The following is a 41,987-nucleotide window of genomic DNA, read 5'->3' as shown; positions in this document are numbered from 1 at the left end:
CACGGCCATGGCCAGACCGTCAGAGACAGGGATCAGCGCGACCGAGGACGAACACAGGAACGCAATCGCGAACTGGATCGCGCCGACCAGCGCCGAGCCGACACCCGCCATTGCCCGCGCAGCCCCCATAGCGACCGCCATCATATTGGCCGTCAGAAGCCCGACCATGCCCATCACCAGCCATAGGGGCACGACATAGACCCATAAATTCGTGGTGCCCGACAGCATAACCAACCCGAGAGCCAACATCACGATGACAGGCAGACCGCGCCCGATCAGCGCCTCGGGCGAGACCCTGTCGAGCAGCTTCGTGTTGAGATGAGATGACAGCATCAGGGCCGCAGCCACCAGCCCGAAGATCAGCCCGTATTGCATATTACCGAGGCCGAAGCCGGTCTTGAACACCCCTGCCGAGCCCGTGATGAAGGCAAACATCGCCCCCTGGATCAGGGCCGCCGAAAGGGTTGCCACCACAAAGGCCGGTCGCGCGATAAGCGTGCCATAACTGCGGAAGGCCCCGCGAAAGGCCTTGGGCTGGCGTTTCGCGGCTGGCAGGGTCTCGGGCAATGTGATCTGCGCCAGTATCGCCGCAACACAGCCGATCACGATCATCGCGACGAAAATCGCCTGCCAGCCGAGATAGGTATAGAGCACCGAGCCCAGAAACGGCGCCGCAATCGGCCCGACCGTCATCAGCATCACAAGAACCGTCAGCGTCTTGGCCATCTGCCGACCGGTGAAGAGATCGGAGACCATCGCCCGACCGACCACCATCCCCGCACAGGCACCCACCGCCTGAACGAAGCGCAGGCTGTTGAATACCGTAATATCGCGCGTGAACAGAAGCGCCAGCGAGCTCACGGTGAACAGCGCCGCCCCGCAGATCAGCGGCACCTTGCGGCCATATCCCTCGATCAGCGGTCCCATCATCAGCTGCCCCGCGCAAAGCCCCAGAAAGAAGAGCGAGAGAGACATCTCGACCCCGGCCGCAGAGGCGTTCAACACCCCCTCCAGCTCGTGCATCGCCGAGAGATACATATCCGTCGCAAGCGGCGGGAAGATGGTAAGAAGCGCAAGCACGGTGACAAAAACCCAATAGGGGGGATGGCGGTCTGACATGATCTATCCAGTCGTAAGGCGCCACCAACGGGCAATGCGCCAAAGGGAAGGGACCGATTCCAATTGATCGGCGGGCTTGCAACCGATATTAGGAGACTTGGGTCTCGCATCAATACGAAACTCGCGTCTCTTAACCCATGCAGGGCAGCTATGACACAAACGCCTCCCCCCGCCGGACGGCCGCGCAACCGCGATACCGGCCCCGCCCTTCTGGCCGCGGCCCATCATCTCGTCGCCCAGCACGGCTATGAGGCGGTATCGATCTCGCAGATCATCGAAGAGGCAGGCGTCTCCCGCCAGAGCCTCTACCGGCGCTGGCCGACCAAGGCCGATCTCGTCCTTGACAGTTTCCATGCGATGTCGGCCCCCCTGCCCCCGCTCGATCCGCATTGCCCGGGGCGCAAGACGCTGGAGCTGTTCCTGACCCAGATCTTCCACAATCTCGCGGATATGGGCAGCGCCCTGACCGCGCTGATTGCCGCCGCCCAGACGGATCTGCAGTTCCGCGCCCATTTCGTGCAGAGCTTCGTGAAGCCCCGCGAAGAGCTGATGCTCGAGATCCTGCGCCATGCGCGGACCCGCGGGGAAATCGGGGGGGGATGCGACCTGCAGATCCTGTCGGACATGATCCATGGCGCGTTCTGGTATCGGGTGCTCAATGGCGATCCGCTCGACGAGCAGGTCGTCACGCGGTTGGTCGCGACCGTTTTTGCAAGCGCAACCTCTGGCTAGCACCGCGACCCGATCGAACATCGCGGACCTCTTCCACCGGATAGTCCCACCAGAAAGATCCCACCTCAAGCGGACGTGATTTTCCTCCCGCCAGCATTTGCATCATAGGCATCTTACAAATAAGTTATAGTATAACATATCAATGTAAGCCCGAGTTCCGATGCCCCGAAATGCCCCGATAGAATTGCGCATCTCGACCCTGTCGATCAGCGCGGTAAGACGCATGGTCTACGCCGTGATCGTGATCGCCCTCCTCTGGGGTCTGGTCGCTTGGGCCGTCACCCTGCCATGACCACGCCCATCACATTCGACAATGTCACGCTCAGCTATGACCGGCGTCCGGCGGTCCACCACCTGTCTGGCTGTTTCGCGCACGGCAGCAAGACCGCCATCGTCGGCCCCAATGGCGCGGGCAAATCCACCCTGATGAAGGCGCTGATGCGTCAGCGTCTGGGCGTCGAGGGCCGGATCGATTTCGGCGGCCTCAGACCCGATGATTTCGGCTATCTGCCTCAGCTGTCCGAGATCGAGCGCGGCTTCCCGATGACGGTCTCGGATGTGGTGGTCATGGGCGCGTGGCGCCGGATCGGGGCTTTCCGCAGCATCGGGCGCAGCTTCTCGCAAAAGGTGGCCGCGGCGCTCGCGGCGGTCGGCATGAGCGGATTCGAGAGCCGCATGATCTCGTCGCTTTCGGGCGGGCAGATGCAGCGCACGCTTTTTGCGCGGCTGATCGTGCAGGATGCGCAGGTGATCCTGCTCGACGAGCCTTTCACCGCCATCGACGAGGCGACAACCCGCGACCTGCTCGACATCATCGCCCGCTGGCATGGCGAGGGCCGGACGGTGATTGCCGTCCTGCATGACATCCAACAGGTGCGCGCGGCCTTCCCCGAGACGCTTCTGATCGCGCGCAAGATGATCGGCTGGGGCTCAACGCCACAGGTGCTGACCGAGGACAACCTCCGCATCGCCCGTAATACCACCACCGCATGGATGCCCGATGCCGGCCCCTGCGAACCGAAAGATGCCACAAGATGAGCCTCTATTCCGCGGTCCTCCAGCCCTTTGTCGATTATGGCTTCATGCGCCGCGCCCTTGTGGCCTCCATCGCCCTCGGGCTGGGTTCGGGGCCGGTAGGCGTGTTGCTGATGCTGCGCCGGATGAGCCTTGTGGGCGATGCGATGAGCCATGCGGTCCTGCCCGGCGCCGCGATCGGCTTCCTGCTGGCGGGCGGGCTATCGCAGCTCGCGATGGGGGTCGGCGGCGCGGTCGCGGGGCTGAGCGTCGCCGTGCTGGCAGGGCTGGTCACCCGCGGCACCCAGATCAAGGAAGATGCGAGCTTTGCCACCTTCTATCTCACCTCGCTGGCGCTTGGCGTGCTGATCGTCTCGCTCAAAGGCTCCAATATCGACCTTCTCCATGTGCTTTTCGGAACGATCCTGTCGGTCGATGCCAAGGCGCTCTACATGGTGGGCGGGATCACCAGCTTCACGCTGATCGTGCTGACGCTGGTCTATCGCCCGCTGGTGATGGAATGTTTCGACCCGAACTTCCTGCGCTCGGTCGGCGGGCGTGGCAGCCTCTATCATCTGATCTTCCTCTTTCTGCTGGTCATCAACCTCGTGGCGGGCTTTCAGGCACTCGGCACGCTGATGGCCGTGGGGCTGATGATGCTGCCCGCCGCCTGTGCCCAGCTCTGGGCACGCACCCTGCCCGCAATGGTCGCGGTCTCGGCGGCCATCGCCATGGTCTCGGGCTTTCTGGGGCTTCTGGTCTCCTACCATCTGGGCTTTGCCTCCGGCCCCACGATCATCCTCACCGCCAGCTGTTTCTACGCCATCTCCCTTCTGGTCGCGCCGCAAGGCTTTCTGGCCCGAGCCCTTCACCGCCCCCATCTCGCGGGCTAATCAAAGGATAACCGCAATGACACATCTCTTCCGCCCCACGCTTTCGGCGCTGGCCATCACCGTCGCCACTATGGGCACTGCCCATGCAGATACGATCAATGTCGTCGCCAGCTTCTCGGTTCTGGGCGATGTCGTCAAAAACGTGGGCGGCGAACATGTGAATGTGCGCAACCTCGTGCCCGCCAATGGCGACCCCCATGACTACTCCCCCACCCCCGAGGATGCGAAGGCGCTCAAAGCGGCACCGGTGACCTTCCTCAGCGGCGAGGGCCTCGAGACATGGTTCAAACGTCTGGCCAAGGCCTCGGGCACCGACAAGGAGCCGGTCATCGTCTCCGAGGGCATCAAAACCCATATGTTTGATGAGGACGGCAAGCAGGTCACCGACCCCCATGTCTGGAACTCGATCCCCAATGTGATGATCTGGGTCGATAATATCGAGATGGCTCTGGCCAAGGCCGATCCGGCCGATACCGCCGATTTCAAGGCCAATGCCGCGAGATACAAGGACCAGCTGCGTGCGCTGGATGGCAGGATCCGCGAGGAGATCGGCGAGACGCCCACCGGCAAACGCCAGATCCTGACAAGCCATGACGCCTTCGGCTATTTCGGGGAGGCCTATGGCGTGACCTTCCTTGCGCCGCAGGGCGTATCCACCGAGACCGAAGCCTCCGCCGCAGATGTCGCCCGCATGATCGACCAGATCAGGGCGGATGGTGTGAAGACCTATTTCGTCGAGAACTCGAACGACCCGCGTCTGGTCAAACAGATAGCAGAAGCCACCGGCGCGCAGCCGGGCGGCGAGCTTTATCCGGAATCGCTCTCGGGCTCCGATGGTCCGGCGCCAACCTATCTGGATCTGATGCGTTATAATGCGGACCAGATCGCCACGGCGATCTCGCAGAAGTAATCCATCGGGGCGGCGCGCAAGCCGCCCCATTTTCAGAATTTCAGGGCCGCGTCATCCTTCACTTCCTTGATGGCAAAGAAGGTCCGGATCTGGCGCACCCCCGGCAGGGTGATCAGCTCGCGCCCGTGCAGGCGGTTGAAATCGCGCATATCGCCCACGCGGATCTTCATCAGATAATCGAAATCCCCTGCAACGAGGATACAGTCGAGCACCGCAGGCATCTTCTGCACCGCCGCCTCGAATTCGGCAAAACTCTCGGGCGTCGAACGGTCGAGCACCGCGCCCACCATCACCAAGGCCCCGAGCCCCACACAATCGGGCGCGATCCGCGCGCGCACATTCGAGATGACGCCCGTCTCGAACAGCCGCTGCGTCCGCCTGTGGCAGGTGGCGGGCGAGATATTGCACCGCGCCGCCAGCTCCGCATTGCTCAGCCGCCCGTCGGACTGCAACAGCCGCAGGATCGACAGATCGATTCTGTCCAGATCTACTGTGGAAGGATCTTCCAAAATATCACCCTTTATCTTCCTGTTTCACGACAGCAGGAGAATTTTGAGAGAGATCCCGCAAATCTGCAAGCCAAGTTAGAGAGCACCTTTCACAGACTTCTCGCTAGCCTGTCTCCATCACCAAACGGAGACCCAGATGAGCCTACTCGACAAATTCCCCCGTTATCCGCTGACCTTCGGCAAGACCCCCATCGAGCATCTGCCCCGCCTGAGCGAGGCGCTTGGCGGCGGCATCGAGATCTATGCCAAGCGGGAGGATTGCAATTCCGGCCTCGCGATGGGTGGCAACAAGTTGCGCAAGCTGGAATATATTGTCCCCGACGCCATCGCCTCGGGTGCCGATACGCTGGTCTCCATCGGCGGCGTGCAATCGAACCACACCCGCATGGTCGCGGCCACGGCCGCCAAGCTCGGCATGGGCTGTGTCGTGGTGCAGGAGAAATGGGTGCCCCATTATGACGCCGTCTATGACCGCGTCGGCAATATCATGATGACCCGCCTGATGGGCGCCGACTCGCGGCTGGTGGAGGACGGCTTCGATATCGGCATCCGCAAGAGCTGGGAGGATGCGATCCAGTCGGTCAAGGATCGTGGCGGGAAACCCTATGCCATCCCCGCCGGAGCCTCGGTCCATAAATATGGCGCGCTCGGCTATATCGGCTTTGCCGAGGAAGTGGCCGAGCAGGAGAAGGAGCTGGGCTTCACCTTTGACTATATCGTTGTTTGCGTGGTGACCGGCTCGACACAGGCGGGGATGATCGTGGGCTTTGCCGCGCAGGACCGCGCCGACCGGGTGATCGGCATTGATGCCTCGGGCACACCCGAGCAGACCCGCGCGCAGGTGCGCGAGATCGCGGATAATGCCGCAAAGCTCGTGGAACTCGGGCGCGGGATCCGCGAGGACGAGATCGTCATCAACGAGGATTACGCCTATCCCGCCTATGGTGTCCCCTCGGAAGAAACCAACGAGGCGATCCGCCTTGCCGCCCGCACCGAGGCCATGATCACCGATCCGGTCTATGAGGGCAAATCCATGCAAGGCCTGATCGACCTGACGAAAAAGGGCTTCTTCCCCGAAGGCTCGAAGGTTCTCTATGCGCATCTGGGCGGTGCGCCCGCGCTCAACGGCTACAGCTATTACTATCGCGAGGGCTGAGCGCCCAAAGATTGCGCCTTCTGCGCGGCCCGACACCGTTATCGGGCCGCAATAGACATTGCGCAATGGTCAGGGCTAGGATTCGCAGCCGCGCGATTTACATGGGAAGCAACACAAAACCGGACCTGACCATGACCACCACCGAACGCACCGCCTCCCAGAGCCGGTCCTTCTCCCTCGCCCAGTCGGACTTCCCGCTCGCGCCCCTCGCCAGCGGGCAGGCCGATGTCCTGGCGCTCATCGTTGACACCGAAGGCCCATCCTACCGGCCCAAAGGCGCCGGCATGGCGATCACGCCCGAAGGTCGCCGGACGGGGTCGCTCTCCTCGGGCTGCATCGAGGAGGATGTGGTGCTCCATGCCGCCTCGATCCGCGCCAGCGGAACGCCCCGCGTGATCCGTTATGGCCGCGGCTCGCCCTATCCCGATCTGGCCCTGCCCTGCGGCGGCGGGCTCGATATCCTCCTGATGCCGGTCTCCACGCCCGAAGCCCGCGCGCCCTTCATCGCCGCGCAAGCGCAGCTGGCCGCACGCCGCCCCGCCGCACTGCGGCTGCCCCTCCCTGATGCCTCGGGCGAGGTCGCGCTGACCCTCACGCCAGATCTGCGGTTTCTGGTCTTCGGCAAGGGGCCCGAAGCACGGATTTTTGCGGGGCTGACCCATCTGGCAGGCTATCCGACCGAACTCTTCTCGCCCAGCGAAGAAACCATTGGCAAGGCCGAGGGCCATCCCGCGCGCCACCTCGTTTCGGCGCGCTGGCCCGAAGGCCTGCAGACCGACCCCTATACCGCCGTCACGCTCTTTTTCCACGATCACGACTGGGAACCCCCGATCCTTACGCACGCGCTGGCCAGCGACGCCTTCTATATCGGGGCGCAGGGCAGCCTGCGCACCCATGAGGCCCGATGCGCCACGCTGGCCGATGCCGGTGTGCCCCCCGAACAGATCGCGCGGATGGACCGCCCCTTCGGGCTGATCCCTTCGGCGCGCGACGCCCGCACATTGGCGGTCTCGGTTCTGGCCGATGTGCTGGCCGAGGCGCGGATCACATGATCACCGGACTTCTTCTGGCCGCAGGCGCCTCGCGCCGCTTCGGGCCCGAGGACAAGCTTCTGGCCGAGTATCGCGGTATGCCTCTGGTGCTGCATATGGCGCGGGCCTTGCGCCAGTTGACCCGCGACACGATCGCCGTAACCTCCAACGAGAGGGTCGCGGACCTTCTGGCCCCGTCGGGCTACCGGATCATCCGCATTGCCGCAGGCCAGCCTCAATCGGAGAGCCTGAAAGCGGGGCTGGCCGCGCTCGGGACGCCCACCCGCAATATCCTCATCACGCTCGGCGATATGCCCGCCCTCACCCGCAAGGATCTGGAGTGGGTGGCAGAGGGCACAGCCCCCGCCTGTGCCTGCGCGGGTTCGGACGACCCGATCATGCCGCCGGTGCTGATCGCACCGCAGGATATTGCCGCATTGAGGGAGGTGACAGGCGATCAGGGCGCAGGACGCCTGCTGCGCCACCGCCCCGATCTCAGGCGAGTCATTCTGCCTGCCGCGCATCTGCGCGATATCGATTTTCTGGCAGATCTGATGGAATAGGGGCGGCCCTGAGGCCGCCCCTATTCTCGTTTTTTGCTGTCTTTAGCCCTCGAGAGCTTCGAGCCCCGCCACAATCTTGTCGGGCGTGGCTGGCACATCATAGACCCGCACGCCGCAAGCGTTGTGAATGGCGTTCAGGATTGCGGCCCCCGCACCCGAAATCCCCAATTCGCCAATGCCCTTGGTCTGGATCGGGTTGGCCTGATCATCGCGCTCCTCCAAAAAGACCACATCCATCTTCCCCGGAATATCGGCATGGGAGGGGACGTGGTAATTGGCAAGATCGCGCGAGACCAGATGACCGGTGCGCGGATCATGGGAAAGCTCTTCGTTGAGCGCCGTGCCCACGCCCCAGATCATGCCACCCACAGCCTGCGAGCGCGCGGTCTTTTCGTTGAGGATCCGCCCCATACCGAAGACCCCCAGCATCCGCCGCACACGGGTCTCGCCGGTCCAGCGATGCACCGCGACTTCGACAAAATGCGCGCCAAAGCCCGAGGACAGGAACTCTTCCGAGGTCTTGCCGCCCTCGATGGCCCCCTCTGCCGAGATCTCGCTCTCGATCAGCTCGGAAAGTGGTTTCTCCAGATTGCCGCCCCGCGCGATCCCGTCTTTCAGCGTGAGATCCGCCACATCGCAGCCAAGCTTGCCCGCAACCTCCTCGCGCAGTTTCTTGGCCGCGAGGAATACCGCCGAACCCGCCGAATTGGCCCCGAAAGAGCCGCCCGAGCCCGAGGCCCCCGGCAGATCGGTATCACCCAGACGCACCTCGACCTTTTCCATCGGCAGACCCAGCATCTCCGCCGCGATCTGTCCCAGGATCGTGTAGCTACCGGTGCCGATATCGGTCATATCGGTCTCGACCACGGCACCATCCCCGCGCAGGATGACACGCGCTGCCGAGGGCACCAACAGGTTCTTGCGCGCGGCAGAGGCCACGCCCATCCCGATATACCACTCGCCCTCCATCCGCGAACGCGGTGCCTGACGCTTGTCCCAGCCGAACTGCTTGGCCCCCTCACGCAGGCTCTCGGCAAGGGAGCGCGCCGAGTAGGCAAGCCCGTCCACCGGATCGGCATCGGGGATGTTCTTCAGCCGCAACTCCACCGGATCCATGTCCAGCTTCTCGGCCAGCTCGTCAAAGGCCGCCTCGAAAGGCACCATCCCCACAGCCTCGCCCGGTGCGCGCACCGAGCCCGTGGGCGTGCGATGCACCTGCGCCACCGTCTGCAGGAAATGCAGTGTTTCAGCACCATAGAGGAATTGCGACGCCTGCGAGCACGGCTCGGCAAAGCCCTCATCCGACAGGTTCGTCACCAGATCGTCATGACCGATCGCCAACAGCTTGCCCGATTTATCGGCGGCAAAGCGCAGCCGCTGGACGGTCTGGGTCCGGTGCAGCACCGCGTCAAACACGTTCTGGCGCGTCATCACCACCCGCACGGGGCGCCCGAGCTCCTTGGCGGCCAGACAGGCTGCCACGGCCTCCGCGCCCACGCCGAGCTTGGACCCGAACCCGCCGCCCACATAGGGCGAGAGCACCCGCACATATTTCGGGTCGATCCCCAGCGAATCCGCCAGCTCGTTGCGGTTGAAGCGCAGCATCTGCAGCGAACCATGCAGGATCACATGCTCGCCCTTCCACTCGGCCACGGCGGCATGGGGCTCCATCGCGGCCGCCACATGGCCCGCCGTGGTGAAGGTCAGATCGACCGCAACATCCGCCGCCGTCATCACCTTGTCGATCTCGCCCTTGATGACCGCGCCGTCATTGTCGGGCGCATGGCAGGCCTCATCGAGCGGATCGACCGAGACCTCCTCGGCCTCATAGCTGATCTTCAGGTTCAACGCGCCGTCACGGGCCTGCTCGAAGCTCTCGGCCACGACCAACGCTACCGGCTGACCGTAGTAATCGACCCGCGTATCGGGCTGCGAGGGAGCCTCGTCCGCCATGCCCTGCGCGGGGTTGCGCAGGAATTTCGGGCCGTGGAACACGCCCAGAATCCCCGGAAGATGCGCAATCGAACTCTCGTCGATGCCTGTCACCTTCCCCTTGGTGATCGTGGCGCGCACCAAGACCCCATCGACCCGACCGGGCAGTTTGACCTCGGCGGCATAGGTGGCAAGACCCGAAACCTTCAGCGCGCCCTCGCTCCGGTCGAGCGGTTTTCCCAGAACCCCCTGCTGCATCTCGTCGAGAAGGCGGGGTTGGGCTTTGTCCATGCGGAAGACATCATTCATGCGGCAGTCCTCGTTTTATCGGTGCCAGCCGAGGCCGGTGCGAGGCCCGCGGCCTCCCGCAGCACGGCCATCAGGCTGCGTTTGAGAAGGGGAAGTTTGAACTCGGTCTCGGGATGCGGATTGGCATCGCGGCAGAGCGCCTCGGCCACCTTTGCGAAGAGCGCGTCACTTGGCTCCTGCCCCACCAGCATCCCGTCCACGGTGGCGTTCTTCCACGGGCGCACGCCCACACCGCCAAAGGCCAGCGAGGCCTGCGCGATCTTGCCGTTCTCCAGCGTGATCACTGCCGCCACCGACACCAGAGCGAAAGCATAGGATGCGCGGTCGCGCACCTTGCGATAGGCCTGAACCGAGCCCTTGACCGGTTCGGGCAATACCACCGCCGTGATCATCTCGCCCGGCTTGAGCACCGTCTCCACATCCGGTCGATCCCCCGGAAGGGTGTAGAACTCATCCATCGCAACCAGACGCGCGCCATTTTCGCCCGTGACCTCGATCTGTGCCTCGAGCACCCGCATCGCCACGGCCATATCCGACGGATGCGCCGCCATGCAGTCCTCGGAGGTGCCGAAAATCGCCAGCATACGCCCGACACCGCCCTGCGCCGAACAGCCGGTGCCCGCTTCGCGCTTGTTGCAGGCCATCGAGGTATCATAGAAATACGGGCACCGCGTGCGCTGCAGCAGATTGCCGCCCGTGGTGGCCTTATTGCGGATCTGGCCCGAAGCTCCCGCCAGAATGGCGCGAGACAGGACCGGATAAAGCGCGCGGATCTTCGGATCGGCGGCCAGATCGGCATTGGTCACCAGCGCGCCAATCCGCACGCCCCCGTCCTGCGGCTCGACCTTGTCCAGACCTGCCACGCGGGAAATATCCACGAGCGCCTGAGGCACTTCGACCTGAATTTTCATCAGATCCAGCAGGTTGGTCCCACCCGCAATGGCGCGCGCGCCATTGCCCATCGCCCCGATCGCGGCGGCCTGATCTTCGGCACGGCTATAGGTGAACTCCCTCATTTCTTCACCTCCGCCGCCATTGCGATTGCCTCACGAATAAAGGGATAGGCCGAGCACCGGCACAGGTTGCCGCTCATCCGCTCGGCGATCTCGGCGTCGTCGAGGCTGACCTCGCCCGCCAGATCCGGCGACACATGTGACGGCGCCCCCGCCTTGGCCTCTTCCATCATCCCGGTGGCCGACATGATCTGACCGGGCGTGCAATACCCGCACTGATAGCCGTCCTTCTTTACAAAGGCAGCCTGCAGATCGGACAGGTTTTCGGGATTGCCCAGCCCCTCGATCGTGGTCACCTGATCGCCATCATGCATCGCGACCAGCGACAGGCAAGCATTCACCCGACGCCCGTTTACCAGAACCGTGCAGGCTCCGCATTGTCCATGATCGCAGCCCTTTTTGGAGCCGGTCAGCTCCAGATGGTCGCGCAGCGCGTCGAGTAGTGTCAGGCGAGGATCGTGATCCAGCCTGTGGGTCGTTCCGTTGACCTTCAATTCGGTATGCATGGTGACTCCCGTGGGGGTTGGATAAGCCGACCGGCGCTGCCGGTCCGCGGTCTCTAACTCCCCCAACGAGTCGGGCGCTGGCTGGTTCCAAAGAAATCCTTATAAACCGGCCTGACCCCGTGTCAGCGTGATGCCTGACCTTAGTCAGGCGAATTCCGCATAAACCGGCGAACCTTCGACTGTCTTGGAAATTCCCGACAAAATCGCCTCGCCGGTTTCCTGCCGCAGCTCTGCATACCACGCCTCGGTCACCGCCATATCCACACCATGGGTCACATCACACCGCGCCCGCGCCCTCAGCACCAGATCGGCGCAGCGCTCGGCCCGTGCCGCCTGATAGGCCTGCAGCGCAGCGGGAATATCCGCATGCGCCGCCAGCATATCCTCCAGCACAACCGCATCCTCGATCGCCATGCAGGCCCCCTGCCCCAGATCGGGCGTGGTGTTATGCGCGCTGTCGCCCAGAATACAGATCCGCCCCTTGGCCCATGTCATGAACGGATCGATATCATGGATCTCGACGCGGTTGATTGCCCCGCCATCGGCCGCCGCAATCAGTTTTTGCACAGGCTCGGCCCAACCGGCAAAACTCTCCTGCAACAGCGCCCTGTATTCGGCCCGCTCGGGGGCCACGCCCGACGGCATCGGCTGGTCGAAGAAGAAATAGAACCGCCCCTCGCCGTCATCTCCCGCTCCGATCGGCATGACAGAGGCGCGTTTGCCCTCGGCCACGAAGGTCGTCCAGCGGTCGGCAGGCGCAATCGCCGTATCGATCTCGACAATGCCGTTCCAGTTCACATAGCCCGCATAGCGGCGCGCCTTCGGACCCAGAAGATGCTCACGCACAAGGCTATGCGCCCCATCCGCCCCGATCAGAAAATCGCCCACCACCTCGGTGCCATCTTCGAACCGCGCGACAACCGTCTCGCCCAGATCCTCGACGCCCACCAGCCGCATCCCGAGCGCGATCTCCTCGCGCCCGAATTCGTCCATCAGCATCTCCTGCGTGGCAGCCCGCGCCACCGGATAGCCGCGCTGGCCGGATTTCTCCCACAGCGGCGTCAGCGGAAAGGCACACATCGTCTCGCCGGTCAGCCCGTCGATATAGGCCATATCCTCCATCATCCCGCCAAGCTTGGCGATCTGTTCGCCCAGCCCCAAATGGTTGAGGCACTGGATCCCGTTGGGCCAAAGCGAAAGCCCCGCCCCGACCGGGCGCACCTCGCGCACCTTCTCGAATATCTTTACGTCAAACCCCTGACGGCGCAGCGCAATTCCCGCGCACAGCCCACCAATCCCTGCTCCGATGATGATGACTGTCTTCTGGGCCATGGCCTGCTCCTCCTTGGAAATCGGTTTTCTGGAAGGCTAGCGGCTTGACTACGAGATCGCCAGATGGTTGCGCGGGCCAATGGTGCGAATTTGCGCCGCTGCCGCTTTTCCGTGCAGGCATCGCAAACGCTCTGGCGGATTTCAGAGCCTGTAATAACCGCGATACCAGTCCACAAAGGCCTTTACGCCCTCTCGCACCGAGGTTTTCGGTGCATAACCGGTCAGGGATTTCAACAAACCCGCATCCGCCCATGTCGCAGGCACATCCCCCGCCTGCATCGGCATCAGGTTTTTTTGCGCTATCCGCCCCGTCGCTTCTTCGATTGCCGAAATGAAATCGGTCAGCTGGACGGCGTCATTATTGCCGATATTCACCACGCGGAACGGCGCAACCGGCGAGAGGCTGTCGCCCTCGGGGACCGCGTCCAGCCGCGCGGGAACCGCATCCACCAGTAGCCGGATGCCCTCGACGAGATCCTCGATAAAGGTGAAGTCGCGTTTCATATCGCCATGATTATACACGTCGATCGGCTTGTTCTCGAAAATGGCGCGGGTGAATTTGAACAGCGCCATATCGGGGCGGCCCCACGGACCATAGACCGTGAAGAAGCGGAACATCGTCACCGGCAGACCGAAGAGATGGGCATAGGAATGCGCCATAGACTCGGTCGATTTCTTGGTGGCGGCATAGAAGCTCATCTGGTGATCGGCCCGATCGGTCTCGCGATAGGGCATCTGCGTATTGGCACCATAGGCCGAAGAGGTGGAGGCCAGCAGCATATGTTTCGGCGGATGGGCGCGCGCGGCCTCCAGCAACTCGAAGGTTCCGATGATATTGCCTTCGAGATAGGCGCGCGGGTTGTCGATCGAATAGCGCACACCGGCCTGAGCGGCGAGGTGGATCACCACATCGGGCGTCTCTTCCTCGAACAGCCCCATCAGCAGACCGGGCGTCTCGACCATACCCGTCACTTCACGGAAATTCTCGTCAGGGCGGAGCCGGTCGAGCCGCGCCTCTTTCAGCGTCAGGTCGTAATAGTCGGTCATGCCGTCAAAGCCGACAACCCGCCAGCCTTCCGACAGGAACCGCTGGCAGACAAAGGACCCGATAAAGCCGGCAGCGCCGGTGACGAGAATGGTGGGCATGATCAACCTCCGCTTTTATGGGCTCGTTATTGCCCCTAAGGCGGCGCGGGGGCAAGCCTTGTCAGCTTGCCATCCGGTCCTCGGATGCCGTGGGTACAGCCTCGCCACAACGGAAATACCCCACATTCTCGCTCATCGTGTCGATCCCTTTTTGCAGCATCTGTACGGCTGCGGAGCTCTGTTCGGCCATGGCTGCGTTCTGCTGCACCGCGCGGTCAAGATCGCTGACGGCGGTATTCATTTCGTTCAGGCCGTTGCTCTGCTCCTGCGCCGAGGACGCGATCTGCTGGATCGAATCGCGAATGCCGGTGATCGATTCGTCGATGGATTGCAGCGCCTCCCCCGCCTGACCGACAAGCTCGACGCCGCGCCCGACCTGACGGGTCGAGGCCTCGATCAGATTGGCAATCTCGCGCGCCGCATCCGAGGAGCGCTGTGCCAGCCCGCGCACCTCGGAGGCCACGACGGCGAAGCCGCGTCCCGCATCGCCTGCCCGCGCGGCCTCGACACCCGCGTTCAGCGCCAGAAGATTGGTCTGGAAAGCGATATCGTCAATCACCGAGGTGATCCGCGAAATCGACTGCGAACTGGCCGCGATCTCGTTCATCGCGGTCACCGCATCATTCACCACTACACTCGAGCGGTCGGATTGCTCCTTCGCCTTCTCGGCCTTGGAACGCGCGGTCAGCGTCATCTCGGCGGCGCCCCGCACCGAGGTCGTCAGCTCTTCAAGCGCTGCGGCACTCTGCTCGAGTGTTGCCGCCTGCCGCTCGGAACGGCGCGACAATTCGGTGGTGCCCGCGGTGATCGAGGCCGCTTCCTGCGCGATCTGTGCGGTCTGTTCGAGGACGCTGACCACCACCTGTTCGATCCGGCCGACCGCCTCGTTGAACTGCACGCGCAGATTGTCGAACTCGCCCAGATCGGTATCGATCCGCGTTCCCAGATCGCCCTCGGACAGCCGCTCGAGACAGCTCTCCATCGCATTGTTCATACGCATGTAAGGGGTCGTATCAACGGCGAATTTCACGACCTTCACGACCTTGCCCGCCGCATTGCGAATCGGGTTGTAGCTTGCGCGGATATGGACTTCCTTCCCGCCCTTTCCAATGCGGATGAAATCGCCCTCGATCGTCTCGCCCGCGCGCAGACGCTTCCAGTGGGTGCTATACTCCGCACCATTCACCTGATCGGCCGGCATGAACATGCTATGGGGTTTGTGGAGGATCTCGGAACGCTCGTAACCCATAGCTTTGCAGAACAGGTCATTGGCCGACGTGATCGTGCCTTGCGGATCGAATTCGATCACCGCCTGCACCTTCTGGATCGCTGCAATCTGGCCCTCGGCATCCGCGGCCATATTGCGCGCATCCGTGATATCGAACGCATATTTCACAACCTTGAACGGCCGTCCCTCCGGATCGATCAGCGTCTCGTATGCCGCCTCGAGCCAGAGGATCTCTCCGTGTTTGTTCACCCGCCGCACGCGGCCCGCTTCCGAGGAACCCAGTTCCAACCTATGCCAGAAGTCACGATATTCCTGGCTATCGGCCTCACCCTTCGGCATGAAGATCCGGTGCGGCTTACCTCGGATCTCGTCGATCTTGTAATCCGTCGCGGTCAGGAACCGTTCATTCGCATCAAGAATATTGCCCTTCAGGTCGAATTCGATCACCGCCATCGAACGTTTGAGCGCATCGACTTGACTGCGGTTATCCCTGCGCCGCAGATGCATCGTCGTGATCTCGCGCGCGGCAATCAGCACATGCTCGGTGACCCCGTCCTTGCTGCTGATCGGCGAATAGGTCGTATCGAGCCAGATTTCCTCGCCCCTTGCATTCAGGCGCGGCACGATCCGGTTGACGGGTGTCCCGAGTTTCAGGATGCGCCAGATATCGTTGAAATCCTCCTGATGCAGATCCTTATCACGCACCAGTTTGTCATAGGGCTGCCCTAGGACATCTGTCGTCTTAAATCCGAACATAGTGGCGAATATTTCATTAATATACAAGAATTTACGGTCAATACTAACCCGCGCGACCGCATGGGAGTTCTCGAATGCATTCACTTCGCGACGCAGGTCTTCTAGCTCTTGGCGAAGTTTTTTTGAATTGAACATAGATGCTCCATAGCCGGCGGAATCATATCACTTTCCCGACCCTAGCCTGCACAGGTTAATCCGAGGTTTCTCTGTCTGGTTATCATGAGCATGACCCAAATCCGGCGCTTCTCCGCAGAACCTTCCCTGCGGGGAAGACGCGAATAGACCGAATTGACAGATGCAGAAATATGGCTCATATATAGAGTAATACTGCGCTGCCGCGTGAGCAAGTCGCGTCCCGTTTGACGCAGCAGTATGACACCCACCCGTTCCCCATCACGCAGGGTTCGTATCGTCCGGCCAAGGCCTGCGGGATGCGCCCGTGGCTTTCGAGGTTGCGGCGTCACACCCCTCAGGCCGCCTCCCCGCGGTCGCGCCCAGCCATGATGGTTACGGGCACAAAGGATATTCATGTTCGATTTCGATATGCTGGGGCTCTCCCCTGCACTTAAAGACGCGCTGAGCGCGCAAGGGTTCAAAGAACCGACCCCCATCCAGAACAAGGCCATTCCGCTGGCCATGCAGGGCCATGACATTCTGGGCCTTGCCCAGACCGGCACCGGCAAGACGCTGGCCTTCGGCCTGCCGCTGATCGACCAGCTGCTGCAGGCGCCCTCCAAACCCGCGCCCAAAACCGCCAAATCGCTCATCCTCGCACCCACCCGTGAGCTGGTGAACCAGATCGCCGACGGGCTGCGCACGCTGACCAAAGGCACCAAGATCCACATCATCACCGTCGTCGGCGGCCAGTCGATCAACCGCCAGATCGGCGCGCTGCATCGGGGCTGCGATATCCTCGTCGCCACCCCTGGCCGTCTCATCGACCTGATGGACCGCGGCTCGGTCGATCTGTCGCAGACCAAGCATCTCGTGCTCGACGAGGCCGACCAGATGCTCGATCTCGGCTTCATCCACGCGCTGCGCAAGATCGCACCGCGTCTGGGCACGCCGCGCCAGACCATGCTGTTCTCGGCGACCATGCCCAAGCAGATGGAAGAGCTGTCCAAGGCCTATCTCAACAATCCCCAGCGCGTTCAGGTGAGCCCGCCCGGCAAAGCGGCCGATAAGGTCAGCCAGTCGGTGCAGTTCATGGACAAGGCCGAAAAGCCCAACCGACTGCGCAAGATCCTCTCGCAGGACGAGGGCGCGCTGACTCTGGTCTTCTGCCGCACCAAGCACGGTGCCGAGAAACTGATGCGCTCGCTCGAGAAAGACGGCTTCCCCGCCGCCTCGATCCACGGCAACAAAAGCCAGAACCAGCGCGACCGCGCCATCGAGGGCTTCCGTGCCGGCACGACCACCATTCTGGTCGCCACCGACGTGGCCGCCCGCGGTATCGACATTCCGGGCGTGGCCTATGTGATCAACTTCGACCTCCCCGAAGTGCCTGATAGCTATGTACACCGCATCGGCCGGACCGCGCGTGCGGGCCGCGAGGGTCAGGCCATCGCCTTCTGCTGCGAGGAAGAGGTCGAGCTTCTCGACCAGATCGAGAAGCTGATGAAGATCGAGATCCCCGTGGCCGCTGGCTCGCGCCCTGCCGGTGTCTCCCCTGCCCCGCGTGGCCGTCGTCGGGGTGGCCCGCCGAAATCGGGCGCCGTGCGGGCGTTCAAACCTGCGGGTGAGGGCAAACCGAATGGCCAGAACCGCCGCCGCAAACCGCAAGGCTCGGGCAAACGGGGTCCCGCCGATGCCGGGCCCGCAAAGCGCCGCGCGCCACAGCACTGATCAGATACACGCCCTGCCGGTCTTCCGGCGGGGCGCTTTTTAATGCGCGACAATCTGCACGCGTGTAATTTCGGGCGCCACGCTGCGGATCACCGCCTCGAGCGTGCTGCGCAGATGCGTCTCGATATAGCTGGCCTGAAATTCCGATCCCGCCCGCAGAACGAGGCTCTCGCGGGTTTCTGAGACCACTGTCAGCTGTGCGAACCACGCCCCCCAGAAGGTCGGGTGATGGCTCTGCAAACGGCGCGCCACGTCCGGCCAGATCCCGTTGCTCGGCAGATCGGCGGCCCTGAGTGGCACCACATTCGTTTCCGGCGCTGCAGGTTCGCTCGGAGCGAGCCGCTCGACCAGATCGGGTCCGATCTTTGCCCAACCCTCCCGTGTATCCTCGAGGATCTGTGCCACGTTCAGACCATAAAGGGCCACCCTGCCCCGCGCCGCAGGACGCTTTTCGATCAGCCAGCGACGTTGGCGTAGCGCCGCCATCTCGCGCTTGACCGTGCGCACATCGACAGACCACAGCTTCGATATCTCGGCCTGCCCCATCGATAGCTCGTCATTTTGCCAATTATATCGCGCTGTTATCAGGCAGATCAGCCGGAGCGCCTGCTTCTGGATATACTTGTCCTGTGAAAGTGCATAGCTTCCAAGGACGGACAGCAAATCGTATTTACGCGCGGCCGCACCGCGACCCACTGCCTTTTTCATCATGCCACTGCTCCGGCGCATTTGAGCGCTTCATTGTTCGGGCGTCATTTCGCGCCTCATTTGCCGAGAGTATCACGGTTAGCCACATCAAGCCAACGCTTTCCTCTCGATGTTGGCCATTTGCGTCCGGAAATTCGATTCTGTCAAGCAGATGGGTTTTTCACCCTTCTTCCAATCCTCTTTTGATCAGAAAAAATGGTAATCATAGGTTAAGGGGGACATGCAGGCTGTCACCCTAATTGGGTGGAAATGTCACCCTAATTGCCCGGAATGGACCGATATTGTCCCCTCAAGGAATCGCCCGCGACTCGGTCCACATGGGAGAATCACTGGCAGGTCGATTCGGTCTCGAGACCCTTTAATTCATTGGTGCCGGACGCTGTTCGAACTTTCCGCTATATTTATAACTTTCTTTTTGCGTCAAAGGCAAATCCGGCGTATTTCTGGGTTCAGAGATAATCAACGTCCGAAAGAGGCAGATATGTTCACTCACGAAAGTCTGGAGGAGCTGCATTCCCGCTCGCTCAAGATGCAGGCAGCCATCCGCAAGCAGACCTTCTCGCCCGAGCACGAGAAGACATTGCGCCGCTTCTCCAGCTGGGAGGTCTCCGAGCTGATCCTGAAGATCAACCAATCGACCTTCCGTGGCCGCTTGGCCGCCGATCTTGACCTTCCCGGCGGGGAAGTCGAGGAGGAGGGCCGCCAGCGCTGGTTCACCCTTCCGGAGATCAACGAGATGCGGCGCAAGATGAAGGTCAACCGCCGCTCCCTGCAGCCGCCGCGACCGCATAAGAAGCGCGCGATCCGCGTGGCCATCTCCAACTTCAAGGGCGGCGCCGGTAAATCGACCGTGGCACTCCATATGGCGCATGCGGCGGCCCTCGATGGCTATCGCGTCCTGCTCGTCGATTTCGACCCGCAGGCCACGCTGACCCATTCGATGGGCCTCACCGATGTCTCCGAGGAGTTGACCGTCTGGGGGATCATCGCGCGCGACCTCATCCGCGAGACCGAGCGGATGAACAATGCGCCCCGCGCAGCTGAATCCGGCACGGCCCTGCCCCATCGCAGGCTTCCCGGCTCGATCCTTGATCTGGGGCTCGACAGCCTGCGCATCACCGATTTCATCCGCACCACCGCGTGGCCTACGATCGACATGATCCCCTCCTGCGCCAACGCGGCCTTCGTCGAGTTCGCCTCTGCGCAATACCGCCACCTCAATCCTGACTGGTCATTCTTCGCCGCGGTCGCCCGCTATCTCGATGCGGTGCCCCATGACAGCTATGATGTCATCGTGTTCGACTGCCCGCCGGCCATCGGATACCAGTCGATGAACGCGGTCTTCGCGGCCGATGTCCTCTATATTCCCTCGGGGCCGGGCTATTGGGAATACGACTCGACCACCTCCTTCATCGGACAGCTTTCGGAAGCCCTGGGCGATCTCTCCCACGGGTTCGAGGGGACCTTCCCCGCGGGGAATATGACCTTGCCGAAGGAATTCCTCGACATCCGTTTCCTGATGACGCGGTTCGAGCCGGGCAACGATCTGCACCGTGCGATGTTCGAAGCCTTCCGTAATGTGTTTGGTGAACGCTTGGCCGATAACCCGATCGAGATGACGCGGGCGGTCGAGCAGTCGGGGCGTTTCCTGTCATCTGTTTACGAGATAGACTACCGCACGATGACCCGCGAGACCTGGCGCAGGGCGCGCGCCTCCTTTGACCGCGCCTATGATGAGTTCCGTGCGACCTTCCTGAACGCATGGGAGAAACTGGAGGAGATTGAATGAAGAAGCGTCGGACCTTCGCCATCGACCTTCCCGAGGACGATGAAACAGGCACCTTCCCTGCGGGGAAGGTCGAGCCCGAGGCCCCTGCCCCGCAAAACCGCCGTTCGCCCATGGCCGCCGCCATCAGCGAGAACGCGGCGAGCCTGCGCGACCGGACAGCTCTCGAGGCAAAGATCCGCGCCGAGAATGACGCGCTGGCCGCAGAGCATGTGCGGATGAAAAAGCTCGGCCTGATGGTCGATATGATCCCGCTCGACCAGATCGAGACGTGGAAGCTGATCCGCGACCGTGCCAAGGACGATGATTTCGAGCTGACCGAGCTGATCAAGTCCATCCGCGAGTTGGGGCTGTCCAATCCGATCCGTGTCGAAGCGCGCGATGATGGGAAATTCGAGCTAATTCAAGGTTTTAGGAGGCTTTCGGCCTATAAGTCCCTGCTCGAGGAGACCGGTGATGCCGAGCGTTGGGGGGTAATCCCCGCTGGCATTCTTCCCCGCGGGGAAGGTCTTGAGGGTCTTTACCGCCGCATGGTCGACGAGAACCTCGTGCGTAAGGACATCTCCTTCGGAGAGATGGCCGGGCTCGCGTTGAACTATGCCAAGGATCCCGGCACCGCGCAGATGGATCCCGACAAGGCGGTGGCCGAGCTCTTCGCAAGCGCGGGCTACCAGAAACGCAGCTATATCCGCAGCTTCATCAAGCTGGTGGACCGTCTGGGCGAGGATCTGAAGTTCATCCAGCATGTGCCCCGTTCGCTGGGACTGAAGTTCGTCTCTGAAATGGAGGACCGGCCCGAGATCGTGGCGCAGGTGCGTGAGGCTCTGAAAGACTGGGATAACCATTCCGCCAGTGACGAGCTGGATGTGTTGCGGCAGGCGATCGGCGAGGACACCGCTCGTCCGGCTCTCGTGCCGAAACCCGCCGCCAAGCCGCGGAGCGGTAAGGCGCGCACCGTGTTCCAGGTCCAGACCCGTACCGGAGCCGCCAAATGTACGGCCTCGAATGGCCGGCTGGAGATCCGGCTTGATCGCGATTTCTCGACTGTGGATCGCACCAGTCTGGAACGTGCCCTGAAAGATCTTCTAGACGGGCTTTCATGAAAACCTTCCCCGTGGGGAAGAAAAAGCGGCGGGTTTCCCCGCCGCTTTTTTATGGAGTATTGTCAGAGGCAGGCTCTATTGCGCGGCTATATCTCCCGCGCTCTCACGCTCGAAATAACCATGGAGCAGCAGTGTCATCTCCTGCTCGACGCTGGAGATGTGCTGGCGCATGATCTCGCAGCCGCGCTCGGCATCCCGCGCAAGAGCCGCCTCGGCGAGCTGGATGTGATCTGCAGATCGGTCGCTCAGCGCATGGGCGTCAATCAGCCCGCGGTAGCGCCTCTGGGCAATGGCGATCTGCTCGATGATGGCATGGATACGCGGCATCTTGCAGGCCGAAACGAGGGTCCGATGGAAGTCCCGATGAGCGATCTCCCATTCAGGGGAGCGCAGATTGGCCTCGGTGTTGCGCAGACGGTAAAGGGCCGCGGTGATGTCGCTTTCCCATTGCAGGTCACCCTGTTCAATGGCGCAGGTCAGCGCGAAGCATTCGCTATTGCGGCAGATCTCCATCACCTCGTGGAAATCAACGAGCGAGACCTCCGACACGGTATAACCGCGCTGGTCCTCGAACTGAATGAGGCGCGTGCCGGTCAGGCGGGATACAGCCTCACGCAAGGGGCTGATCGAAACACCGAGTTCGGCGCGGAGCCGGTCGAGATTGATCTTTTCGCCCGGCTTCAACTGATTGCTCAGAAGACGGTCCAATAACGCATCGTAGAGCGTAGAGACGAGGGTTGCTTTGCGCATGATAACCTGAAGATGGGACTCATATTAACTTAAGCCGATCTATACGCTGTAAATAGTATACATGGCTATAAAAATCGACGAAGTATGATAACATCGATTATATGCCTCAAACCCATGAGAAAAGCGGCGCCTTCAGGTCCTGTCCTTTGACGCAGATGCCGCGTCACGATAGATCGGTGGCATGGAGTCAAAGGATGCACCAATGTCTAAGTTAATCTATATCCTGAACGGACCAAACCTGAATCTTCTCGGCAAGCGCCAACCGGAGATTTACGGCCGCGATACTCTGGATGATATCGAGAAGAACTGCCGTGCCGTCGCCGAGGCGGGCGGTGCCGAGGTCGCGCTGTTCCAGTCCAACCATGAGGGCGTGATCATCGATACGATCCACGAGGCGCGTGAGAAAGCCTGCGCGATCGTGATCAATCCGGGCGCCTATAGTCATACCTCGGTCGCCATTCTTGACGCGCTCAACGCCTATGAAGGGCCGGTCCTCGAGGTGCATATCTCGAACATCCACAAACGCGAGGCCTTCCGCCATCATTCCTATGTTTCGGGACGTGCGGATGGCGTGATCTGCGGCTGCGGGATCGAGGGCTACGAATTTGCCGTCCGCCGTATCCTGAGCCTTCTGGGCTGAGTGATGGTGGCCTGTATCGATTGGCAGGGGCCGATCCTTTTCGACCCTCGGGGCACATTCGGCCATTTGCGCGGGATGGTCGCCGCTGGACAGGGCGTGCGCGTCGGGCCGGACGGGATCACCGCTATCGATGCGGGCCATATCGAATGCACCACCTCCGGCAGTAGCGGGGCGCCCAAACGCATCCGCCGGAGTCTCGAGAGCTGGACGCGCAGCTTTGTCCGCAACGGGGCGATCTTCGGCTTGCAGGATGCGGTGATCGGGCTCCCCGGAACGATGGCGCAATCGCTGACGCTCTATGCTGCGCTCGAGGCGGCATGGGCGGGGGCAGGGCTTGTCGATCTGTCGGGGTTGCGGGCGGACCGGCAGCTTGGCCAGCTGGTCGCGCACGGGGTCAGTCATGTCTATGCCACGCCCGCGCAGGCCGAGATGATCCTGATGGGCGAGGGCAACGCGCCCTCTCTGCGGCAATGGATTATCGGCGGCGGTCGCTTGTCGGCCGATCTGCGGCAGCGTCTGGCACATCGGTTTCCACAGGCGCGGGTGGCGCAATTCTACGGCGCCTCCGAGACGAGTTTCATTACACTGGATCCGGGGGATGCGCCTGAAGGTTCGGTCGGACGCGCTTATCCGGAGGTCGAGATCCGGACCGACGGGGCAGGGGAGTTATGGGTGAGGAGCCCTTATCTTTTCGAGGGTTACGGGCTCGGCGGGAGCCCAGAGACACGCTGGTCCGATGATGGGTTTCTGTCCGTGGGGGAGATCGGCCAGATCGATGCCGACGGGTATGTCTATGTGCAAGGGCGCAAGGGGCGGGTGGTGCAGGTGCTGGACCATCTTGTGAGCCCCGAACCGGCGGAGGCCTTTTTGTCGGAAAGGCTGGGCTGTCCGGTTGCGGTGGTGGCGCGGCGTGACGCTCTGCGCGGGGCGCGTCTCTGGGCGATGGTCGGGCAGGGGCCACAGGGTGCGCAGGTCGAGGAGGCGCTGGCGGCCTTCCGTCACAGGGTCGGTCCGACTGCGGCCCCGCATGGCTGGCAACGGGTCGATCCGTTGCCGCTGCTGCCCAGCGGCAAGCCCGATCTGCAACGGCTCGAGGCGATGATATGACGGTGCGCATCATCTCCGCACGTCGTTCGGCCGTTGTGCCGCGCGGGGGGGGCTTTGCCGGGCTCGACCCGCACGAGATCGCCGCGCCGGTGATTGCCGCCTGTCTGGCGGATGCGGGGATCGGACCGGAGGATGTGGACGAGGTGATCTGTTCCAATGCGATCGGTCCGGGGGGAAATGTCGCGCGGGTCGTGGCCTTGGGCGCGGGGCTGCCCGAGCGCGTGGCGGGGCTGAGCCTTGACCGGCAATGCGCGGGCGGGCTTGATGCGATCATGCTCGGGCAGGCGCTGATTGCCAGCGGTCAGGCACGGGTCGTGATTGCCGGTGGGGTAGAGAGCTATTCGCGCCGCCCGCTGCGGGCGTTTCAACGGGCGGAGGGGCCGGAGTTCTATACTCAAGCACCGTTTACCCCTTGGCCGGAGCGCGATCCCGATATGGCTGAGGCGGCGGACCAGCTTGGCCGTCTCTGCGGGATATCACGCCAGGAAGCCGATGCGTGGGCTGTTGAAAGCCATTTGAGAACAGTTTGTTCTGAGTTTCCTGAAATTGCGGAAATTAATGAAATCCGCCGTGATCCTTTTGCGCGCAAGGCCAGTGCCAAGCTGATGGCGCGCAGTCCGGTGATTGCGGGCGATGTGACGGCGGGCAATGCGGCGGTGGCCGCCGACGGCGCGGCGTTTTGCGTGCTGATGGCCGGGGCGCAGGCGCAAGGGCGCGGTGTGCGCATTGGGCGGGGCCGCACGCTGGGCGCCACACCCGATCTGCCGGGTCTCGCGCCAGTCGCCGCTATCGAGGCGATTGACGGGGCAGGGGCGGATCGCGTGGAGATCATGGAAGCCTATGCGGTGCAGGCGCTGGCCTGCCTTCGCAAGGCGGGGATCGATCCGGATCGTGTCAACCTGAAAGGCGGTGCCTTGGCGCGGGGCCATCCGATCGGCGCTTCGGGGGCGATACTGGTGGTGCGGCTTTTCCATGACCTCGCCAGGGGCGAGACCGGACTGGCCGCCATTGCGGCAGCAGGCGGTATCGGCACCGCCTTGCTGTTCCATCGGGATTAGTCGAAGCCGCGAAGGGTGGCGTAGCTCTCCAGCGGTTCGCGCTCGGTGTGGAAGCTGTTGATCACAGCGCTCTCGTCAGGGGTGCCGATGGCGATGCCGCAAAGCACCATCTCGTCCTCGGGCAGGCCCAGCGTCTCATGGACGACATCGGCATAATTGGCCAATGCCCCGATCCCTACCGTGCCCAGACCCTTGTCCTGCGCGGCCAGCATCAGCGCCATGATCGACATGCCCAGATCCATATAGCCACCTTCGCCCATACGCCGGTCGATGGCGACCACGATCCCGAGAGGCGCGTCGAAGAAGCGGTAATTGGCCTTGAACTGGCTGCGGCGTCCGTCGATATCGCGGCGTTCGATGCCGAGGCTCTGGTAAAGCGCATAGCCCGCCGCCCGTTGCCGCGCTTTCAGATGCGCGGGGATCGGGCGGGGAAACCATTCGTATTCCGCCACTTGCGGGCGATGGTCGTCGATGGCGCGGGTCATATTGGTGACAAGCGTGGCCAAGGCGTCGCCGGTCAGCGCATGGAAGCTGCCCGGTTGCAGATTGGCCCCCGAGGGCGCGCGGCGCGCGGCCCATAGCAGATGTTCGACCGTCTCGCGCGAGACGGGGTCGGGCAGGAAGGCGCGGGTGGATTGGCGCGCCTTCAGCAGGTTTTCCACGCTTGTCGACATGCGGTGGGGTCGTCCTTGTCTAGTCGTCGGTCAGTGTCTGGTGAGGACGCTTTGCGGGCGGGCTTTGGCGAGCCCCTGTGTGATGAAGCCCGCCAGCACTGCCTTCACAACATCGCCCGGAATGAAAGCAGTGACCAGCCATGTGGCCTCGATCAGGGTTTTGTCCAGCACAATCGACATACCGATGACGCCGCACAGATACACGATCCCGATACCACCGATGACTGCGCCGATAATGGCGGAGACCGACAGTGGCAGCTGGCGGGTTTTGTCGGTGATCAGGCCGGTGACAAAGGCCCCCAGAGGCCAGCCCAGCAGGAAGCCTGCGGTGGGGCTGGTGAAAATGCCGAGGCCGCCACGGCCACCGGCCAGAAGCGGCAGGCCGAGCGCCACGAGCACCACGATCAGCAGGGCGGCCAGCGCCCCGCGTTTGGCGCCCAGCACGGTGCCCGCCAGCATGACGCCCAGCGTCTGCGCGGTGATCGGCACGCCGAAGCCCAGCGTAAGGCTCGGTACGAGGCCAAGGGCGGCGATCAGAGCGGCAAAGAGCGCCACCATCGTTAGATTACGTTCCATTTGTCGGGTCTCCTCCCTTGGGAGCCGAGGGCGGCGCGGGGTTTACTCCCCCCCTCGCACGCAGCGCTTCGGCCACATGTTCTGCATCGTCTAATGCCAGAATCCCCAAGGGGAGCACAAGATGCCAGTTGGCGCGCTTGGCCGAACGTGCGCGCCAGCTTTGGGCCAGCATCTGGCCTTTCTGGGCAAGGATCGGTGTGAAGCGGATGGTGAGCGCGATGGCCAGCTCGCCCGCGCGGGTATTGACCCCGAGTGCCGCCAAGGGCCGTGTCAGCCAGTGGAGTGTGTCGAGCATATCGGCAAGTCGGGTGGTCATCGTCACCAGATTGGCCAGAGCCACGGCGGTGGTGAAGCGCAGCACAATACGCGCGCCTTCCGCCCAATCGGCGGTCAGCCCGTGCCAGAGGGCGAGCACGAGCGCGATAGGCCAGAGTGGACGCAGCGCTTTTGCTCCGGCTTTGGCAAAGCGCAGGCCGGGGAGCAGGTAGAGAAGCGCGATGATGGCGAAGGCCGCAAGTTGCAGCGGCAGCGAGGGCAGGGCGAACAGCAAGGCGGTTGCCAGACACAGTCCCGCCAGTTTCGGCCCCGCGGGCCAGCGATGGGCGCGGGTCTCAATCGGTGAGGTTAGAGAGATCATCGCCCAGCCCCGCTTGGTTCATATAGTCGAGATAGTCGGGCAGGACGGTCTCGGGTGTGCCTGACTGCCGGATTTCGCCCTCGTGGATCCAGAGCGCGTGGTCATATCCCCGCAGGCAGTCCGGATCATGGGTGATATGGATAAGGGCCTGCGGCAGGCTTTCGAAGAGCCGTGTCAGCTGGCCACGGATCGCCAGATCGAGGCCGGAGAAGGGTTCATCAAGCACGATCAGCTGCGGCTGCATCAGCAGGATCGCCATCAGGCAGACCAGCTGTTTCTGGCCCTGCGAGAGCGTCGAGACGGGTGCATCGATCCAGTGGGATTTACCGAACCGCGCGAGCATGCGGCCGATCAGGCTCTGGGTCTCGGCCTTGCCGTGCCCCTGCTGGCGCAGACCGAAGGCCAGTTCCTCGCGCACGGTCGGGAAGATGATCTGGTGGTCGGGGTTCTGGAACAGGATGCCGATGCGGTTGAGGGCGGCGTGACGGTCGCGGGCGGGGATGATCCCGTCGAGGGTGAGCGTGCCGGAGGAGGGCTCGATCAGCCCGGCCACCACGCGGGCAAGGGTGGATTTTCCCGAGCCGTTGCGCCCGACGATTCCGAGGCGGCGGATCTCGTGGTCGAAGACCAGATCCTTCAGCACCGGCTTTCCGGCAAGGTCGAGTGTCAGATGGTCGAGTGTCAGGCGGGGGCTGTGGGCCATGGGGTTCCTGCGGACAAGGCGTGCGGGCCTCATCCTCCTGCCGGAAAGTGGGCGGATTTGCAAGAAACCGGTCCCTGACCAAGGTCAGGCATATGGTGCAGCCATGGAATTGTCTCGCCATTGCACAGGCATGCTCTCACGAATGAAACAAAATCGCGGCGCGCCCCTTTGCGGCATCTGCCACCACTTTACCGCGAAATTTCCGGCGCTAACATCACCCGTATGCCCAAGGAGGCCCGCATTGGCGGGAGGGTGGAGGAGAGGCGGATCAACCGCTTGCGGGGCGCGCGCAGGCGTGCTTCGCGCGGGGAGCGCCGGATGAAAATCGGGGGGATGATGATCAACGGAGAATTGCAACTGGCTCGGCCTTTGCGCTGGGGCATGGTGGGCGGTGGCCGCACCGGTCAGGTAGGTTACAAGCACCGTACAGGCGCGTTGCGCGACGGGACCTATCATCTGGTCTGCGGGGCCTTCGATGTGGATGCCGCGCGCGGGCGCGATTTCGGGATGCGCGTCGGGGTGGCCGAGGAGCGCTGTTACGACAGCTATCAGGCGCTGATCGCGGCCGAAACCGCGCGAGCGGACGGGGTCGAGGTGGTATCTGTCGCCACGCCCAATTTCACCCATTACGAGATCACCAAGGCGCTGCTGAGCGCGGGGATCCATGTGATCTGCGAAAAGCCTCTGTTCTTCAGCGTGGCCGAATGCGACGAGATCGCCGCACTGGCCCGCGAGAAAGGGCTGATTGTGGGCGTCACCTATGGCTATACCGGCCATCCGATGGTGGCGCAGATGGCGGCGATGGTGGCCAAGGGGATGCTGGGCGAGATCCGTATCGTCGATATGCAATATACCCACGGCTTCAACGCGGGCGATGATACGGGCGCCTCCGAGGCGCAGCAATGGCGGGTCGATCCGGCGCGTTCGGGGGGCACCTTTGTGCTGGGTGATATCGGCACCCATCTGCAATATCTCTCGGAAATCGTGCTGCCGCATCTGAAGATCGAGAAGCTTCTGTGTGATCGCACGGCCTTTATCCCCTCGCGCGCGCCGCTCGAGGATCATGCTACGGTGCTGATGCATTATGACAATGGCGCACGGGCGCGGCTCTGGGTGAGTTCGGTCGATGCGGGGCAGATGGATGCGCAGCGCTACCGCTTTGTGGGCGCGAAGGCCTCGGTCGAATGGCACGCGGCGCGGCCCGACGAGCTGCTTTACGAGGTGCAGGGCGAGCCGTCGCGCATCCTGCATCACGGGATGCCCTATCTGGAGGAGGAGGGGCACGAATATGACCGGATGGGGGCGCTGCACACCGAGGGTCTGGGCGATTCATGGGCCAATATCTATCTCTGGATCGCGCAGGCGATCGCCGGAAACCCGCCCGCGCGCTATCCCGATATGGCGGCTGGCACCTCTGGCGTGCGTTGGCTTGAAAACTGCATCCGCTCGGCCGAAGCTGGCGGGGCTTGGGTGGATTACGCCTGAGCACCACGCGGCAACAGGTGAAAATGATTGAGGATCAGGAGACGATTATGCGATTTGGAGTTGTAGGTTACGGCACGGGCGGTCAGCATTTCCACGCCCCCTATATTCAGGCGGCCAAGGGCTGCGAGCTGACGGGGATCGTGGCGCGGGCACCGGCGACCATTGCCAAGGTGCGCGCCGATTTCCCCGATGTGGCGATATTCTCCAGCCTGACCGAGATGCTGGACAGTGGGACGGTTGATGCGGTCACCATCACCACCCCGCCTGCCACCCGCGATGCGCTGGTGCGCGAGGCAGCGGCCAAGGGCGTGCATGTGGTGGCCGACAAGCCCTTCGCGCCCTCGGCGGAGGCCGCACGTTCGCTCGCGGCGCTGGCGCGGGAGACGGGGATTACGCTGGGGGTCTATCACAACCGTCGGTGGGACGCCGATTTCCGCACGCTGATGGCGGTGAAGGCGGCGGGCAAGCTGGGCAACCTCTGGCGCTTCCATTCGCGTATCGAGCAGGACAGCCCCGAGACGGTCGAGGCCGGTCCCGAGGGCGGGCTCTTGCGCGATCTGGGCAGCCATATGGTCGATCAGGCGCTGGCGCTGCTGGGGCCGGTGGTCTCGGTCGATGCGCAGCTTGATATTGCCGAGCTGGAGGGGGGCGCGACCGATGCGGGTTACACGATCACCCTGCGCCACGAGAGCGGGGTGCATTCGCATCTCTCGGCCAGCAAGATGAACGCTGTGGTGATGAAGGAATTCCGGCTTTATGGCGCGAATGGCAGCTATATCTCGCAAGGCCAGGATATTCAGGCCAAGCAGATCTTCTCGGGCGAACGCCCTGTCGATGATCTGGCGGGCTGGGGCTATGAGGCCGAGGAAGACTGGGGTGTGCTGCGCCTGCGCGGGCAAGGCGATGAGGTGATCCCCTCCGAACAGGGCGCCTATCACGCCTATTACGAGGCCTTTGCCAAATCCGCCGCAGCCGGTGGACCGGCGCCCGTGACGCCCGATGAGGCGGTGGCGGTGCTGGCGGTGCTCGATGCCGCGCGGCTGAGCGCCGAAGAGGGGCGCAGCGTTTCGCTGCGGTGAGAGCATGGATGTGACCGTGACCTGTGCGCCCTGCTGCTGGGGGGTGGATGATGTGAGAAATCCGCATCTTCCGCCTTGGCAGAAGGTGCTTGATGAAGCGCGTGATGCCGGTTTCGGTGGGCTGGAGCTGGGGCCTTATGGCTATATGCCCCTCGATGTTACTCTGGTGGGCGAGGCGCTTGTTTCACGCGGGCTGAGCATCGTGGCGGGCACGATCTTCGATGATCTGGTGACGCCCGCCAATCGCGAGAACCTGCTGCGCCAGACCCGCGAGATCTGCGCGCTGATCACGGCACTGCCCCAGCCGCCTGCGCATGGGGGCCAGCGTTTCCCCGCGCCCTACCTGACGGTGATGGATTGGGGCCATGATGCGCGCGATTATGCCGCCGGTCACGGTGACCGCGCACAGCGTCTATCCGATGAGGCATGGGCGGGGATGATGGAGACCCTGCGCCAGATTGCTGATGTGGCCAGAGGCTATGGCGTGCGGGCGGTGATCCATCCGCATGCGGGCGGGCATATCGAGTTTGCCGACGAGATCGAACGGCTGGTGGCGGATATTCCGCCCGAGGTGGCGGGGCTCTGTTTGGATACGGGCCATACGCTCTATGCGGGGATGGACCCTGTGGCCACGCTTGAAAAATACTGGGACCGGCTCGATTACATCCATTTCAAGGATATCGATGCGGAGGTGTTTGCCGATGTGATGGGCCGCAAGATCCGGTTCTTCGATGCCTGCGGCGAAGGGGTGATGTGCCCGATCGGGCGCGGGGTGATCGATTATCCGGCCATCCATGCGCTTTTGGAAGCGAAGGGCTATGGCGGCTATATCACCATCGAGCAGGAGCGCGACCCGCGCAATACCGGCTCGATCCTCGAGGATCTGGCGGCCTCGCGCAGCTATCTGCGCGAGACGGGATTTGTCTGAGAGAAACGGGTAAGGGTGCGCCCTTACTCGTTCACCTTTTTCACGAATTGCGATTTCAGCCCCATCTGGCCGATGCCGGGGACCTTGCAGTCGATGTCGTGATTGCCGCTAACCAGACGGATGCCGCGCACCTTGGTGCCGACCTTGACCACCGAGGAACTGCCCTTGACCTTGAGATCCTTGATCACGGTCACGGTGTCGCCATCGGCCAGAATATTGCCAACCGCATCGCGGATGACCTCGGCATCGTCGCCAGCGGCTTGCGCCGACCATTCATGCCCGCATTCGGGGCAGGTGAGCAGCGCGTCGACCTCGTAGGTATAGGCGGAGGCGCAATTGGGGCAGGGGGGCAATGTATCCATCATGGCGCCTGCGATAGGTGGCACCCATCCATTTGGCAAGAAAATTCGATAGGTTTGCGCTGATAATCAGATGTGATGTAGCGGCATTTTCCATATCCCCGCCTATGTCTTGCAAGAGCCCATCAGAAACGGTATCGGAAAAATCACCGGTCGCAGCCTACCCGGTTATCAAAACAAGGACTGAGCTATGACGAGTATCCTGCAGGGGCCATGCCCCTTTGATGTTGCATTATGGTGTGTCCTGCCCGTTGCCAAGGAGATGCCCTGATGTTCCGCATCACGAAAGAATTCCATTTTTCAGCGTCGCACCAGCTGACCCATCTGCCCGCCGACCATCAATGCGCGCGGATGCACGGGCATAATTATGTCGTGGTGGTCGAGCTGTCGGCCAGCGAGCTGAATGCCGACGGGTTCGTGCGCGACTATCACGAGCTGAAGGATCTGAAGAACTATATCGACACCCGCTTCGATCACCGCCATCTCAATGATGTGCTGGACTGCCCGTCGACGGCCGAGCATATGGCGCAGCATTTCTATCAATGGTGCAAGGCGCGCTGGCCCGAGGTCACGGCGGTGAAGGTGTCGGAGACGCCCAAGACCTGGGCGGAGTTCCGGCCATGAGCACGGAGCGCATCGGGACGCTGCGCATCTCGGAGATCTTCGGGCCGACCATTCAGGGCGAGGGCGTGCTGATCGGCGAGCCCACGGTCTTCGTGCGCACCGGCGGCTGCGATTACCGCTGTAGCTGGTGTGACAGCCTGCATGCCGTGGATAGCCAGTATCGCCACACATGGCAGAAGATGACACCCGCCGAGATCTGGGACGAGGTGCAGCATCTCTCGGGCAACCGTCCGCTGACGGTATCGCTTTCGGGCGGCAATCCGGCGATCCAGAATCTGGGGCCGGTGATCTCGATGGGACAGGCGGCGGGCTACCGCTTTGCCTGCGAGACACAGGGCTCGATCCCCGCGCCGTGGTTCGGGATGCTCGACACGCTGGTGCTGAGCCCCAAGCCCCCCTCGAGCGGCGAGCGCGTGGTCTGGGAGCGGTTCGACGACTGTGTGAAGGCCGCGGGGTCACATACGCAGGTGGTGATGAAGATCGTCATTTTCGACGAGGAGGATTTCGCCTTTGCCCGTGCGGCGGCGGCGAGCTATCCCGAACTCCCCCTCTATCTGCAACCGGGCAATCCGGAGGTGGACCCCGCTCTGCCCGTCGATCTGGATCAGGCGGCCAAGCGGCTCGAATGGCTGGTTGACCTGACCATTGCGGCGAAATGGTTCCGCCCGCGCGTGCTGCCGCAGCTGCATGTAATGATCTGGGGCAATAAACGCGGCGTGTGATCGCGTCTCGCCTTTGCTGTCTTCGGGCGCTAGAAGGAGACGGCCCCAACGGAGATGAGCATGGACTGGACGAGCCTTCTGTCGAACGAACGCCTGCGCGACCGGAAATATTCGGAAGCCCGCAACCGGTCGATCTTCACGCAGGATTACGACCGGATCGTCTTCTCCGAGCCGTTCCGCCGTCTGGCCAACAAGACGCAGGTGCAGCCGCTTTACGAGCATGACCATGTCCATCACCGGCTGATCCATTCGATCGAGGTGGGGTCGGTGGGCCGGTCTCTGGCGATGTCCATCGGGCAATGGCTGGTGGAGGAAGACGAGATCGCGGCGGGTGAGGAAAACGCGATTGCCAATATCGTGCAGGCGGCCTGCGCGGCCCATGATATCGGAAATCCGCCTTTCGGTCATTCGGGCGAGGCCTCGATCGGGGCGTGGTTTGCCCGTGCCTTTGACGAGGCCCGCGGGGTCTGCGGTGATCTGGACCCCGAGCTACACCCGCAATTTTGCCATTTCGAGGGGAATGCCCAAGGCTTCCGGATCATCGCGCGCAAGGAGATGTATCGCAATGATGGCGGTATGCGCCTGTCGAAGGCGGTGCTGGGCGCGTTCATGAAATACCCGCTCTCGGCGGCAACACATGCGGGGCTGAGCGATTACCGCTCGGCGGGCTATTTCGGAGCCAAGAAATTCGGCATTTTCAATTCCGATCTGGGGCTCTTTGCCGAGGCGGCATCCAGCCTTGGTCTGCCGCAGATTGCCGTGGGCCCCTATCAATGGTGGCGCAGGCATCCGCTGGTCTATGTCGTCGAGGCGGCCGATGATATTTGCTATAATATCGTCGATCTGGAGGATGCCTTCACCACCGGCGAGCTGCCCTTTGATGTGGTGCGCGAGGCGCTGTTCAATCTGGCCGAGAAACCCAATCGTGGGGCTCAGGGCATGACGCAGGCCGAGGAGATTGCTTTGCTGCGCGCGCTCAGCATCGGGCGGGCGATCGACAGCTGCCTCGAGGCATTCAAACAGAATTACGGCGAGATCATGGGCGGCACCTTCGGCCAGGGGCTGGTGGAGGCGGGGCGTCTGGGCGCGCAGTTCGCGGCGATCCGTGCGCTGGCCAAGGCGCGTATCTTTACCGCCCCGCGCAAGACCGAGCTGGAGGTGTCGGGTTACCGGATCATCGGCAATGTGCTCGATGGTATCGCACCGATCTATGACAGGCTTGGCGCGAAAGGCTGGGATGCGGCAGCACTCGATGCGCATTCGGCGCAGGTGGTGCGGGTGCTGGGGCTCGATCTGCGTGATGTGCGCAGCCCCGAGACGGCGCTGCATGCGATGGGAGATTTCGTCTCGGGCATGACCGACCGCTATGCGCTGCGGATTTCGCGGATGCTGTCGGGGATCTGAAGTCTTTCCTGAGAGGAAAATTTCTTGCAAGATGGCCCTTCGAGGATAGCGAAGGAGCCAGAGGTGCCACAGACCAAGAAGGGGTTGCAACAGAACCCCCATGCCGTGCGCGAGATCCGCGAGAAAAATCTCGAGGTGGCGATTGGCCGTCAGGTGCGCGATCTGCGCAAGCGCCAGCGGATGACGGTGGCCGATCTGGCAGGGCAGGCGGGGCTGTCGGTGGGGATGTTGTCCAAGATCGAGAATGGCGTGACCTCCCCCTCGCTCTCGACGATCTCGGTGCTGGCCCATGCGCTGCGTGTGCCGCTGGTGCAGCTGTTCTCGGGCTATGAGGAAGCGCGCGGCTGCATGCATGTGAAGGCCGGCGATGGCGTGGAGATCGAGCGCGAGGGCACGCGGGCCGGTCATCAATACCAGCTTCTGGGCCATATCGGCTCGAACAATTCGGGCGTGGTGGTCGAGCCCTATATGATCACGCTTGAAAGCCCGTCGGACAAATTCCCCATCTTCCAGCATGAGGGGATCGAGCTTCTCTATATGATCGATGGCACGATGACCTACCGCCATGGCGACCAGCGCTATGTGCTGGAGGCGGGCGACTCGCTTCTGTTCGATGCGGATGCGCCGCATGGGCCGGAGGATCTCTCGGACCTGCCGATCCGCTATCTGTCGATCATCACCTATCCGCAATCGCGTTGACCGGGCGCCCAACGCGTGACCATCAATGCGCGAGGGCGGTTAAATTCTAGGCAATGGCGGGGCAGTGATCGGGATCGTAATTATTTTCCTATTAGGAATAAAAAATTCTCCTTAGTGATGTTGAGGAAGGCGCGCTGGCGCCGGTCTCGATGTCTGGGAGATGACCTATGTGTGGGATTGTTGGCCTTTTTCTGAAGAAGGACGATCTGCGCCCGAAGCTGGGCGATATGCTGACCGATATGCTGATCACCATGACTGAACGCGGCCCCGATAGTGCGGGGATCGCGATCTATGGCGATGAGAGCGATGGTGTGAAGATCACCGTGCAATCGGATACGCCGGATGTGGATTTTGCAGGTCTGGAAGACGATCTGTCCAAGGCCGCAGGGGTTGGGGTGTCGGTGAAGGTTGTGTCCACCCATGCCGTGATCAAGGCGCCGATGGAAGCCGAGGCTGCCCTTCTGGCGGCCGTCGAGGCCAAGGGGCTGCGCGTGATGGGCGTGGGCGAAAGCATGGAGATCTACAAGGAGATCGGCCTGCCCAAGGATGTGGCGGCGCGCTTCGGTATCCGTGAAATGGGCGGCAGCCACGGGATCGGCCATACCCGTATGGCGACCGAATCCGCCGTGACAACGCAAGGTGCGCACCCGTTCTCGACCGCCGATGACCAATGTCTGGTGCATAATGGCTCGCTCTCGAACCACAATTCGATGCGCCGCAAGCTGGCCAAGAAGGGCGTGTTCACCAAGACCGAGAATGATACCGAAGTGGGGGCGGCCTATATCTCCTCGCGCATTGCCGAGGGCGCGAGCCTTGGCGAGGCGCTGGAAGGCACGCTGAAGGATCTCGACGGCTTCTTCACCTTTGTCACCGGCACCAAGAACGGCTTTGGCGTGGTGCGTGACCCGATCGCCTGCAAGCCCGCGATCATGGCCGAGACCGAGGATTATGTGGCCTTTGCCTCCGAATACCGCGCCTTCGCCGATTTGCCGGGGATCGAGGCGGCCCGTGTCTGGGAGCCCGAACCCGCCACTGTCTATTTCTGGGAGCGTTGATCCATGACTGTTCTGGATATGTCGCAGATGGAGCTGCGCGAGCTGAACTCCACCCTGCAAGCGGCAGCAAAAGACCGCAAGAACGAAGCTTTTGACATCGCCAATCCGCGCGGCTCTCATGCGGTGGCCGTGGGGCTTGATGGCCCGCTGAGCGTGACCATCAAGGGCTCGACGGGCTATTACTGCGCGGGCATGAACAAGGAAGCCACAGTGACGGTCGAGGGCTCGACCGGTCCGGGGGTGGCCGAGAATATGATGTCGGGCATGGTCACCATCGAGGGCGATGCCAGCCAATATGCCGGTGCTACCGGTCGTGGGGGCCTTCTGAACATCAAGGGCAATGCGTCCTCGCGCTGCGGGATCTCGATGAAGGGGATCGATATCGTGGTGCATGGCAATATCGGCCATATGTCGGCCTTCATGGCGCAGCGCGGCAATCTAGTTGTTCTGGGGGATGCGGGCGATGCTTTGGGCGACAGCCTTTATGAGGCGCGTCTGTTTGTGCGCGGCAAAGTGAAATCGCTCGGCGCCGATTGCGTCGAGAAGGAGATGCGCCCCGAGCATATCACCTTCCTGAAGGATATTCTCGAGAAGACCGGCGCCGATGCCAAACCCGAAGAGTTCAAACGCTACGGCTCGTCGCGCAAGCTCTACAATTTCAACATCGACCACGCAGACGAATATTGAGGAGCGCGAAGATGGAAAAGACACCGCAGACCGAACCGCGCCAGAGCTGGACCTTCTCCAAGGAGGTCAATTCCGAGATCCGCCGTGCCGCGGCGACCGGTATCTATGATATCCGTGGCGGGGGCGCAAAACGCCGTGTGCCGCATTTCGACGACCTCTTGTTCTTGGGCGCGTCAATGTCGCGCTATCCGCTCGAGGGCTATCGCGAGAAATGCGACACCTCGGTGACTCTGGGCACACGTTTTGCCAAGAAGCCGATTGAGCTCAAGATCCCGATCACCATTGCGGGCATGTCTTTTGGCGCGCTGTCGGGCCATGCGAAAGAGGCTCTGGGGCGCGGGGCGTCGCTGGCCGGCACCTCGACCACCACCGGCGATGGCGGCATGACGGAAGAAGAGCGCGGCCATTCGGAAAAGCTCGTCTATCAGTATCTGCCCTCGCGCTACGGGATGAACCCCGATGACCTGCGCCGCGCCGATGCGATTGAAATCGTGGTGGGGCAGGGTGCCAAACCGGGCGGTGGCGGGATGCTGCTGGGTCAGAAGATCACCGAACGGGTTGCGGGCATGCGTGATCTGCCGGTCGGTATCGACCAGCGTTCGGCCTGCCGTCACCCCGACTGGACCGGCCCCGATGATCTGGAGATCAAGATCTTGGAGCTGCGCGAGATCACCAATTGGGAGAAGCCGATCTATATCAAGGTGGGGGGCGCGCGCCCCTATTACGACACGGCGCTTGCGGTGAAAGCCGGTGCCGATGTGGTGGTGCTTGATGGCATGCAGGGCGGCACGGCCGCCACGCAGGATGTGTTCATTGAAAACGTTGGCCAGCCGACGCTGGCCTGTATCCGCCCCGCCGTGCAGGCGCTGCAGGATCTCGGCATGCACCGCGAGGTGCAGCTGGTGGTCTCGGGCGGTATCCGCTCGGGGGCTGATGTGGCAAAGGCCTTGGCCCTCGGCGCGGATGCGGTGGCGATCGGCACGGCGGCGCTGATCGCGCTTGGCGATAACGACCCGCGTTGGGAGGCCGAATATAACGCGCTCGGCACCACGGCGGGCGCCTATGACGACTGGCATGAGGGCCGAGATCCGGCGGGCATCACCACGCAGGACCCCGAGCTGATGAAGCGGCTCGATCCGGTCGCGGCAGGGCGCCGGTTGCGCAACTACCTCAACGTGATGACGCTCGAATGCCAGACCATCGCGCGGGCCTGTGGCCATAACCATGTCCATAATCTCGAGCCCGAGGATCTGTGCGCGCTGACGATGGAAGCGGCCGCGATGGCGCAGGTTCCGCTGGCGGGCACCAACTGGTGGCCGGGCAAGGGCGGCTTCTGAGCCAGCCGGAAGACAGGGCGAGGGCGGCAAACGCCCCGCCCCATGCAACAGGGATAAGAGGTGTTCAGATGGCAGGATTGGCCGCGTTTGCCCGCGAGAAGGGCGTCAAATATTTCATGGTCTCCTATACGGATCTCTTCGGGGGCCAGCGCGCGAAGCTGGTGCCCGCGCAGGCGATCACCGATATGGAAGAAGACGGCGCGGGATTTGCGGGTTTTGCCACATGGCTCGATCTGACGCCTGCCCATCCCGATATGCTGGCGGTCCCCGATAGCGCCTGCGCGATCCAGCTGCCATGGAAGCCCGAGGTGGCTTGGGTTCCGGCCAATTGCGTGATGGAAGGCGAGCCGGTGGATCAGGCACCGCGCAATGTGCTGAAGAAGCTGGTCGATGAGGCGGCGGCCGAGGGGCTGCGGGTAAAGACCGGTATCGAGGCCGAGTTCTTCCTGCTGACGCCTGAGGGCGATCAGATCTCGGACCCCTATGATACCGCGGCCAAACCCTGCTACGACCAGCAGGCCGTGATGCGGCGCTATGATATCATTGCCGAAATCAGCGATTATATGCTGGAGCTCGGCTGGGGTGCCTATCAGAACGACCATGAGGATGCCAATGGCCAGTTCGAGATGAACTGGGGCTTTGATGATGCGATGGTCACCGCCGACCGCCACAGCTTCTTCAAGTTCATGGTGAAGTCGATCGCCGAGAAACACGGTATGCGCGCCACCTTCATGCCCAAACCCATCGAGGGGCTGACGGGCAATGGCTGCCACGCGCATATCTCGGTCTGGGATCTGGAGGGCAAGGTCAATGCCTTTGCCGATAAGTCCAAAGAGCTGGGCCTCTCGGATCAGGGCCGCACCTTCCTGGGCGGCATCATGAAGCACGCGGAAGCCTTGGCCGCGATCACCAACCCTACGGTCAATAGCTATAAGCGGATCAATGCGCCGCGCACGACCTCTGGTGCGACATGGGCGCCCAATACGGTCACTTGGACCGGCAATAACCGCACCCATATGGTCCGCGTCCCCGGTCCGGGCCGGTTCGAGCTGCGCCTGCCCGATGGGGCGGTGAACCCCTATCTGTTGCAGGCGGTGATCATTGCGGCGGGGCTTTCGGGCATCCGCTCCAAGGCCGATCCGGGGCCGCGCCATGACATCGACATGTATGCCGAAGGCTACAAGGTGAAGGATGCGCCGCGCCTGCCGCTGAACCTGCTCGATGCGCTGCGCAATTTTGACGCCGATGAGGGGCTGAAAGCCGCGATGGGGTTGGAGTTCTCGGCCTCCTATATCAAGATGAAGATGCAGGAATGGACGTCCTTCGTGTCGCATTTCTCGCAATGGGAAAAGGACAATACGCTCGATATCTGAGCGCGGAATTACCCCTCCTGATGCCCGGCGCTCACTCTCGTGACGTCGGGCTTTTTTTGTCGCGCAGGCTGCGCGGCGCATGACCATAGGCCTCGCGGAAGCGGTCGGCAAAATGCGACTGGGTGGCGAAACCCGTCAGATGCGCGATTTCCGAGAGCGGCAGCCGCGTGTTCACGATCAGCTCGCGTGCCTTCTCCAGACGGATCTGGCGATAGACCTCCATCATTGTCCGGTCCATGGCCGATTTGAACTGCCGCTGCACCTGCCTGAGCGAGGCACCTGCAAGGCTTGCCAACTGGCTCTGGTCGAGCGGATCGGCGATATGGCTTTCCATCAGCTCGATACAGGCGGTCACCACAGGCGGCATCACCCCGTATCGCGCCTCGATCGAGGCGATTTGCGGGGCTTCGGGCCCGCGCACCTCGGTCTGCATGAACCAGTCCGCGATCCGCCGTGCGAAGCCCGTGCCGAAATCGCGTGTAATCAGCGCATACATCATATCCAGAGGCGCTGTGCCGCCTGCGCAGGTATAGCGGTTGCGGTCGATCACAAAGAGCCGCCGTTCCAGCAGCCAGTCGCCGCCCATCGCCTCGATATCCTCATAATGATGCCAATGGACGGTAAAACGCCGCCCTTCCAGCAACCCCGCCCGTGCAAGGACCAGCGCCCCGCCCGAGATGCCGCCCAAGGCCACGCCCTTCCGGTCGGCGTCACGCAGCCATGCCATCAGGGCAGGGTCGGTCACGCGGGCCGGATCGCCGCCCGCCACCACGAAGACCAGATCGAACTCGGGCGGGGTCGTGCGGAAGGGGCGTGCCGGAAATTCCGACCCGATCGAGGAGACCGCACGCTCCTGGCCCGCGAGAATCGTGATCTCGTAGCTGCCCGGGCGGAACTGGTTGGCCGCGCGCAATGGCTCGAGGGCCGAGGCCGTGGACATTAGCGCATAGCCGTCCAGAAGCAGAAAGGCGATATGTTGCATAGGCTTGCCCGATTAATCCTAATGGCATTTTTACGATAGTATATGGCGTATATAAAGAAGTTTATTCATCTGATCCCGCATAGCCTGAGCCAGATAAAGGAGCGCAGGTCATGAAGTTTTCAGGGTTCAGGGTGCTGAAAGAGGCGCTGACGGGGCATAAGGGATGGGGGCCTTTGTGGCGCGATCCCGAGCCCAAACCGGCCTATGATGTGATCATCGTCGGCGGCGGTGGTCATGGTCTCTCGACGGCCTTTTATCTCTCGAAAAACTTCGGCCATCTGAAGATCGCGGTTTTGGAAAAGGGCTGGCTCGGCTCGGGCAATATCGGGAGGAACACCACGATTATCCGCTCGAACTACCTCTTGCCCGGAAACCAGCCCTTCTACGAGCTGTCGATGAAGCTGTGGGAAAACCTCGAGCAGGAGACCAATTTCAACTCGATGGTCAGCCAGCGCGGGATCTACAACCTGTTCCATAGCGACGGACAGCGTGATGCCTATCGTCGGCGCGGCAATGCGATGATGCTCTCGGAGGCTGGCGCGAAACTGGTGGATGCGGCCGATCTGCGGGGCATGCTCCCCTATCTCAATTTCGACAATGCCCGCTTCCCGATCAAGGGGGCGCTGATCCAGCCCCGCGCGGGCACGGCGCGCCATGATGGCGTGGTCTGGGGCTATGCGCGCGGCGCCGACCAGCGTGGCGTCGATATCATCCAGAATTGCGAGGTCGCGGGTTTCCGTATCAATAATGGCCGTGTCGAGGGGGTCGAGACCTCGCGCGGCTTTATCGGGGCGAAGAAGGTCGGTGTGGCGGTGGCCGGATCCACGAGCCGTGTTATGGAAAAGGCGGGGATGCGCCTGCCGATCGAGAGCCATGTGCTGCAGGCCTTTGTATCCGAAGGGCTGAAACCGCTGATCGACAATGTGATCACCTTTGGCGCGGGGCATTTCTATATCAGCCAGTCCGATAAGGGCGGGCTGGTCTTTGGCGGCGATATCGACGGCTATAATTCCTATGCGCAGCGCGGTAATCTTCCGGTGGTCGAGGATGTGCTCGAAGGCGGCATGGCCTTGATGCCGATGATCGGGCGCGCGCGGCTGTTGCGCAATTGGGGCGGCATTATGGATATGTCGATGGATGGCTCGCCCATCATCGACGAGACGCCGGTCTCGGGGCTCTACCTGAATGCGGGCTGGTGCTATGGCGGGTTCAAGGCGACGCCTGCCTCGGGCTTCTGCTTTGCCCATCTTCTGGCCACGGGGCAAAGCCACGAGGTCACCGCGAAGATGCGGCTTGATCGTTTCGCGCGTGGCTATGTCATTGATGAAAAGGGCGTTGGTGCCCAACCGAACCTGCACTGAGGCCCAGATCATGCTGATACCCCATCCTCTTCTTGGCCTGCGGGACGCGCAGGAGTTTACTTATCTGGGCGATGTCTCCCTGATGGCGCGGCCTGCGCCTGATGCGGGCGAGGCGGCCTTTGCCGAGTATGTTTTCCTGCGCGACAATCCGGCAGG

General features: G+C 62.5%; 43 protein-coding genes (2 of these 43 only partly in view). 27 read left to right on the top strand and 16 right to left on the bottom strand.

Annotated elements, in window-relative coordinates:
• Window positions 1-1,119 carry the 5' portion of a multidrug effflux MFS transporter gene (locus tag ABEB22_RS18265; protein ID WP_349295224.1) on the bottom strand. 114 nt of this gene lie to the left of the window's left edge, so the window shows 1,119 of its 1,233 coding nt (coding positions 1-1,119); the start codon lies at window positions 1,117-1,119; the stop codon falls past the left edge of the window.
• A 150-nt stretch (window positions 1,120-1,269) separates the two neighbouring features.
• Here ABEB22_RS18265 and ABEB22_RS18260 point away from each other — a divergent pair, with 150 nt between their 5' ends.
• The 5 genes from ABEB22_RS18260 (at window position 1,270) to ABEB22_RS18240 (ending at window position 4,668) form a co-directional block, all read left to right on the top strand.
• Complete coding sequence (locus tag ABEB22_RS18260) at window positions 1,270-1,851, top strand: TetR/AcrR family transcriptional regulator (protein ID WP_349295223.1); 582 nt, start codon at window positions 1,270-1,272, stop codon at window positions 1,849-1,851.
• Window positions 1,852-2,011: 160 nt separating this feature from the next.
• Entirely contained in the window at window positions 2,012-2,143 is a 132-nt protein-coding gene (locus ABEB22_RS18255; RefSeq protein WP_406871209.1) for a hypothetical protein, read from the top strand.
• On the top strand, window positions 2,140-2,889 hold the full coding sequence (locus tag ABEB22_RS18250) for an ABC transporter ATP-binding protein (RefSeq protein ID WP_349295222.1): 750 nt from the start codon (window positions 2,140-2,142) through the stop codon (window positions 2,887-2,889). The genes ABEB22_RS18255 and ABEB22_RS18250 overlap by 4 nt, the downstream gene beginning before the upstream one ends.
• Window positions 2,886-3,758: a metal ABC transporter permease gene (locus tag ABEB22_RS18245; protein ID WP_339115351.1), complete on the top strand. Its 873-nt coding sequence runs from the start codon at window positions 2,886-2,888 to the stop codon at window positions 3,756-3,758. Before ABEB22_RS18250 ends, ABEB22_RS18245 begins: the two co-directional genes overlap by 4 nt.
• A gap of 16 nt (window positions 3,759-3,774) precedes the next feature.
• Complete coding sequence (locus ABEB22_RS18240) at window positions 3,775-4,668, top strand: metal ABC transporter substrate-binding protein (RefSeq protein ID WP_406871208.1); 894 nt, start codon at window positions 3,775-3,777, stop codon at window positions 4,666-4,668.
• Window positions 4,669-4,700: 32 nt separating this feature from the next.
• On the opposite strand, the gene ABEB22_RS18235 is transcribed toward ABEB22_RS18240, so the two are convergent.
• On the bottom strand, window positions 4,701-5,177 hold the full coding sequence (locus ABEB22_RS18235; protein WP_339115349.1) for an Lrp/AsnC ligand binding domain-containing protein: 477 nt from the start codon (window positions 5,175-5,177) through the stop codon (window positions 4,701-4,703).
• 136 nt (window positions 5,178-5,313) lie between these two features.
• Between ABEB22_RS18235 and ABEB22_RS18230 the strand changes: the two genes are divergently transcribed.
• The 3 genes from ABEB22_RS18230 (at window position 5,314) to ABEB22_RS18220 (ending at window position 7,927) form a co-directional block, all read left to right on the top strand.
• Window positions 5,314-6,333 (top strand): 1-aminocyclopropane-1-carboxylate deaminase, encoded by a 1,020-nt coding sequence (locus tag ABEB22_RS18230; protein WP_339115348.1) that lies wholly within the window; start codon window positions 5,314-5,316, stop codon window positions 6,331-6,333.
• A gap of 131 nt (window positions 6,334-6,464) precedes the next feature.
• The gene (locus tag ABEB22_RS18225) at window positions 6,465-7,385 is read left to right on the top strand and encodes an XdhC family protein (RefSeq protein WP_349295221.1); all 921 of its coding nucleotides are present in this window, start codon (window positions 6,465-6,467) and stop codon (window positions 7,383-7,385) included.
• A complete protein-coding gene (locus ABEB22_RS18220; protein ID WP_349295220.1) occupies window positions 7,382-7,927 on the top strand; it encodes a nucleotidyltransferase family protein in 546 nt (181 codons plus the stop codon). The genes ABEB22_RS18225 and ABEB22_RS18220 overlap by 4 nt, the downstream gene beginning before the upstream one ends.
• A gap of 42 nt (window positions 7,928-7,969) precedes the next feature.
• Here the strand turns inward: ABEB22_RS18220 and ABEB22_RS18215 are convergent, their stop codons facing one another.
• The 6 genes from ABEB22_RS18215 to ABEB22_RS18190 all read right to left on the bottom strand — a co-directional run bounded on the left by ABEB22_RS18215 (window position 7,970) and on the right by ABEB22_RS18190 (window position 16,284).
• A complete protein-coding gene (locus tag ABEB22_RS18215) occupies window positions 7,970-10,168 on the bottom strand; it encodes a xanthine dehydrogenase family protein molybdopterin-binding subunit (protein ID WP_349295219.1) in 2,199 nt (732 codons plus the stop codon).
• Complete coding sequence (locus ABEB22_RS18210; RefSeq protein WP_349295218.1) at window positions 10,165-11,184, bottom strand: xanthine dehydrogenase family protein subunit M; 1,020 nt, start codon at window positions 11,182-11,184, stop codon at window positions 10,165-10,167. Before ABEB22_RS18210 ends, ABEB22_RS18215 begins: the two co-directional genes overlap by 4 nt.
• Entirely contained in the window at window positions 11,181-11,687 is a 507-nt protein-coding gene (locus tag ABEB22_RS18205; RefSeq protein ID WP_339115343.1) for a 2Fe-2S iron-sulfur cluster-binding protein, read from the bottom strand. The genes ABEB22_RS18210 and ABEB22_RS18205 overlap by 4 nt, the downstream gene beginning before the upstream one ends.
• 144 nt (window positions 11,688-11,831) lie before the next feature.
• Entirely contained in the window at window positions 11,832-13,019 is a 1,188-nt protein-coding gene (gene hpxO / locus ABEB22_RS18200; protein WP_349295217.1) for an FAD-dependent urate hydroxylase HpxO, read from the bottom strand.
• 141 nt (window positions 13,020-13,160) lie between these two features.
• Window positions 13,161-14,165: an NAD-dependent epimerase/dehydratase family protein gene (locus ABEB22_RS18195; RefSeq protein ID WP_349295216.1), complete on the bottom strand. Its 1,005-nt coding sequence runs from the start codon at window positions 14,163-14,165 to the stop codon at window positions 13,161-13,163.
• Between the two features lie 61 nt (window positions 14,166-14,226).
• Window positions 14,227-16,284 (bottom strand): PAS domain-containing methyl-accepting chemotaxis protein, encoded by a 2,058-nt coding sequence (locus tag ABEB22_RS18190; RefSeq protein WP_349295215.1) that lies wholly within the window; start codon window positions 16,282-16,284, stop codon window positions 14,227-14,229.
• 393 nt (window positions 16,285-16,677) lie between these two features.
• Here ABEB22_RS18190 and ABEB22_RS18185 point away from each other — a divergent pair, with 393 nt between their 5' ends.
• Window positions 16,678-17,994, top strand: coding sequence for a DEAD/DEAH box helicase (locus ABEB22_RS18185; RefSeq protein ID WP_339115339.1), 1,317 nt, complete (start codon window positions 16,678-16,680; stop codon window positions 17,992-17,994).
• A gap of 39 nt (window positions 17,995-18,033) precedes the next feature.
• On the opposite strand, the gene ABEB22_RS18180 is transcribed toward ABEB22_RS18185, so the two are convergent.
• Window positions 18,034-18,705, bottom strand: a complete 672-nt coding sequence (locus tag ABEB22_RS18180; RefSeq protein WP_349295214.1) for a hypothetical protein — start codon at window positions 18,703-18,705, stop codon at window positions 18,034-18,036.
• A gap of 478 nt (window positions 18,706-19,183) precedes the next feature.
• On the opposite strand from ABEB22_RS18180, the gene ABEB22_RS18175 reads away from it, so the two are divergent.
• Complete coding sequence (locus ABEB22_RS18175) at window positions 19,184-20,491, top strand: AAA family ATPase (protein WP_339115337.1); 1,308 nt, start codon at window positions 19,184-19,186, stop codon at window positions 20,489-20,491.
• Window positions 20,488-21,591, top strand: coding sequence for a ParB N-terminal domain-containing protein (locus ABEB22_RS18170; RefSeq protein ID WP_339115336.1), 1,104 nt, complete (start codon window positions 20,488-20,490; stop codon window positions 21,589-21,591). Before ABEB22_RS18175 ends, ABEB22_RS18170 begins: the two co-directional genes overlap by 4 nt.
• A 75-nt stretch (window positions 21,592-21,666) precedes the next feature.
• Here ABEB22_RS18170 and ABEB22_RS18165 read toward each other — a convergent pair whose 3' ends face one another.
• Window positions 21,667-22,341: a GntR family transcriptional regulator gene (locus tag ABEB22_RS18165; protein ID WP_349295213.1), complete on the bottom strand. Its 675-nt coding sequence runs from the start codon at window positions 22,339-22,341 to the stop codon at window positions 21,667-21,669.
• 202 nt (window positions 22,342-22,543) lie between these two features.
• Here ABEB22_RS18165 and aroQ point away from each other — a divergent pair, with 202 nt between their 5' ends.
• From aroQ to ABEB22_RS18150, 3 genes are read left to right on the top strand one after another with little or no spacing between them, the layout of a single operon-like run.
• Window positions 22,544-22,981 (top strand): type II 3-dehydroquinate dehydratase, encoded by a 438-nt coding sequence (gene aroQ, locus ABEB22_RS18160; protein WP_339115334.1) that lies wholly within the window; start codon window positions 22,544-22,546, stop codon window positions 22,979-22,981.
• A 3-nt stretch (window positions 22,982-22,984) separates the two neighbouring features.
• On the top strand, window positions 22,985-24,088 hold the full coding sequence (locus ABEB22_RS18155) for an AMP-binding protein (protein ID WP_349295212.1): 1,104 nt from the start codon (window positions 22,985-22,987) through the stop codon (window positions 24,086-24,088).
• Window positions 24,085-25,146: a thiolase family protein gene (locus tag ABEB22_RS18150; protein WP_349295211.1), complete on the top strand. Its 1,062-nt coding sequence runs from the start codon at window positions 24,085-24,087 to the stop codon at window positions 25,144-25,146. The genes ABEB22_RS18155 and ABEB22_RS18150 overlap by 4 nt, the downstream gene beginning before the upstream one ends.
• Here ABEB22_RS18150 and ABEB22_RS18145 read toward each other — a convergent pair.
• The 4 genes from ABEB22_RS18145 to ABEB22_RS18130 are packed head-to-tail and all read right to left on the bottom strand — an operon-like array spanning window position 25,143 to window position 27,736.
• Complete coding sequence (locus ABEB22_RS18145) at window positions 25,143-25,820, bottom strand: nitroreductase (protein ID WP_349295210.1); 678 nt, start codon at window positions 25,818-25,820, stop codon at window positions 25,143-25,145. The genes ABEB22_RS18150 and ABEB22_RS18145 overlap by 4 nt on opposite strands.
• Window positions 25,821-25,850: 30 nt before the next feature.
• On the bottom strand, window positions 25,851-26,396 hold the full coding sequence (locus ABEB22_RS18140) for a biotin transporter BioY (RefSeq protein ID WP_339115330.1): 546 nt from the start codon (window positions 26,394-26,396) through the stop codon (window positions 25,851-25,853).
• Window positions 26,386-27,033, bottom strand: a complete 648-nt coding sequence (locus ABEB22_RS18135) for an energy-coupling factor transporter transmembrane protein EcfT (RefSeq protein ID WP_349295209.1) — start codon at window positions 27,031-27,033, stop codon at window positions 26,386-26,388. Before ABEB22_RS18135 ends, ABEB22_RS18140 begins: the two co-directional genes overlap by 11 nt.
• Window positions 27,008-27,736 (bottom strand): energy-coupling factor ABC transporter ATP-binding protein, encoded by a 729-nt coding sequence (locus ABEB22_RS18130; RefSeq protein WP_349295208.1) that lies wholly within the window; start codon window positions 27,734-27,736, stop codon window positions 27,008-27,010. Before ABEB22_RS18130 ends, ABEB22_RS18135 begins: the two co-directional genes overlap by 26 nt.
• Window positions 27,737-28,072: 336 nt before the next feature.
• On the opposite strand from ABEB22_RS18130, the gene ABEB22_RS18125 reads away from it, so the two are divergent.
• From ABEB22_RS18125 to ABEB22_RS18115, 3 genes are read left to right on the top strand one after another with little or no spacing between them, the layout of a single operon-like run.
• The gene (locus tag ABEB22_RS18125) at window positions 28,073-29,221 is read left to right on the top strand and encodes a Gfo/Idh/MocA family oxidoreductase (protein ID WP_339115619.1); all 1,149 of its coding nucleotides are present in this window, start codon (window positions 28,073-28,075) and stop codon (window positions 29,219-29,221) included.
• Window positions 29,222-29,268: 47 nt separating this feature from the next.
• On the top strand, window positions 29,269-30,300 hold the full coding sequence (locus ABEB22_RS18120) for a Gfo/Idh/MocA family oxidoreductase (RefSeq protein ID WP_339115327.1): 1,032 nt from the start codon (window positions 29,269-29,271) through the stop codon (window positions 30,298-30,300).
• 4 nt (window positions 30,301-30,304) lie between these two features.
• Complete coding sequence (locus tag ABEB22_RS18115) at window positions 30,305-31,228, top strand: TIM barrel protein (RefSeq protein WP_349295207.1); 924 nt, start codon at window positions 30,305-30,307, stop codon at window positions 31,226-31,228.
• A gap of 23 nt (window positions 31,229-31,251) precedes the next feature.
• Here ABEB22_RS18115 and ABEB22_RS18110 read toward each other — a convergent pair whose 3' ends face one another.
• Entirely contained in the window at window positions 31,252-31,593 is a 342-nt protein-coding gene (locus ABEB22_RS18110) for a zinc ribbon domain-containing protein YjdM (RefSeq protein ID WP_349295206.1), read from the bottom strand.
• Between the two features lie 264 nt (window positions 31,594-31,857).
• On the opposite strand from ABEB22_RS18110, the gene queD reads away from it, so the two are divergent.
• The 8 genes from queD (at window position 31,858) to glnT (ending at window position 39,488) form a co-directional block, all read left to right on the top strand.
• Complete coding sequence (gene queD / locus ABEB22_RS18105; protein WP_349295205.1) at window positions 31,858-32,211, top strand: 6-carboxytetrahydropterin synthase QueD; 354 nt, start codon at window positions 31,858-31,860, stop codon at window positions 32,209-32,211.
• The gene (gene queE / locus ABEB22_RS18100) at window positions 32,208-32,933 is read left to right on the top strand and encodes a 7-carboxy-7-deazaguanine synthase QueE (protein ID WP_349295204.1); all 726 of its coding nucleotides are present in this window, start codon (window positions 32,208-32,210) and stop codon (window positions 32,931-32,933) included. The genes queD and queE overlap by 4 nt, the downstream gene beginning before the upstream one ends.
• A 60-nt stretch (window positions 32,934-32,993) precedes the next feature.
• Window positions 32,994-34,337: a dGTP triphosphohydrolase gene (gene dgt / locus ABEB22_RS18095; protein WP_406871207.1), complete on the top strand. Its 1,344-nt coding sequence runs from the start codon at window positions 32,994-32,996 to the stop codon at window positions 34,335-34,337.
• A gap of 63 nt (window positions 34,338-34,400) precedes the next feature.
• Window positions 34,401-35,036: an XRE family transcriptional regulator gene (locus tag ABEB22_RS18090; protein ID WP_349295202.1), complete on the top strand. Its 636-nt coding sequence runs from the start codon at window positions 34,401-34,403 to the stop codon at window positions 35,034-35,036.
• A gap of 167 nt (window positions 35,037-35,203) precedes the next feature.
• Window positions 35,204-36,091: a glutamine amidotransferase family protein gene (locus ABEB22_RS18085; protein WP_339115320.1), complete on the top strand. Its 888-nt coding sequence runs from the start codon at window positions 35,204-35,206 to the stop codon at window positions 36,089-36,091.
• 3 nt (window positions 36,092-36,094) lie between these two features.
• The gene (locus tag ABEB22_RS18080; protein WP_349295201.1) at window positions 36,095-36,778 is read left to right on the top strand and encodes a GXGXG domain-containing protein; all 684 of its coding nucleotides are present in this window, start codon (window positions 36,095-36,097) and stop codon (window positions 36,776-36,778) included.
• A gap of 11 nt (window positions 36,779-36,789) precedes the next feature.
• Window positions 36,790-38,115 (top strand): FMN-binding glutamate synthase family protein, encoded by a 1,326-nt coding sequence (locus ABEB22_RS18075; RefSeq protein WP_339115318.1) that lies wholly within the window; start codon window positions 36,790-36,792, stop codon window positions 38,113-38,115.
• 68 nt (window positions 38,116-38,183) lie between these two features.
• Entirely contained in the window at window positions 38,184-39,488 is a 1,305-nt protein-coding gene (gene glnT / locus ABEB22_RS18070) for a type III glutamate--ammonia ligase (RefSeq protein ID WP_349295200.1), read from the top strand.
• A 31-nt stretch (window positions 39,489-39,519) separates the two neighbouring features.
• On the opposite strand, the gene ABEB22_RS18065 is transcribed toward glnT, so the two are convergent.
• Entirely contained in the window at window positions 39,520-40,470 is a 951-nt protein-coding gene (locus ABEB22_RS18065) for a GlxA family transcriptional regulator (RefSeq protein WP_349295199.1), read from the bottom strand.
• 110 nt (window positions 40,471-40,580) lie between these two features.
• On the opposite strand from ABEB22_RS18065, the gene ABEB22_RS18060 reads away from it, so the two are divergent.
• On the top strand, window positions 40,581-41,831 hold the full coding sequence (locus tag ABEB22_RS18060) for a sarcosine oxidase subunit beta family protein (protein WP_349295198.1): 1,251 nt from the start codon (window positions 40,581-40,583) through the stop codon (window positions 41,829-41,831).
• Window positions 41,832-41,841: 10 nt separating this feature from the next.
• Window positions 41,842-41,987, top strand: the 5' portion of a protein-coding gene (locus ABEB22_RS18055; protein ID WP_349295197.1) for a sarcosine oxidase subunit delta. Its footprint extends 124 nt past the window's final position; only the first 146 of its 270 coding nucleotides appear in the window; the start codon lies at window positions 41,842-41,844; its stop codon lies beyond the right edge, outside the window.

It is taken from the genome of Thioclava sp. 'Guangxiensis' (genome assembly GCF_045348365.1).
In the GTDB taxonomy this organism is placed as follows: domain Bacteria; phylum Pseudomonadota; class Alphaproteobacteria; order Rhodobacterales; family Rhodobacteraceae; genus Thioclava; species Thioclava kandeliae.
This window is presented reverse-complemented; position numbering and strand designations above follow the sequence as displayed.

What these genes read in the sequence shown, in the direction of transcription:
- ABEB22_RS18260 (WP_349295223.1), top strand. Translation starts at nt 1,270, where the DNA reads ATGACACAAACGCCTCCCCCCGCCGGACGGCCGCGCAACCGCGATACC.
- ABEB22_RS18255 (WP_406871209.1), top strand. Translation starts at nt 2,012, where the DNA reads ATGCCCCGAAATGCCCCGATAGAATTGCGCATCTCGACCCTGTCGATC.
- ABEB22_RS18250 (WP_349295222.1), top strand. Translation starts at nt 2,140, where the DNA reads ATGACCACGCCCATCACATTCGACAATGTCACGCTCAGCTATGACCGG.
- ABEB22_RS18245 (WP_339115351.1), top strand. Translation starts at nt 2,886, where the DNA reads ATGAGCCTCTATTCCGCGGTCCTCCAGCCCTTTGTCGATTATGGCTTC.
- ABEB22_RS18240 (WP_406871208.1), top strand. Translation starts at nt 3,775, where the DNA reads ATGACACATCTCTTCCGCCCCACGCTTTCGGCGCTGGCCATCACCGTC.
- ABEB22_RS18230 (WP_339115348.1), top strand. Translation starts at nt 5,314, where the DNA reads ATGAGCCTACTCGACAAATTCCCCCGTTATCCGCTGACCTTCGGCAAG.
- ABEB22_RS18225 (WP_349295221.1), top strand. Translation starts at nt 6,465, where the DNA reads ATGACCACCACCGAACGCACCGCCTCCCAGAGCCGGTCCTTCTCCCTC.
- ABEB22_RS18220 (WP_349295220.1), top strand. Translation starts at nt 7,382, where the DNA reads ATGATCACCGGACTTCTTCTGGCCGCAGGCGCCTCGCGCCGCTTCGGG.
- ABEB22_RS18215 (WP_349295219.1), bottom strand. Translation starts at nt 10,168, where the DNA reads ATGAATGATGTCTTCCGCATGGACAAAGCCCAACCCCGCCTTCTCGAC.
- ABEB22_RS18210 (WP_349295218.1), bottom strand. Translation starts at nt 11,184, where the DNA reads ATGAGGGAGTTCACCTATAGCCGTGCCGAAGATCAGGCCGCCGCGATC.
- ABEB22_RS18205 (WP_339115343.1), bottom strand. Translation starts at nt 11,687, where the DNA reads ATGCATACCGAATTGAAGGTCAACGGAACGACCCACAGGCTGGATCAC.
- hpxO (WP_349295217.1), bottom strand. Translation starts at nt 13,019, where the DNA reads ATGGCCCAGAAGACAGTCATCATCATCGGAGCAGGGATTGGTGGGCTG.
- ABEB22_RS18195 (WP_349295216.1), bottom strand. Translation starts at nt 14,165, where the DNA reads ATGCCCACCATTCTCGTCACCGGCGCTGCCGGCTTTATCGGGTCCTTT.
- ABEB22_RS18190 (WP_349295215.1), bottom strand. Translation starts at nt 16,284, where the DNA reads ATGTTCAATTCAAAAAAACTTCGCCAAGAGCTAGAAGACCTGCGTCGC.
- ABEB22_RS18185 (WP_339115339.1), top strand. Translation starts at nt 16,678, where the DNA reads ATGTTCGATTTCGATATGCTGGGGCTCTCCCCTGCACTTAAAGACGCG.
- ABEB22_RS18180 (WP_349295214.1), bottom strand. Translation starts at nt 18,705, where the DNA reads ATGATGAAAAAGGCAGTGGGTCGCGGTGCGGCCGCGCGTAAATACGAT.
- ABEB22_RS18175 (WP_339115337.1), top strand. Translation starts at nt 19,184, where the DNA reads ATGTTCACTCACGAAAGTCTGGAGGAGCTGCATTCCCGCTCGCTCAAG.
- ABEB22_RS18170 (WP_339115336.1), top strand. Translation starts at nt 20,488, where the DNA reads ATGAAGAAGCGTCGGACCTTCGCCATCGACCTTCCCGAGGACGATGAA.
- ABEB22_RS18165 (WP_349295213.1), bottom strand. Translation starts at nt 22,341, where the DNA reads ATGCGCAAAGCAACCCTCGTCTCTACGCTCTACGATGCGTTATTGGAC.
- aroQ (WP_339115334.1), top strand. Translation starts at nt 22,544, where the DNA reads ATGTCTAAGTTAATCTATATCCTGAACGGACCAAACCTGAATCTTCTC.
- ABEB22_RS18155 (WP_349295212.1), top strand. Translation starts at nt 22,985, where the DNA reads ATGGTGGCCTGTATCGATTGGCAGGGGCCGATCCTTTTCGACCCTCGG.
- ABEB22_RS18150 (WP_349295211.1), top strand. Translation starts at nt 24,085, where the DNA reads ATGACGGTGCGCATCATCTCCGCACGTCGTTCGGCCGTTGTGCCGCGC.
- ABEB22_RS18145 (WP_349295210.1), bottom strand. Translation starts at nt 25,820, where the DNA reads ATGTCGACAAGCGTGGAAAACCTGCTGAAGGCGCGCCAATCCACCCGC.
- ABEB22_RS18140 (WP_339115330.1), bottom strand. Translation starts at nt 26,396, where the DNA reads ATGGAACGTAATCTAACGATGGTGGCGCTCTTTGCCGCTCTGATCGCC.
- ABEB22_RS18135 (WP_349295209.1), bottom strand. Translation starts at nt 27,033, where the DNA reads ATGATCTCTCTAACCTCACCGATTGAGACCCGCGCCCATCGCTGGCCC.
- ABEB22_RS18130 (WP_349295208.1), bottom strand. Translation starts at nt 27,736, where the DNA reads ATGGCCCACAGCCCCCGCCTGACACTCGACCATCTGACACTCGACCTT.
- ABEB22_RS18125 (WP_339115619.1), top strand. Translation starts at nt 28,073, where the DNA reads ATGATCAACGGAGAATTGCAACTGGCTCGGCCTTTGCGCTGGGGCATG.
- ABEB22_RS18120 (WP_339115327.1), top strand. Translation starts at nt 29,269, where the DNA reads ATGCGATTTGGAGTTGTAGGTTACGGCACGGGCGGTCAGCATTTCCAC.
- ABEB22_RS18115 (WP_349295207.1), top strand. Translation starts at nt 30,305, where the DNA reads ATGGATGTGACCGTGACCTGTGCGCCCTGCTGCTGGGGGGTGGATGAT.
- ABEB22_RS18110 (WP_349295206.1), bottom strand. Translation starts at nt 31,593, where the DNA reads ATGATGGATACATTGCCCCCCTGCCCCAATTGCGCCTCCGCCTATACC.
- queD (WP_349295205.1), top strand. Translation starts at nt 31,858, where the DNA reads ATGTTCCGCATCACGAAAGAATTCCATTTTTCAGCGTCGCACCAGCTG.
- queE (WP_349295204.1), top strand. Translation starts at nt 32,208, where the DNA reads ATGAGCACGGAGCGCATCGGGACGCTGCGCATCTCGGAGATCTTCGGG.
- dgt (WP_406871207.1), top strand. Translation starts at nt 32,994, where the DNA reads ATGGACTGGACGAGCCTTCTGTCGAACGAACGCCTGCGCGACCGGAAA.
- ABEB22_RS18085 (WP_339115320.1), top strand. Translation starts at nt 35,204, where the DNA reads ATGTGTGGGATTGTTGGCCTTTTTCTGAAGAAGGACGATCTGCGCCCG.
- ABEB22_RS18080 (WP_349295201.1), top strand. Translation starts at nt 36,095, where the DNA reads ATGACTGTTCTGGATATGTCGCAGATGGAGCTGCGCGAGCTGAACTCC.
- ABEB22_RS18075 (WP_339115318.1), top strand. Translation starts at nt 36,790, where the DNA reads ATGGAAAAGACACCGCAGACCGAACCGCGCCAGAGCTGGACCTTCTCC.
- glnT (WP_349295200.1), top strand. Translation starts at nt 38,184, where the DNA reads ATGGCAGGATTGGCCGCGTTTGCCCGCGAGAAGGGCGTCAAATATTTC.
- ABEB22_RS18065 (WP_349295199.1), bottom strand. Translation starts at nt 40,470, where the DNA reads ATGCAACATATCGCCTTTCTGCTTCTGGACGGCTATGCGCTAATGTCC.
- ABEB22_RS18060 (WP_349295198.1), top strand. Translation starts at nt 40,581, where the DNA reads ATGAAGTTTTCAGGGTTCAGGGTGCTGAAAGAGGCGCTGACGGGGCAT.